Source organism: Novosphingobium sp. fls2-241-R2A-195, from assembly GCF_030209485.1.
GTDB lineage: Bacteria > Pseudomonadota > Alphaproteobacteria > Sphingomonadales > Sphingomonadaceae > Novosphingobium > Novosphingobium resinovorum.
The window spans coordinates 115,343-173,013 of record NZ_JARVRY010000010.1 but is presented as its reverse complement, the minus strand read 5'-3'; the positions used below and the strand labels follow the sequence as shown (position 1 = coordinate 173,013).

The window sequence follows — 57,671 nt, the reverse complement described above, 5'->3', positions numbered from 1 at the left end:
CGAGCGCCCCGAACGCATCTTTGTCGAGTTCTCGCAAGCACGTCTGGCGACATTGGGCGTCAATCCGCGCGACATACTCTCGGCCCTCGCCGCGCAGAATCTGGTGACACCCGCGGGTTCGATCGAGGCGAAGGGGCCGCAGGTCGTGGTGCGGCTCGACGGCGCGTTCGACGGGCCCGACGCGATCCGGGCTATCCCCATCGTCGCGCAGGGCCGCACGCTGCGCCTGTCCGATATCGCCGAAGTGAAGCGCGGTTACGAAGATCCTGCCAGCTTCATCGTCCGTCACGAGGGCGAGCCGACGCTGCTGCTCGGTATCGTCAAGCGCGATCGCTGGAACGGACTGGACCTCGGGAAGGCGCTCGACGCGGAAGTCTCCAAGATCGGCACCGAACTGCCGCTGGGCCTTTCGCTGACCAAAGTCACCGACCAGGCTGTCAATATTCAGGAGGCAGTCGGTGAGTTCATGCTCAAGTTTTTCGTCGCGCTCGCCGTGGTCATGGCGGTGTGCCTGATCTCCATGGGCTGGCGTGTAGGCATCGTCGTGGCCGCCGCCGTGCCTCTGACGCTGGCGACGGTGTTCGTCATCATGATGGCGACCGGGCGCGAGTTCGACCGGATCACGCTGGGTGCTTTGATCCTCGCGCTCGGCCTGCTCGTCGACGATGCGATCATCGCCATCGAGATGATGGTGGTGAAGATGGAGGAAGGCTTCGATCGCATAAAGGCCGCAACCTATGCCTGGAGCCATACCGCGGCGCCGATGCTGAGCGGTACGCTGGTGACCGTGATCGGGCTGATGCCGGTCGGCTTCGCCAAGTCCAGCGCAGGCGAGTATGCGGGCAACATCTTCTGGATCGTCGGCTTCGCGCTGATCACCTCGTGGATCGTCGCGGTCGCCTTCACGCCCTATCTCGGCGTCAAGCTGCTCCCCGAGATCGGGCAGATGAAGGGCGGTCACGACGCGATCTACGATACCCCGCGCTACAATCGCCTGCGCCGCATCCTGTCGGGTGTAATCCGGCGCAAGTGGACGGTTGCGGGCGCCGTCGTCGGCGCCTTCGTGATCGCCGTGTTCGGGATGGGCGCGGTGAAGCAGCAGTTCTTCCCGACCTCGGATCGGCCCGAGGTGCTGGTCGAGGTGCAGATGCCCGAGGGCACCAGCATCGAGCGTACCAGCGCCGCCAGCGCCAAGGTCGAGGCATGGCTGCGCAAGCAGCCCGAGGCGCAGATCGTCACGGCTTACGTGGGGCAGGGCGCTCCGCGCTTCTTCCTGGCTATGGCCCCGGAACTGCCGGATCCCTCGTTCGCCAAGATCGTGATCCGTACGCCGGATGAAGCCTCGCGCGAGGCATTGAAGCTCCGCATCCGGCGCGCAGCGGCGGACGGGCTGGCCCCGGAAGCGCGGATTCGTGCGACGCAGCTGGTGTTCGGGCCGTACTCTCCGTTCCCGGTCGCATTCCGCGTTAACGGGCCGGAACTCGCCAAAGTGCGGGAGATTGCCGCCGAAGTCGAGCAGGTGATGCAGGCGAGCGGCGACATGCGGCAGGTCAATACCGATTGGGGCGAGCGGGTGCCGACGATGCACTTCGTGCTCGATCAGGATCGCCTGCGAGCAATGGGGCTAACGTCGCAGGAGGCTGCAGAGCAACTGCAATTCTTCCTGACCGGCACCACCGTCAGTCAGGTGCGCGAGGATATTCGCAGTGTCGATGTCGTGGCGCGCAGCAACGGTGCGGAGCGGCTCGATCCCGCACGCATCGGCGGGTTTACGCTCGTCGGCGCGGAGGGACAGCATGTGCCCGTGTCGCAGATCGGCCGTTTGGAAGTCCGCATGGAAGACCCCATCCTGCGGCGCCGGGACCGGGTGCCGACGATCACCGTGCGCGGCGACATCGCGGAGGGGCTGCAGCCGCCGGAAGTGTCGATGGCAATGGAGAAGGCGCTGGCGCCTGTGAAGGCAAAGCTCCCGCCCGGCTATCGCATCGACACGGCGGGCGCGATCGAGGAAGCGGGCAAGGCGAATGCGGCGCTGGCGGCGGTGTTTCCGATCATGATCGCGTTGATGCTGACCGTCATCATCTTCCAGGTCCGCAGTTTCTCGGCGATGGCGATGGTGGTGGCGACCGCGCCGCTGGGACTGGTGGGCGTGGTGCCGACGCTGCTGCTGTTCGGGCAACCGTTCGGCTTCAATGCCATCCTCGGGCTGATCGGTCTGGCCGGTATCCTGATGCGCAACACGTTGATTTTGATCGGACAAATCCACAGCAACGAGGCTGACGGACTCGATCCCTACCATGCCGTGGTGGAGGCGACCGTGCAGCGCGCGCGGCCGGTGATCCTGACCGCGCTCGCTGCGATCCTGGCGTTCATTCCGTTGACGACTTCGGTGTTCTGGGGCTCGCTTGCCTACACGCTGATCGGCGGAACTCTGGGCGGAACCGTGCTTACGCTGATCTTCCTGCCGGCCCTCTACGCTATCTGGTTCCGCATCCGTACCGATGCGCCGAAGAGCGGCACTGAACGGCACCGAGAGGGCACGAAGGTACACCTGCCGGCATGAGAAAGGACCCGGCCGCTCATCGAGACGCGGCCGGGCAGGTCCACTAGGGCGACCATGTCGAAAGACAAGTTCCCACCCGTGACACCTTGTGCATGTGCAATTGCACATTACATCACGCTCATGCCCGATGGACCTTCCGCTTGCTACAATCTTGCCGCGCGTCGCCACGCGCGTGCGCTCACGCGGCTGTACGACCGGCACCTTGCGCCAGCGGGTCTGTCGAGTTCACAGTTCTCGATCCTCGCCGTGACCGCGCGGGGAGAGGCGATGACGATCGCGGAACTGGCGCACGCCATGGTGATGGAGCGCACGACCTTGATGCGCGCCGTCTCGCGGCTGGAGGCGGAGGGGCTGATCGACCGGCGCCAGCCCGAAGGTACGCGCAGCATAGTACTGACGCTGACGGCAGCCGGGCGCGACAGGCTGACCGCGGCGGCGCCGTTGTGGCGGGCGGCGCAGGAAGCTTACGAAACGCAGGTTGGCGCGCAGGAAGCCGCGCGTCTCCGCGACAATCTGCAACGACACGCTTTCGAGGAGTGACCATGCGGCGCGCCAGCAAAGCCGCGTGTTGAAATGTGCAATTACACTTATCCCTTCCCAAGTTCCGATTTTCAGGAGACCGCCATGCAGTACAGAACATTCGGACGCACCGGCATGCAGGTGGCGCAGATCGCGCTGGGCACCGGCAACTTCGGCACCCGCTGGGGCCACGGCGCCGAGCCGCGTGAAAGCGAGGCGATCTTCAACGCCTATGCCGATGCGGGCGGCAACTTCATCGACACCGCCGACGTCTACCAGTTCGGTGAGGCGGAGGAGCTTCTCGGCGGTATGCTCAAGGGCAGGCGTGAGGATTTCCTGCTAGCCTCCAAGTTCACGATGGGCGCGGCGCCCGACGCGGGTCGTCTCGTCCTTGGCAACAGCCGCAAGGCGATGGTCGCGTCGGTGGAAGCCAGCTTGCGGCGCCTCGGCACCGACCGCATCGATCTCTACTGGGTCCACCAGTCTGACGGGATAACGCCGATGGAGGAGATCCTGCGCGGGCTCGACGATCTCGCGCGGGCAGGCAAGATCCTCTACGCCGGGCTCTCCAACTTCCCCGCCTGGCGCGTCGCGCGGGCGGTGACGCTGGCGGAGGCCGCGCGCAGCCTGCCGCTGGCGGCCGTGCAGTTCGAGCACAGCCTCGTCCATCGCGCGCCGGAGGCGGACCTTTTCCCCGCCGTCGAGGCGCTCGGGCTGGGCGCGGTCACATGGTCGCCGCTCGGCGGAGGGATGCTGACCGGCAAGTACCGCAAGGGCGAGGCAGGCCGGGCCGAAGGGCTCGGCGGCCGGGTGTTCCAGCCGGAAAACAGCGCCAAGCGCTCTGCCGTGCTCGATGCCGTGCTGGCGGTGGCCGAGGAGGCGGGAATCACCGCAGACCGCGTCGCCATCGCGTGGGCAGGAACGCATGGCGCGGTGCCGCTGATCGGCCCGCGCACGCTGGAGCAGCTGCGCAGCAATCTTGCCGCCGTCGACCTTGTCCTTTCGCCTGAACAGATCGCGCGCCTTGATGCGGTCAGCGCGCTTGATCCCGCATCGCCCCGGCGCAGCGAAGCTGCTGTCGCCTGACTGCAAGCAAACGGAGTGAATATCATGTCCCGTACCGAAATCGTGCTCGCACAGCCGGTGCGCACCGCCATCGGCGCCTTCAACGGAACGCTGAAGGACACCCCCGCCACCGTGCTTGGCGCGGCCGTCATCGCCGAGGCCGTGCGGCGGTCGGGCCTCGCGCCCGACCACGTGGGCTCGGTCGTCATGGGGAACGTCATCCAGGCGGGCAACCGTATGAACCCGGCGCGGCAGGCTGCGATCGGCGGCGGGCTGCCGGTCTCGGTTCCGGCGCTGACCGTCAACCGCGTGTGCGGATCGGGCGCGCAGGCGATCCTGTCCGCCGCGCAGGAAATCGCAATGGGCGGCATCGAGGCGGCGGTTGCGGGCGGCATGGAGAACATGGACCGTGCGCCCTACCTGCTCGAAGGCGGTCGCTGGGGGCTGCGCATGGGGCCCGGCGCGGTGCTCGACAGCATGCTGACTGACGGGCTTCATGATGCCTTCTCGGGCGAACATTCGGGCTGGCACACCGAAACGCTGGTCGACATCACCGGGATCGGGCGCGAGGAGCAGGACCGCTTCGCGCTGCGTTCACAGCAGCGCTTCGCCGCCGCGCGCGATGCGGGACTGTTCGATGCGGAGATCCTTGCGCTCGAAGTCGCGGGCGGCAGGGCGGGCAAGATCGCATTCGGCACCGACGAAGCACCCCGGCCAGACACGACGGCGGAAAACCTCGCCCGGCTGAAGCCCGCGTTCCGGGCAGGCGGCACGATCACGGCAGGCAATGCGCCGGGCCTCAACAGCGGGGCCGCCGCAGTCGTCGTCACGCAGCGTGCCTTTGCCGAAGCTGCGGGAATCGAGCCTTACGCACGGCTGGCGGGTTACGGCGTTGCAGCGGTCGAGCCGGGGCTGTTCGGGCTGGGGCCTGTCCCCGCCGTGCGGCAGGCGCTGGACCGCGCAGGCTGGGCCCTAGGCGACGTCGAGCGGATCGAGATCAACGAGGCTTTCGCAGTGGTGCCGCTGGCGGTCATCAAGGAACTCGGCATTCCCGAGGACATCGTCAACGTCGAGGGCGGTGCCATCGCTCACGGTCATCCGATCGGCGCGACCGGCGCGGTGCTGACGACGCGGCTGCTGCATTCCATGCGCCGCGACGGCTTGCGCCGCGGCGTGGTGACGCTGTGCATCGGCGGCGGGCAGGGCATCGCCCTCGCATTGGAAGCGCTATGACAGTGCAGGCAGCCGTGCCGAAAACCACTCTTTCGTCGCCCGTGCGGCAGATGGATGCGCGCACCCGCGCGATGATCGAGGGTCCGGTCGTGCCGATGATCCTGCGGCTCGCCCTGCCCAACGTCCTCATCATGCTGACGCAGGCGTCGACCGGCCTGATCGAGACATGGTGGGTCGCGAAGCTGGGTTCCGACGCGCTGGCGGGCATGGCGCTGGTATTCCCCGCGCTGATGCTGATGACCACCTTCTCGGCCGGAGCCCTTGGCGGCAGCATATCGTCGGCCGTGGCACGCGCGCTTGGCGGTCGGCGGCAGGTGGAGGCGGACGCGCTCGTCCTCCATGCCGTGGTGGTCAACATCGTGCTTGGCCTTGCGTTCTCGGCGCTCTTCCTCGTGGGCGGGGAGCGCATCTACCGCCTGATGGGTGGGGAAGGCGCCAGCCTGCATGCCGCGCTCGTCTACTCGGACGTCGTCTTCGCGGGCAATGTGTTCCTGTGGCTGATGAGCGGCCTTTCCAGCGTGATCCGGGGGACGGGCAACATGCGTTTCCCGGCGCTCGTGACCTGCATCGGCGCGCTGTTCCTGATCCCCGTCTCGCCGCTGCTGATCTTCGGCTTCGGCCCGGTCCCTGCGCTCGGCATCGCCGGGGGCGGCGCCGCGCTGGTCGTCTATTACGCCGCTGGCACGCTGGCGATGGCCTGGCATATCCTGAGCGGTCGCAACCCCGTCCGCTTCGTGAGGGCGTCGCTGCGCCGCGACCTGATCGTCGGACTGCTGCGCGTGGGCGGTTTTTCGGCGCTCAATTCGGTGCAGACGAACCTCGTCATCGCCGGGACCACGGCGCTCGTCGCCTCGGGCGCGGGGCTGGCCGCCGTGGCCGGGTACGGGACCGGGGTGCGGCTGGAGTACCTGCTGATCCCGCTCGTGTTCGGGATCGGCGCGCCGCTGATCGCGCTCGTCGCCACCAATCTGGGGGCGGGACAGGTCGCCCGCGCACGGCGGATCGCGCTGACGGGAGCGGCCCTGGCGTTCGCGGCGTCGGAGACGGTCGGCCTCGTCGCGGCCGCCTTTCCGGCGGCGTGGATGGGCCTGTTCACGCATGACCCGCAGATCGTGCGCCTCGGCAGTGACTACTTGCGCCTGGTCGGGCCGTTCTACGGCTTCTTCGGTGTCGGCCTTGCCCTTTACTTCGCCTCGCAGGCTGTCGGGCGATTGCGCTGGCCGATTGCGGGCGCCACCGCCCGGCTCATCGTGGCGGTGGGGGGAGGGTTCCTCGTCCTGCGCTACACCGGATCGCTCACGGACCTGTTCGTGTGCATGAGCGTGGCGCTGGCGGCATACGGTCTTCTGGTTCTCATCCCCGTGGGACTGCGTCCCTGGGCAGGGGAGGAAGGCACCGGCGCAGATGGCGAAGCGGTCAGGGCATGAGCCCTGAGGGGACTCTCGAACACCGGGAACATCCCGCGGATGTCCTGTCTCTCGTCGAGAAGCGATGGCTGCTTCGCATTGTCGATGCGCTTTCGAATGGGCCTCTTCGTTTCAGCGACATCCGGCGGCGGCTGCCGGGCATCAGCGCGAAAATGCTGACGCTGCGACTGACCGAGATGCAGGCGCTCGCACTCATCGAAATGGTGGTGCCGTCACGCCCGGAAGTGCGGGCCTACGAGCTGACCATGCGCGGCCAGATGCTGCACAGGGTCGTCAAATCCGTGCGGGAACTGGAGCAGGGTGGCCTGATCGTCGATCGCAAGACCGAAGATCCGTCAGCGCCCGTCAGGCGACCAGCCGGTCGCCTTCGATCGTGATCCGATGCATTTCGCGGCGATGGCCATGGTAGTCGTTGCGCGCCAGGTGCCAGGTCGCACGGTTGTCCCAGAACGCGATGGACCCGGGCTTCCACTTGAATTCGTGTGCGAATTCGGGCGCGAGGCTGTGAGCGTAGAGTTCGCGCAACAACTGCTTCGAGGCGTCCTCGTCCCACCCCTCGATGCCGATGGTGAAGCCGGGATTGACATAGATCGCGCGCTTGCCGCTGAGCGGGTGGACCAGTGCGACCGGATGCGTCACTTCGGCGAGCGCGTCGGCCGCCGCCGGATTGCCGATGCGGTCACCCGATCGAAAGTCGCTGTCGGCAACTTGGGCGCGGGCGTAGCTGCCGAAGACATGCCGGGCCGAATGGACTGCCTTGAGGGTGGCTATCTCGCGTTTGAGGTTTTCGGGCAACCCGTCGTAGGCGAGGTACATCGAGGCGAACACGGTGTCTCCCCCCGCCGGCGGCAGTTCGCGCGCGACGAGGATCGAGCCCAGCGCGGGCACTGCATCATAGCTGTGATCCGTATGCCAGCCGCCGCCGATGTTGTCCTGCTGCCAGGGCTCCTTGACGACGAGCGCGATTTCTGGATGCGCCGGGTGCGCCTTGAAGAAGCGGTTGATGTTGATCGCGCCCCAGCGCCTGGCGAAGGCGATGTGCTGCGCCTCGTCCAGCTCCTGGTCGCGAAAGAAGATCGCGCCTTGGCGTACGAACGCCTCGCGCACGAGGGCGAAATCGTGCTCGTCGATGCGGGCCAGATCGACGTCCCGTACTTCCGCGCCGAATGTGTCGTTCTCGATGATCCGCATGGTCAGCTCCGTGGTGGTTGTTTCTGCATGTTGCCGGCGATTCGGCGCGACAGGGCGCGGGGGACCAGCCGCGTCCCGAAGGCGGCGAACCGGTTGGCGAGCCCGGGTACGACCACGGCGCGGTTGTGCTCGAGGCCATCGAGCCCGGCGCGCGCCACCGCCGCCGGATCGGCGACCAGCGAGGCCGAGCGGAACGCCGCCGTGGTGTCGAGATGCGCCACGTCGGCGAATTCGCTGCGCGTGGGGCCGGGGCACAGCGCGGTGACGTGGACGCCGGCCGCCTTCACTTCCTCATGCAGCGCCTCGCTGAACGAGAGGACATAGGCTTTGGTGGCGAAGTAGACCGCGACGTTGGGCCCCGCCTGGAACGCGGCGATCGAGGCCAAGTTTAACACGCCGCCCGCGCCGCGCGCGACGATGCCGGGCAGCAGCGCCACCGTCAGTTCGGTCAGGGCGCGCACGTTGAGGTCGATCTGGCCGGTCTGGAGTCCGGACGGAATGGTGGCGACGCTGCCCTGCTGCCCGAAGCCCGCGTTGTTGACGAGGATATCGACCTCGATCGCGCGGCGGGCAAGTTCCGCCACCAGCCCGGCGACGCCGCCCGGCGCGGCAAGGTCGGCGGGGATCGCGGCGAGCGCGCCGATTTCGGCGGCGAGTGCCTCGATCCGGTCTGTGCGACGCGCGGTCAGGATCACGCGATGGCCGCGCCGGGCGGCCTCGCGCGCGATCTCGGCGCCGATGCCGCTCGATGCGCCGGTGACTAGGGTGACCGGGTTCGTCAGGGTGGCAAAGCTGCTCATGATCGTGTCATCCTCATTCGGCGGGAGCCGGGGCGGCCTCGTCCCCGGCCTGGAGCGCGCGGCGGATTTGCGCATGGCGATCTTCGTCGAGCGGGAAGCCCCAGACAAGCGCGGCGGACAAGCCATGCGCCAACGCCGGTCCCAGCGCGAAGACCCATTTCAGACCCTCCAGCCCTTCGGACGCAGCGCCCGCGCGCGGATCGAAGCCGAGCCAGGCGATCAGGGGCAGGGCGACACCCACCGCGACCGCGATCGCCGCCTTGCCCGACAGGCTGAACACCGAGAAGAACAGCCCCGCGCGGTCGGCGCCGGTCTCCAGCCGGTGCTTGTCGGCGACGTCGGCGACGATCGAGCGCAGCATCAGGTTGCCGCTGTTCTGCGCCAGCCCCTGCGCCACCGTCAGCACGACTAAGGGCGCGAGGCTGCCGGGGGGCACCGCCAGCAGGCCCAGGTTGATGACCATCTGCGCCAGTTCGCCCAGCACGGCGGCGCGGTGCTTGCCCAGGCGATAGCCGATGCGCAGCCAGATCGGGCCGGCGAAGACGCCGAACACGAACTGGAACAGGAACAGCCCGCTCGCCCACTGCGGCAGGCCCATGTAGAAGCTGACGAAGAAGATGAACAAGGTGCTGCGGATGTACTGACCCAGCGTCACCGCGAAGTCGGAGCCGAGCACGCGCAGCAGCAGGCGGTCGCTCACCACCAGCGCCACGGCGCGGGCGAAGGGCAGGTTCACTGCCTGGCGTGCGGGCGGCGACGGTTCGGGCACCGCGAACAGCGTCAGCAACACCGCCGGGACCAGCGTGAGCAGCACCCAGCCGCCCATGATCGCCATCTTGAACTGGCCGTCGCCGGGGCGAACCTGGTCGGCGATCGTCGGCAGCGCCAGCGCCAGGCCAGTGGCCAGCACCGTGACGACCTGCTGGTAGGTCACGATGCGGGTGCGTTCATGATAGCGTGCCGACAGTTCGCCCGACCATGCCAGCAGCGGCACCTGCACCATCGTCCAGCCCAGGTAGACGACGAAAAGAACCGCCCCCAGGGTCAGGGCGTTGATCGTGCCGCCCGGCGGAAAGAACAGCAGCGCCGCGCCTAAGCCGAACAGCGGCGCGCCGGCGGCGATGAAGCTGCGACGGCGCCCGAAGGCGGGGCGGGCGCGGTCGCTGAGCAGGCCGATCAGCGGGTCCGAGAGCATGTCCCACAGGCGGCCGAACAGGAACACCGCCCCGATCGCGGCGAGCGGCAGGCCGAAGTCCTGCGCGTAGATCGAGGGCAAGTGGACCGCCAGCGGCAGCCCCACGCCCGCGAGCGGAAAGGCGACGCCCGCAAGCCCGGCGAGACGCCAACCCGCGAGGCGGTTCTCGTTCTGGGAATGAACAGTGCTCATGCTGCGCTCCTGCGTCCGGCGGGCCGTGGCAGGCCGAGGTTTTCGCGCAAGGTGGTTCCTTCGTATTCGGTGCGGAACAGGCCCCGGCGCTGCAGTTCGGGAACCACGAGGTCGGCGAAATCGTCGAGGCCGCCGGGGAAGGTGGGCGGCAGCACGTTGAAGCCGTCCGCAGCGCCCGCGCGGAACCAGTCCTCCATGCGATCGGCGACCTGCACCGGATCGCCGATCACCACCCAGTGCCCGCGCGCCGCCGTGATGCGGCCGACCAGCTCGCGCACCGACAGGTTCTCCTCGCGCGCGAGATCGACGAACAGTTGCTGGCGGCTCTGCCAGCCTTGCGTGGGCGGGGCATCGGGGAAGGGGCCGTCGAGATCGACGCCGCTCAGGTCCCAGCCCAGGATCGCCGAGAGCAGGCCCACCCCGGCGCGCGGATCGACCAGCGATTGCAGCGCCTCGAACTTTTCGCGCGCCTCGGCCTCGGTGCGGCCGACGTAGGCGGTGATGCCGGGCATCACGAGCACGTCGTCGCGCCGCCGCCCGTTGGCCTCGGCCTGGTCCTTCACCCCTTGCGCGAAGGCGACCGCGTGCGAGCGCAACTGCTGCGCGGTGAACACCACGTCGGCGGTCGCGGCGGCGAGGGCTTGCCCGTCCGCCGACGATCCGGCCTGGACCAGCACCGGGTGGCCCTGCACCGAACGGGCCCATTGCGCGGGCCCCGCGACGCTGAAGAATTTACCCTTGTGATCGGCCGGGTGGAGCTTGTTCACGTCGAAGAAGCGCTGGCCCGCCTGGTCGAGCAGGACGGCATCGTCCTCCCAGCTATCCCACAGCTTGCGCACGACCTCGACATATTCGGCGGCGCGTTCGTAGCGCTCGTCGTGGCCGACCTGGTTGTCGAGCCCGAAGTTGTGCGCCTCGAACTCGGTGCCCGAGGTGACGAGGTTCCAGGCCGCGCGGCCCTTGCTCAGGTTGTCGAGCGAGGCGAACTTGCGCGCGGTGTGGTAGGGCGCGAGGTAGCTGGTGGAGACGGTCGCCAACAGTCCGACGTGGCGCGTCGCCGGGATCAGCGCGCCCAGCAGGGTCAGCGGCTCGAAGTGGTAGACGGGCGCGGCCTTCTCCACCAGCGGGTTGGTGCCGCCCAGCAACGCCACGTTGTCGGCGAAGAAGATCGCGTCGAACCGCGCCCGCTCGGCGGTCTGGGCGATGCGCACGTAGTGGTCGAGGTCGAACAGCGCGCCGGGATCGACGCCGGGTGAGGCCCATGCGGCGACATGGTGTCCCACGCCCTGGATGAATGCGCCGAGGCGCAGTTTGCCGTCTGCCGCGGGCATCTCAGAACTTGCCCTTGATGGTGACGCCGTACGTGCGCGGATCGCCCAGGATGCCTAGGAACGGGTTGACCGCCGTGGCCGTGCCGATGCCGACGTTGTAGCGCTTGTCGAACAGGTTGCGGCCCCAGACCAGCACCGACCATCCATCGTCGGCGGCGCGGATGCCGAGCCCTGCGTTGGTCAGGCCATAAGCCTCCTGCTTGCCATAGGCGGAGTAGGGGTTGAGCAGGTTGGTGCGCGACTTGTAGGTCTGGTTGGCATAGCCGGTCAGGTTGAGGCGTTCGTTGACCGGGCGGTCGAAATCGACACTGACCTGCCCGCTCCACTTCGCCGCGCCGACCACCTGCCTGCCCGACCAGTCGAGCGTGGTGGGGCCGCCGGTGTACTGGTACTCCACCGGCACCGGGCCGTTGACGTAGGAGCGGTAGGTGGCGTCGTTGTAGGCGCCGGTGGCCGAGATGTTGATGCCGTCCGCCACCGCGAAGGCGCCTTCCACCTCGACCCCGCGCAGGCGCACCCGGCCCACATTGCCCAGGTACTGGCCGAGCGCGAAGCGGTTGGGGTCGATCTGCTGGGCCTGGAAGTCGGTGATGTCGTTCCAGTAGAGGTTGGCGTTGAAGGTGCCGCGATTGCCGGCGAAGGTGGTCTTGACGCCGACTTCGTAGGCGGTGGACTTTTCGGGCTCGATCAGCAGCGGCTTCCCCGGCGTTGCGGAAAGGTTGGCCGCGCCCGACTTCTCGCCATGGCTGACCGAGGCATAGAGCAGCACGTCGTCGGTCACCTTGTAGGCCGGGTTGACCAGCCAGGACCAGCCGGTGGTGGTTTCCGACCCCTCCAGCGCGAACAGCCCGCCAAAGGCACTGACGATCGCCGCGCGAGCCGGGGCCAGCGCCGCCAGCGCGCCGGTCAGCGGGGTGCCGCCGGACACTTCGCCGGTGTTCGAGGCCTTCTTCTTCTCGCGCGTGTAGCGCACTCCGGCGGTGAGCGAGAGGCGGTCGGTCGCGTGCCAGGTGCCTTGGCCGAATACCGCGCCGCTGGTGATCTGCGCCTTGCCGCGCTGGCTGTATTCCACCCCGTCGAGGATCAGCGGCAGCAGGTAGGCGCTGGGCAGCGCGCCGGTCAGGAAATAGCGCGTCGAATCCGACTGGAAGGTCGAGCGGTTGTTGCTGACGAGATCCTCGCGCAGGAAATAGCCGCCGACCTGATAGTCGAACGCGCCGCCGGTGGGCGATGCGATGCGCAATTCCTGCGAATACTGGTCGACATCGACGTCGAACCCGGCGCGCAGGATCGAGAACGGCGAGCCGTCGCTGTCGTTGCTGGGGCGGAAGCGCAGCTGCCGCCAGGCCGAAACCGAGGTCAGCGTATGAGTGCCCAGTTCCCAGTCGAACTGGTTCGACACGCCCTTGACCTTGCTGGTGATGCGGTTCTGCGTGTTGTAGTCGGCGTTGTGCGGGGAATCGTAGTTCGGGGTGTAGCCGAAGATGGTCCGCAGCTTGTTGTCCCAGCTTGCAGCGCGTGCGGTGCCGTTTACATACGTGTTTGCATCCGCGAAGGGCGGGTAGAAGTTGTTGTACTCGCTCGTCTCGTAATATTCGGCGATCAGGCGGTTCGTGAAGTCGGGCAGTGTGAGCAGGAGTTGCCCGCGCACTGCCTTGCGGTTGACGTCGAGGTACTTCTCGCCATCGACCTTGTTGCGGATCCAGCCGTCCGAACGATCGAGATAGCCGGTGACGCGGTAGGCCAGTACGTCGTCGACGATCGGGCCGGTGGCATTGGCGCGGACCTGGTAGCGCCCGAAGTTGGCGTATCCCGCCTCCAGGTTGAGTTCGGGGTCGAAGCTGGGCTTCTTGGTCGTCACGATCAGCGCGCCGATCGTGGTGTTCTTGCCCAGCAGCGTGCCCTGCGGACCACGGACCAGTTCGACATGGTCGAGATCGACGAAATCCAGCCACGAGAAACCGACATGGGTGAAGAACACGTTGTCGACGATCAGGCCCACGCCCGATTCCGCGCCGTCGTTGTTCGCGTTGCCGCCAAGCCCGCGCACATAGATACCCGAGACGCGGGTGTTCTGCTGCACTGCCGAGAAGTTCGGCAGCTTGGCCGCGAAATCGGCGACGCGGTCGAGGTGCTGGACGTTGAGCGTGTCGCCCGAGACGGCGGTGACGGAGACCGGCACGTCCTGCAGCCGCTCCTCGCGATGGCGGGTGGTGACGTAGATTTCGGCGCCGGTCGCCTCTGCCCCGTCCACAGGAGCCGTGGCCGCTGCCGAGTCGGCCGCCGCCGCACTCGTCGAATGGGCCGCCAGCATGATCGATGCGACGCTCGCCCAGAGCAGTCGTCCCGCCGCTCGCTCACTCCTCGATTTCCGGTGCATTCTCGTACCCCCACGCAAGATTAAGTGCCGACACTTAATCTACCGAAAAGGTAGAGAATCGAGAGGAAGTTTTCTTTTGCGCCGGAAAACCGCAGCTTTTGGCCCGAATGGCCGGTATCAGCCGCCCTGGTGGACCCTGGCGTAATCGGCTGCCGCGCGCAGCGCCGGCGCGGTCATGGCCACGGTCTGCTCGACGAGCCTTGCAAGCGATGGCACGGGCCTGTTGCGGAATGCGAGATTATCCCTGGCCGCCAATGCCACGATCATCGCGACGTTCTGCTGGTAGAAATTCAGTTCGAACTGCGCGAAGTCCATCTCCAGCAGTGTTGCCATGCGCTCCATCAGGCCGATCACGAAACTGCGCCGGGCGTTGAAGGGATCGTCGCGCCGCGCGGGATCGAAGCCGATGCGGCTGGTGTATTGCAGCAGCAGGCGGGCGTAACTGTGCCGTCCGGCCTCGTCGATCTGCTCGGACATGGGGATGAATACTGCGGCGACGAGGGCGCTGAGATCGCTGTCGAGACCCCCTTCGTCCGCGCGGTTGACCAGTTCCCGCCGCCGTGCCTCTATCGCGCGCATCCGGAGCGCGAAGATCGCGTCCAGCAGGCCTTCCCGCCCGCCGAAGTGATACTGCACGGCGAACTTGTTGCCTTGCCCGGCCTCTGCGGCGATGTCCTGCAAGGAAGGTTCCTCGATCCCGTGCGTGCCCATCAAGCGCTCGCCGGCGTCGATCAGGCGGCGCTTGGTGCCGGTTTCCTCACCTTCGATCGCAAAGATGGTGGTCGGTTTCAGGTCGGGAAAGGGCACCATCGGTAGAACTCGTGATTGGCCGGAGCAGGGAGCTATGTCCGCCTCGTTACGCTGGCGCCTCGCGAATGCAACCGGCAGTCGCGTCCGGGCCGGGAATGGCGGAGCCCATCTTTATCGCCCGCTCATGCCGGCATCTGTCTCGACTGACGGAGCCCCGTTCGATGAGCAGGCGGTTTACGCATTTCTTCCGCCTATCTGGCGCCTTCCCGTGATGCGACGGTGCGCGGGCCATTATTGATCGAGGTACGACTGGAGCATCCTTTCTCCGAGTTCCTCCACTTCCTCGCGCGGTGTCTCGACAGTCTCCTCGTGTCACGCTGGGAAGCACCTGCGCAGGCTTCGGCAATGGCTCTCTACCGGCAGGCGCAGCGACGTCCTATCGAGCGGGTTCCCGGCATCACCCTGCATGAAAGCCATCATCTGTTCGCGCACCATGCCCGTGTGCGCGGCATTGCGTTCGACAACACGCATAACGTGCCGATCTTCCCCGGCGCCTGGTTGGACCGCCCTGGGGCTCTTGGCCCCGTAACCGGACCAGTAACGCCATCGCCGAATCCCGGTTTCCGGGATCTGCACGGGTCTTTCATCCGCCCAGATCGTCAGCCTGATTACGCATGGGCGGTATCTTCGGCATATCGGCCCGGTCGGATGGAAGGAGCCCTGCGGATGAAGCTCCTGACGCAACCGAGCAAGACTTGCGGTCCGGCCAAGGCTGCGCCTTCCGAATCCGTCAGATCGCAGAGCGGGAGTGAACACCCCGCCGCACGATTGTCCTTGCGTCTCTCGTTCCGGACCGAAGGCTTAACTCCTGCGTGCATCTATCGCTTTTTGCCATACGCGAAGGACGTTGCCGCTCCACAGCTTGTCGATGTCGGCGGCGCTGTATCCGCGTCGGCGCAGTTCGGCCGTGACGCTGCCGAGTTCGGCGACATTGTTCCAGCCCTCGACGCCGCCTCCATGGTTGAAGTCCGACGAAAGGGCGACGTGATCGACGCCAATGCGTCTGACGGCATAATCGACGGCGTCGACCAGTTCGCCGACGGTGGCCTTCGGCTCCCGGCCCACGATGTCATGATAGCGGCGGTCATATTCGGCCTGCCTCGATGCGGAAAGCGGCGCACCGCCGTCCTTGCCAAGGCCGAACTCACGCTGGAGGGCGGCGACTCCGTCGAGCGTTTGTGCCGAGCGGGGCCGCAGGTAGGCGCTGAAGGCGTTGATCGCGATGACCCCGCCGTTGGCCTTCAGCGCGTCCAATTGCGCGTCGGTCAGGTTGCGGCTGTTGCCGACGATCGCCCGAACGTCGGAATGGGTGGCGATCACCGGCGCGCGGCTGAGTTGCAGCACCTGGTCGAAAGCGGCATCGGAAAGCTGCGATACGTCGATTAGGATGCCGAGGTCGTTGAGACGGGCCACTGCCCGCTTGCCCAGCGCAGACAGCCCGCCGTTGAGCGTCGGACCGTCGCCGAGCGCCAGCGCGGGGCGGGATGAATCGGCGAATTGGTTGTGTCCGGCATGCACGAAGCCGACGATCCGCACGCCCCGCGCATACCACTTGTCGAAAGCATCGAGATCATCGCCTAGCGGCCAGGTGTTGAGCAGGCTTTCGATGACCGCGAAACGCCCCGATGCGGCGATCGCGCGCACGTCCGCGGGGGAAAGTGCCAGCGCCGCCAGTCCGGGATTTCGGTCCGCAATGGCATGGATCGCCGCATCGTGCACGCGCAGTTCGGCCTCGGCCTTCGCCAGCGATGCCGCATCGCGCGTGCCCTGCGGCACGAACAGGGCGATGGCGGCTGCATTGAGGCCGCCGCTCCGGGCGCGCTCCAGGTCGAATTGCGACGTCGCGTCATGCAGGCCGTTCCAGTCCGGCGCGGCGGCGGACTTGGGCAGGTCCAGGTGCGGATCGAGGGTAAGCGTCTGCGCACCGGCGGATGAAGCGCTCAGCGCGATGCAGGCGAGGAGAAGAGATCTTCCAATCACGGCTGGTTCCTTTCGGGGATGTGCGGGTGCGCGCTTTCCAGAACGCGGATGACGGCGGTGTTCTCTGTCGGCAGGCCGATGGTGATGCGGATCCAGTCGTCGAGCGGGGGAAAGGGCCTCCCCACGGCGATGCCCGCCTGCCCGAAGCGGTCGCGCAGGGCAGCGGCCTGCGGGGATCGGAAATAGACGAAGCTGGCCCGGCTGTCCGTGCGCTGCAGGCCCAGCCTGTCCAGCACGGCGCTGACTCTTTCGCGTTCGGCCACGGTTCGCAGGCGGATGGACCTCACATGGTCCTGATCCGCAAGCGCCGCCGCGGCGGCGACCAACGACAGGCGGCTGAGCGAGTGCGGGCTGCCGATGCCGCTGTCACGCAGCGTCCGGACCAGCGGCGCGGGCGCAACGGCGTAACCGATCGAGAGCCCCGCAAGACCGTAGATTTTGGCCAGCGTGCGGAACACCAGCACGTTGGCCCCGTCCCGAAGGAGCCGCACGGCGCTGCGGCCTGCAAGATCGTCGTATTCCAGATAGGCTTCATCGACGACGACAAGGGTTCGCGCCGCCGCCCTGCGGATGAAGGCGTCGAGCGATGCCTGATCGTTCAGAGTGCCCGAGGGATTGTGCGGCGCGACGAGGTTGACCGCGATCGTCCGATCCGTGATCGCACGCTCCAGCGCCGGCAGGTCGTTTTCGAGGCATGCGTCGAGCGGGATCGCGACGGCGCGTGCCCCCAGCGCGGCGCCCGCATCGACCAGCGCGGTATAGCCCGGCGCAGAGTAGACGACATCGCCGCCGCCGTGGGTGCGCGCCAGGTGAAGGCCGAGCGGCTCGAGAACCTCGCCGATCACGACCTGCTCGGGCGGGACGCGTTCCAGCGCCGCGATCCGGCGGGTGAGGGCGTCCACTTCGCCCTGATCGACGTAGCGTTCCACCCCCCGTATATGCGCTGCCAGCGCCTCCGCCACGCGCGGTGAGGGGCCGAAGGCGTTCTCGTTCAGATCGAGGCGGATCTTTGTCGCCACGTCCGGATGGGACTTGGCCAGAGCGGCGCCTGCCAGTGGGGCCACTGCAGCCGCGCCCAGCCAGGCGCGGCGGGAAAGAGACCAGCGCGCGTCCATCAGAAGCTGAACCCGAGGCGGGCGTAATAGAACGCGCCGCTGAAGCCGAAGGGAGAGAACTCGCTGTACGGAAACGCGCCGAAGGTATCCGCGCCGGTGAGTTGCGGGGTGGAGGCGATGTTGCGCGTCGGGTAGACGTTGAACAGGTTGTTCGCGCCGAATGTCGCGGTGATGCTGGGCGTGACCTGGCCGGTGAAGCTGAAATCGGTGACCCATCTGGGTTCCAGCCGCTGGATCACATCGACGTTGCCCGCCGTCCCCGACTGTGTCGCGACCGTCCTGAACGGCGTGGATCCTTGCGCGATCAGCGCCACATTGGCGGCAGACTGGTTGGTCAGCGCCACCTGCTCCACCCGGCCGTACCGGGTGGCGCGTACGTCGAACGTCACGACGCCGACTTTCAGGTTCGCGCCCAGCGCCACTTTGTCGCGTGGCTGACCATGCTCGATCCGAACCCGCTCGTTCACGTCGAACAGCGGCGTGGTGATGCCGAGCGCAGTGATCTGGGCAGGCGTCGTACCCACCCGGCGCAGGCGCACCTGGTTGTGGTTGTAGGCGGCGGTCAGCCGCAGCGTGCCCCACTCGCCCAGAGCCCTGGTATAGGCCGCGGTCACGTCCACGCCTTGCGTGCGGGTGTCGATGGCATTGGTGAAGTAGCGCACGCTCGTCACGCCGGGAATGCCGATGGAGGCGAGGTAATCGCGCAAGCGGCTGCTGCCCGAGGCATCGACGTAGTTGGACGAAAGCGCGATCTGATCGTCGATGTCGATGTGGTAATAATCGACCGAGGCCGTAAGCCCGCCGCCGGCGAACGTGAGGCCGCCGCCGAAGCTTGTGGATTTTTCCGGCTTGAGCGGCTGCGCGCCCAGCGCCTGCGCCAGCGGCGAGCCAACGGGAGCGGTGCGCACCAGAACATATTCGGGGAAGCCGGTGGTGTTGTTGACGATGGTGCGGCTGCTGGTGGAGCTGAAGTACTGCTGAGCGAGCGAGGGGGCGTGGAAACCCGTGCTGGCCGATCCGCGCAGGGCGAAGCCGGCAGGCAGCTGGATGCGTGTCGACGCCTGCCCGTTCCAGGTGTCTCCGAAATCGCTATAGTCCTCGTATCGGCCCGCAAGGTTGGTCTGCCAGCCTTTTACCGGCTCTGCCTGCAGTTCTGCGAAGACGCCGACGGCGTGGCGGTCCGTGTCCACCGCATCGCCGGGCTGCACGCCCGCGAAGCCCTGCGAGCCGATCGTCGGCACACCGCCCGCGTTCGGGCCATCGAGGATACGGCTTGGCCCGAAGGCATAGCTGTCCGGCTCTCCGGGCGAGATCTTGTAGCCGTCGTACCGCAATTCGGCTCCCGCCGCGAAACCGACCGGGGCAGCCAGGCCGATGTCGAAATCGCGGGTGAAGGTCAGGTTGGTGGTCGACTGCCAGTTGGTGAACTTGCCCGCATAGAAACTCGTCGGGCTGGCGGCGCCCAATGTCGCGTTCAGTGTATTGTTCGGGCGGTATTCTATGCTGTTGCCGCCATAGACGCTCGACAAGTCCCATCCCCAACCGGCGAGGTCGCCGCGCAGGCCCAGACCGGCGGAGTAGTCTGTGCTTTTCGTGTCGATGAACGGCAGGAAGCCGTCAGGGTAGATCGCCCTGACATTCTCGTCCTGCCCGGCGCGGCGGAACGAGGCGTTGGAGTGAGCCTTGCTGACGCGATATCCGCCAGAGCCGTAAAGCTCGGCAGAGCCCAGCGGCTTTTCCAGATTGACGACCACGCTTGCATCTTCGACGTCGCCCTGGTCGGCAAAGCGCCAGACGTTCCTATTTACGGTGGCTTCGCGCGGGTCGAGCCGGGTGCCGCTGACGCCGCCCGGCGGGTTGAGGCCGATGCCGGCGCCATAACGCGCCGAAAGCGGTTGCGGCGTGCCCGTGGGGGATATGCCGAAGTAGAACTGCCGGGTGTCGGGCTGCGCGCGGTTGGCGGCCTTGTGGTCCCGGTAGTAGCCGGTAACATTGATGAAGCCGTCCTCGCCCAGCTTCACGCCGCCGCCCAGCGAAACTTCGTAAGTGTCGCCGCCGCCGTCATACGTGGTGCCGGCGCTGGCCGACCCGTGCAGCGCGGTGTCCTCGCGCAGCAATATATTGATTACGCCTGCGATCGCATCCGAACCATACTGCGCCGAGGCGCCGTCCCGCAGGATCTCGATCCGCCCGATGGCGGCGGCGGGTATCTGGTTGAGATCGGTCGGCGTAGAGCCCTTGCCGATGGTGCCGCCGGTATTGACCCAGGCCGCATTGTGCAGGCGCTTGCCGTTGACCAGCACTAGCGTCTCATCGGGTGAAAGGCCTCTCAGGGATGCGGAGTGGATGTGAGTGTTCCCATCCGGCGTCGTCGGCGTGGCGAAGGCGAAGGAGGGAGCCAGCTGACGCAGCACCTCGGTCGTCTCCTGATAGCCCGAAGCGCGCAGGTCATCGCCTCTGAGCGCGTCGATCGGAACGGGCGAGGTCGTGACCGTGCGATTGGAAAAGCGCGTGCCCGTGACGACGATATCATCGGACGGGGTTCCGGAAGCCGGAGTGGTTTGCGCAGAAGCGCCGACGGGCGCCAGCCAGGCGGCCGACAGCATGAGCACCGAGCATAGTCGCATTTATGTTCTCCCCTGCGAACAGCGATATTACTCTACTTAAAAGGTAGACAAATAAAGAAATTCTATGCGGGAATGAAGATGGCGGCTGCGGCTGGCTTCGGGAGTGATCCAGTAGCAGCGTTAGCGGCCATTCGGCGCTGCCAGGGACATTGTCGCGATCGTCGTCATCGTGGTCTGCCGTGAGAGGAGGCTAAACAGCGATGCCCGACTGCTGCGGCTCTGGCCTGAGGCAAACCCGCAACGGATGGCGGGCAAGTGGTCTGCCGTACCGGGTAACGGTTATGCGGGGCCGCGTATCGACGAGGCAGGGTCACTTGTCATTATGGTCAGCGTCACTTTTGGTCGTGGAGAGCACCATCATGCCATTTTCTCGACGGGATCATCACCGAAGCGTATAACCACCATCGCAAAACAGTGTGCTGCCTGTCATATTCGCGTTGTCGAGAAGGAAGAGCGCCGCTGCGGCCTGGTCCTCGACTGCGGCTGGCCGTCCAGTGAGGCAGACTCCGTTCCAGTAATCGTAGGCGGCCTCGCGTTGTTCTGCTGGCCGATTGCGCCACAATTCCGTGTCGGTCGTACCGGGTGAGAGGCAGTTGACGCGGATTGGGGACAACTCGACCGCGAGGCCGCGGGCCAGGCCCTCCAGGGCAGAGTTGCACGCTGCGTAGGCCGGTGCGCCTATGGGCCGTGCCGAGGCTGCGCCGGACATAAGCACGACCGAGGCTTTGTCGTCGAGGTACGGCAGCGCGGCGAACACAGCCCAGTACTGGCTCCAGAACTTGCCTGTGAACAGGGCTTCGCTTGTCTCTGCGGCGCCTTCCCGAAAAGGGCCGGTATGATAGCTGGCTGCAGGGGTGAACAGACCGGAGAGCTGCGGAGCATCGGCGAAAAACGCCTCGAGGCTGGCACGAGCGGTCACGTCGAGGGTCCGGCCACGGGCATGAGGTCCCAGCCTTTGCAGTGCGCCGGCAAGGCGCTCCGGGGAGCGTCCGCCCACCAGGACGCGGTCCCCTCGCTCGATGATTTTTAGGGCAACGGCAAAACCAATGCCGGATGTCCCGCCAAGGATGGCGTACGTTGCTTTACTGCTCATGCGACCAACGGTATTCGGGAATTTCAATTGCCTAAAGCGATTAAAATTCCCCTCATTAATGCTTTGAAATCCGGAGTAAGCAAGTCGCAATGCGGCAGACGGGCGATGACATCAGCGTGTTCCTGGCGGTGTGCGAGGCAGGAAGCTTCGCAGCCGCGTCGGCTCGGTTAGGGGTGACTGCCTCGGCGGTGGCAAAGGCGGTGGCCAGGCTGGAAGGTCGCCTGAAGACCAGATTGTTCCATCGCACGACCCGGCGGTTGGCTCCAACTGCGGAGGCAATCATTTATCGCGAAGCCTGTCAGGAAGCGCGTGATCGGATCGAGCGCGTGGAAGCGGAGCTTGCATCGTTCAGCGCAGAGCCTTCCGGCATCGTCCGACTAAGCCTGCCGCCGCTCCTTGGCACGCAGGTCATAGCGCCTGCCCTATATGCCTTATGCCATCAATGGCACCACCTGCGCTTTGATATTTCGACTTCGACGGGGCTGACTGACCTTCCAGGCGATGGGGTGGACGTTGCGGTCCGTATAGGCCAGCTACCTGATCTTTCCGGAGTGACGGCACGGCACCTTGGCGTGCAAAGCGTGGTTCTGTGCGGCGCACCGGCCTATTTCGTGGATCGGCGCTATCCAAAGGAAGTGCGCGAATTATCAGAGCATAGCCTGATTGCGTCCTCGCGAAATGGGCGCGCTGCGTCCTGGTATTTCGATATGCCAGATGGGGACCGGGTCACATACGAACCATCGGCCAGCCTGTTGCTCGATGGCAGTGCATTGACCTTGTCCGCGATCCGAGGCGGCCATGGACTGGGCCTTGTACCGGCGTGGCTCGTTGCTGACGAGATCGCCTCTGGCGCCCTGGTACCGATATTGGAAGATCGGATATCAGGGCATCTGCCCGTGAATGCGCTGTGGGTGACATCGCCGGTGATGTTGCCGCGCCTGCGTCTCACCATAGACGCCATCGTGCGCTCCACCTGCGCTCTTCTCGCCGCCCCCTGAAGAAGCGTGCTCGTGGCAATGTGGTTGCGAGCTACAGCGGGTCTGGATAGGCAGCACCCCATGAACTGGCTCTACCTTGTCGGCGCCATCGGCTTCGAGATCATCGCCACATCCGCCCTCAAGGCGACGGACGGCTTCACCCGCGCGGTGCCCACCGCCGTGACGGTGGCGTGCTACGTCGCGGCGTTCTTCTGTCTTTCGGTTGCCTTGCGCACGATCCCGATGGGGGTGGCTTATGCGATCTGGTCGGGCGTGGGGATCGTCGCGATCTCGGTGATCGGGCTGGTGGCCTATCGCCAGCAGCTGGACGCACCGGCACTGGCGGGGATCGCGCTGATCCTGGCCGGCACGCTCGTCATCAACCTGTTTTCAAAACCGGCGGGGCACTGAGGCGCATACGGTCGAGTCGCGCTGCCAGCGGCCAGGCGGCGGCAATCGCCAGTACACAGGCACCAAGGCCCAGCGGTCCGACCGGCTGATAGCCGCCGAAGCCTTGTGCGATGAACCCGGCGCCCAGCGAGCCGAGCGACTGGAACAGCAGCCAGGTGCCGGTGGTCATCACCGCCAGCCGCCCGGTCGGATCGGTCGAGTAGGCAAGGCCCAGCAGCAGCGGATACGTGATGAACCAGCTTACATTGTAGAGGATCAGCGCGGCGGCGAAGAGGCCGGGTGCGGTCACGGTCGTCAGCAGCGCGCAGGCGATGCCGCAGGCGCCCAGCGCGAGCGCCATCGGCGCGAGGCGCGGCAATCGCGCGACCACCGCCATCAGGGCCAGATTGCCCGCGGCACTGAGCAGCGTGGCCAGGCTCTGATAACGGCCGAAGGTGGTGGCAGGCAGGCCGATGGCATGCGCGGCGCGCTCCATGAACGGCCAGATGGCAAGGCTGCCGAACGCGAACAGAGCCATCGCCGCCAGCACGCGCCAGCCGTCCGGGCCGATGGGTGCGCGGTGGGAGCCTGCGGTGACCGGCCCCGAAACCGGCGCGCGGCCCGTCGGCAGTAGCAGGGTGCCGAGGCCGAACACCGCCGACAGCACCGCGAGCGCCGCGAACATGCCGGATACGCCGTGGCTGGCGCCCACCATCGGCAGGCCGATGTTGACGGCGGCGAACAGCACCGTCTGCACCGCGATCCCCGCCGAGATCGCGCGCGCCGGATGGTCGGTGCGCCCGGCGGCGAGGTTGACCGCGCTGTTCATCAACCCGAAGCCGAAGCCCGTCGCCACGCGCCCCGCCAGCAGCGGCAGGTAAAGCGACAGCCCGGCCGAAGCCGCCTGCGCGATAACCACCAGCAGCGTGGCGACGATCGCCAGCGCGCGGGCACTGGTGCCCTGCGCACGCGGGGCGACAAGGAACATCGCGGCGGCGTAGGCGAGCGTCTCGGCCATGCTCCATGCGCCCATCTGGACGGGCGTGAAGCCGTAGCGGTCGATCAGCCCGCCGACGAGGTAGGTGGTGAAGTTATTGCCGATATGCGCCGCGCCGGTCGCCGCGCCGATCCCGGCGACGGTTAGAGCGAACGACTTGCGCGGCGCGGTGCCCATCCGATCAGAACCTGTACGCGGCCGAGAGGCCGTACGTACGCCGCTCGCCCGGATACGTGCTCATCGAGCGGTTGAAGAACATGCCGAAGGTGTTGGTGCGGTAGTACTCGTTCGTCAGGTTCTTCACCCAGGCGGCCACTTCGATGCCGCCTTCGGTGCGGTAGGCAAGGCGGGCATCGCCCAGCCACAGTTCCTTCTGGCTGAAGGTGTCCCGTACCAGCTGGCGGGTCGCGGCGTTGGCGAGGAAGGCGGCCGGCGTGTTGTTCGTCGCGTCCGACCATGTGTGGAAGCGATAGCGGCTGGTGTAGCGCCAGTCGGTGCTGAAGGTCAGCGTGCCGGAACCCAGCGCGATCTCGTAGCTGCCGGACAGGTTCAGCGTATGCCGGGGTGCGCGTTCCAGCGACTGCCCGGTGAGGTCGAGCGGATTGCCCTGGTTGATCGGCGTCGGCACCGAGGCATTGGCGAAGTCGGTGTACTTCGAATCCTGGAAGCCATAGCCCGCATTCAGCGAAAGCCCCGCGAAAGGCCGTGCCGCCGCCTCGATCTCGAAGCCGTTGACGCGCGCTGTGGCGGCGTTCTGGGTCTGGGCGCCTACCGTCTGCAGCACCGTGACCTGCATGTCGTCGATGTCGTAGTGGAAGGCGGTGGCGTTGAACGTCACCTTGCGGTCCAGCCAGCTGGTCTTGATGCCCGCCTCATAGGAGGTCAGCGTTTCCGGGTTGTAGACGCTGAGGTCGCCGGGGCTGGCGATGTACGTGTTGTACGCGCCCGAGCGGAAGCCGCGCGCCACGCGGGCGAACAGCAGGATATCGTCGGTCGCCTTGTAGTCGGCCGAGGCGTCCCAGGTGAACTTCTTCCACGAACGGCTCCCCGGCGTCGGGGTGAGCGCGTCGCTGCCGACGCCGCCGGTGCGGTAGATGCCGTTGGCCGTGTCGATGTAGACGTTCTTGACCACGCTGGCGTCGAAGACGTTGCGGCCTTGCGTCTCGTAGTCGTAGGCGATGCCCGCGATCGACTTCTTTTCCCAGGTATAGCGGCCGCCTGCGGTCAGCTTGAACCGGGGCGTCACTTCAAAGCTGATGCTGGCGAAACCGGCGAAGTTGTCGGTCCTGGTGTCGAAGTCGTAGGCGGCGCCATCCACGCCGAAGTTGATCGGGCTGTAGAGGCCCAGCTGGCCGAAGCTGTTGGTCTTGTCGTGCAGGTAGTAGGTGCCGACGATCCAGCCGAAGCGGTTCCCGTCCGGCGATTCCAGGCGCAGTTCGTTGGTGAAGGTCTCCGACGCGCCGCCGTAGCGCTCGTGGTATTCGGAGACCGGGTTGGCGTCGTCGTCCGAGTAGATCAGCGAGCTGGACTTCTCGTAGGCGGCGATGTCGATCAGGCGCGCTCCGCCGAGGTTCACGTCGAGCCTTGCGTCGGTGCCGAAGCGGCGGGCGCGGGTGAAGTCGGAGCCGTTGTTGCTCAGCGCCGTCTCGCTGTCACGCTCTACGTAACCGTCCGAATCCGCACCGCCCGGCAGCAGACCGACGTGCTGCAGCGGCTGGTGCTGCTTGCTGACGCCGCCGTGGACTTTGACCAGCAGCGTGGCATCGGGCGTGAATTCGTAGCCCAGTTGGCCGCGCAGATCCCAGATGTCGTAGCCGCCTGCCTTCGCGTCGGTGAAGTCGTTGTGGTACTGCCCGTCGCGGCTCTTGTAGACGCCGGCGACGCGGAAGTTCAGCTTGTCGGCCAGCGGGCCGCCGAGGCCCGCTTCCAGTTCCACCGTGTTGTCGCCGCCGTAGACTGCGCGGCCCTGGCCGGTCAGCGTGTCGCTGGGCTTGGTGGTGACGTAGTGGATCGCGCCCGCCGTGGTGTTCTTGCCCCACAGTGATCCCTGCGGCCCGCGCAGCACTTCCACCCGGTCGAGGTCGTAGAGCGGTTCGCTCTGCGCGGAACCGGCGCTGATGAAGACTTCGTCCTCGTAGATGCCCACGGCCGAAGTGGCGGTGGGGGTGAAGTCGTTGGTGCCGATGCCGCGCAGGCGGTAGCGCGGCATGGCTGCGCCCATCGCCGATTCCGCCGCGAGGTTGGGCGTCTGGCGGGCAAGGCCGATGCCGTCGCGGATCTGCTTGTCGGCAATGTCGGCGCCGCCGATCGCGGTGATCGAAAGCGGCACGTCCTGCAGGTTGGCCGAGCGCTTGGTCGCGGTGACGACGATCTCGCCGCCGCTGCTATCGGCGTCGTCGGCCAGCGCAGGTGCCGAAAGCATCGCCGCCAGTACGGCGATGCTGCCGCCGCGGATGGCGGCGGAACGGATGGATGAAGTCATGATCTTGCCCCTGCTTTCTTCTTATACGGTGCGGACCTGCGGGAAGCGGGCGACCGCCTCCAGCGCTTCGAGGTCCATGTGGCTGCGGATGTATTCGCGCGATGCGTCGCGCGGCGGGTTCCAGTCCCACGACTGGAGTCGCCCGGTGGCGTTTGCTGCGGCGACGATGCGGCGGCGGCGCTGGCTGTCGATGACGTCGCGCTCGATGGCGGCGAGATCCCAGCGGCGTGCCACTTCGGCGCGGAATTCGGCAATAAGGTCGGCGTACTGGAGTTCCTGCGCCAGATTGCGCAGCTCGTCCGGGTCGCTCGACAGGTCGTAGAGCTGGTCGGGATCGGTGGGCGAGTGGATGAACTTCCATTGCCCGCGCCGGATCATCACGATCGGAGCGATGGCGCCTTCAGCCAGATATTCGCCGATGACCTCGTCATGACCGCCGGTGCCCTGCAGGTGCGGCACCAGGCTGTGCCCGTCGATCGGAGCGGCAAGTTCCGGCTCCAGCCCGGCCAGGTCGAGTAGGGTGGGGAACAGATCGAGCAGCGAGACGCTCTCGTCCACCGCGCGCGGGGCGATACGACCGGGCGCGCTGACGATGAGGGGGACGCGCGAGCCGCCTTCGAGGAAGTTCATCTTGTACCAGAGGCCGCGCTCGCCCAGCATCTCGCCGTGGTCGCTGCACACGATGACGGTGGTGTTCTCGGCAAGGCCGGTTTCCGTCAGCGTGTCGAGGATCAGGCCGATCTGTTCGTCCACGAAGCTGATGGCGCCGTAATAGGCGCGGCGCGCGGCACGGACCTGCTTGTCGGTGACGGGATCGAGGTCGTTGCCGCAGACGTGGCGCAGGCGGCGTGAGTGCGGGTCCAGATCGTCCAGCGGCGGGGTGACGCGCGGCAGGTCGATCTCCACGTCCTCGTAAAGATCCCAATACTTGCGGTGGATCGCGAAGGGATCGTGCGGGTGGGTGAGGGAGGCGACGAGGAAGAACGGGCGCCTGTCACCGTTACCGTCGCCTTCCCCGTTCCGCACGATGTCGAACAGCTTGCGGCGGGTGGTGAAGACCACTTCCTCGTCGAAGTCGATCTGGTTAGTGCGCACCGTCGGCCCGGCGGTCCGCACCGAATCCATCGAGTGATACCAGGTCGGGCGCTCCTCGAAGTTCGTCCAGTCCGGGGTCCAGCCGAAATCGGCGGGGTAGATGTCGGTGGTCAGCCGCTCCTCGAAGCCGTGAAGCTGGTCGGGGCCGACGAAGTGCATCTTGCCGGACAGGATCGTGCGGTAGCCGCCGAGGCGCAGATGATGCGCGATGGTCGGCGTGGTGGCGGTGAATTCGCAGGCGTTGTCGTAAGCGCCGATGCGCGAGGGCAGGCGGCCCGACAGCATCGAGAAGCGCGAGGGCGCGCAGAGCGGGCTGTTGCAATAGGCCGAGCGGAACAGCACGCCTTCGCCTGCCAGCCGCGCCAGGTTCGGCGCCTTGACCGGCGAGGCGCCGAGGAAGGGCAATGCCCCCGCCGCCAGCTGGTCCGCCATTATCAGGAGAAAGTTTTGCTTCTGCGTCATCGACTCTAATTGTCTAGTGATTTGGTTGGGATTAGATAGGAAGAATGCAAAGGCGGCGTGAACCCGCTGTTTGCTTAAGGGTGCTATAAGTGGGACTGAACTCAGCGGGCTTCGGCCGACTGCCTCTCAAAAGCCTCGCGGTGTTCGAGGCGGCGGCGCGGCACGGCAAGTTCGCGGCCGCGGCCGAGGAGCTGCTGATGACGCAGGCGGGCGTCAGCCAGCATATCTCGCAGCTTGAGGCGGACCTTGGCGTCACCCTGTTCGACCGCCAGCATCGCGGCGTCGCGCTGACGCATGCGGGCGCGCAGTTCCGGCAATCGGTGGAACAGGGGCTGCGCACGCTGTCGGACGGGGTCGCCTCGGTGCGGCGGCTGGGCAGCGAGCGCACCGTCGATATCCTCACCGACTTCGGCTTTGCGGCATGGTGGCTGATGCCGCGCATCGCCGCCTTGTCCGAACTGATGCCCGAGGTGGAGATCCGGCTGGTCACCACGCAGTCCGAGATCGACGGCTCCTCCGCCGATTTCGACCTCGGCATCCTGTTCGGGCGCGGAGACTGGGCGGGCTGCACATCGCGGCTGCTGTTCCGCGAGGAAGTCTATCCGGTCTGCTCGCCCGGCTATCTTGGTGATCGCCGCCTGCCTCTGAGCCCTGAAGAGATTGCCCGGCTGCGTCTGCTCCACTTGCGCGGGCAAGCACCGCAGAACCGCTGGTTCGACTGGGAGGAATGGTTTGCCGGTATGGGCGCGCCACTGCCTGCGCGGCATCAGGAACTGGTGTTCAACAATTACCAGATCGTGCTTCAGGCAGTGCTGCTGGGGCAGGGCGTGGGCCTCGGCTGGGCGCCCCTGATCGACGAACTGGTCGGCAGCGGCAGCCTTGTGCGCCTCACCGACACGCCGCTGTCCAGCGACCGTGGCTACCACATCGTCCGGCCGACGCGGACGAACCACACCAACCCGCTTGCCGAGACCATCGCTTCATGGCTGCTCGGCCAGCATAGCGAAGGAACGCAGTTGCAATGACCCTTTCGGCAACGCTCGCCCGGCTGGACGTAATCCGCGTGGCGGGCCGCATCGGCGCGGAAGTGTCGGGCCTGCGGCTTGGCGGCGATCTCGATGAGGCAGCCATCGCGGAGTTGCGCGCGGCTCTGCTTCGGCACAAGGTCGTGTTCCTGCGCGGGCAGCAGCATCTGGACGATGCCGCGCATCAGGCTTTCGCGGCAAGGCTGGGCACGCCCGTAGGCCATCCGACGCTGCCGGGCGACGGGGGCGACTTCCTGCTGGAACTGGATTCGCATCGCGGCGGCAAGGCCAACAGCTGGCACACCGACGTGACCTTCGTGCCCGATTATCCCGCCATCTCGATCCTGCGCGCCGTGATCGTGCCGCCAGTGGGGGGCGACACGACATGGGCCAACTGCGTGGCCGCCTACGATCGCCTGCCTCCGGCACTGCGGACGCTGGCGGAAGGCCTGCGCGGGGTCCACAGCAACGATTACGACTATACCGCCAATCAGGATACCGCAGACGACGCGCTCGATGCCTACCAGGCCACCTTCACCTCGACGATCATCGAGACTGAGCATCCGCTGGTGCGCGTCCACCCCGAAACCGGTGAGCGGGCGCTGGTGCTCGGCAGCTTCTTCAAGCGCTTCGCCGGGCATGGACAGGAAGAGAGCCGCCGTCTCTACGACCTGTTCCAGACCCATATAACCCGGCTGGAGAACACCGTGCGCTGGCGCTGGCAGGCGGGTGACGTCGCCATCTGGGACAACCGCGCGACCCAGCACTACGCCATCGACGATTACGAGGGCGCCCACCGCGTGATGCGCCGGGTGACGTTGGCCGGAGACGTCGCGCGCGGGATCGACGGGCAGGAGAGCCGCAGGGTGGTTTGAACCACCCCGCTGCGCAGAATGGGCCACTTCCGGCAGGTTACTCGGCCCGAACCAACGCGAGAGCAGGGTAGGCACGCTTGTTGCTTTCAGGATCGGGCAACCGTCCTTGAAAGGTGCTTACATGTCGCAGTCCGATACCCCGGTTTCCCGCTTCCTTGCCGTGCTGGGCGCTCTGGCATTGGCCGTGCCGCAGCCGACACTCGCCCAGCACGCGCCGGTGTACGGTCCTGTGCCCAATCCCGAGCAGGGCGATGGCCGCGTCTCACCGTTCTACGAATGGAAGCAGGCGATCCCCGCCACGCCGGGCAAATTGCTGCGCAGTGAGCCGCTGCCCGAAACCATCGGCCTGTCGAGTGCGGCAAAGCAACTGCGCTTCCTCTATACGTCCACGAGCGGGTATGACAGCAAGACCCCGATCGTCGTCTCGGGCGCGCTGTTCGTGCCGAAAGGCACCGCGCCCAAGGGGGGCTGGCCGGTGATCGCCTGGGCCCATGGCACCGTGGGCCTTGCCGATATCTGCGCGCCGTCGTGGGCGGGTCGCTCCTATCGCGACAGCATCTACCTCAACCGCTGGCTGGACCAGGGCTATGCCGTGGTCGCCACCGATTACGAGGGGCTGGGCGTGGCGGGGCCGCATCCGCTCATCAACATCCCCGCGATCTCCTACGGCGTGCTCGACAGCATCCGCGCGGTGGCGAACGGCGGGCTGGGGATCGCCAACAACGCGGTGATCGTCGGCCAGTCGCAAGGCGGTGCGGCGGCGTTCGGCGCGGCGTCTTATGCGCCCACTTACGCGCCTGACGTGAAGCTGAAAGGCGCGGTCGGCACCGGCGTGATCTACAGCCGCTCGCCCGATCTGCCCGCCCTCCCGCCGCCGCCGGTAAAGCCCAACCCCCAGGTCTTCGACGAGGCGATCGTCTACAGCCTGTTCGGCTTCGTCGTGGCGCAGCAGCAGGACCCGGCGCTGCAGTTCGCCGACGTCTTCACGCCCAAGGGCATCACGCTGGCCGAAAAGGCCCGCACCAGCTGCCTCGCCGCGGTCGAGGCGGATGCCGAGTTCGGCCAGTTCACCCGCGCCGAGACGTTCCGGGAAGTGCCGGGCGAACGCTACCGGGCCTTCCTTGCCACCGCCGACGATCGCGCCGCGCGCTATAGTCGCTATCCCACGCTCAGGCTGCAGGTGCCCATCTTCATCGGCACCGGCGCTTCCGACCTGACCCCTTCCGCGCTCAACCAGCTGACACTGATGAAGGATGCTTGCGATGCCGGATCGGTGGTGGAAGGCCATGTCTACGCGGGCCTCGGCCACAGTGCGACGGTGAACGCCTCGCTGCGCGATTCCGTGCCTTTCGTGAAGAAGGCTTTCGCCGGAGAGCCGATCACCCCGGTGTGCGAACCGAAGCTGCAGTGAACTTTCCGCGGGTGCGGCGCAGCAGGGCCCACGATTACTGGCGAGGCGCCGAACCTGTTCACGACCATACTTGCGACCTGTCCCCGATGGACTCGAAGACGTATTCGGGGGCGCAATGCGGACGAGAGGGCGATCGACCCGGTGCGAATGTTCGGACTGTCGTACACCAATCTGACCCGACCATCCGTCTCTCCCGAGGCGCTGTCTCCTCTCTTTCTACTGGCGTTTGCAGGAGGGGAGCTCAGTAATATTCAACGATAAATAGTTTTGCCATTTTGTGCCGGGACCTCGATTAGGATTGAAAAGACCATCTGTGATAATATGCAGTTCAGGCGGCGCGGCCCCACCGCCGGCATTGCTGCTGGTCCGTACCCTGAGTGTCGCAAACTTTCGCCATTCTGGCCTTGATGCGGGCAAACACGCCCGCGCCGCCATGCGAAAGGCTCCATTGACGCATCAGCTCTCCCCATGAAGCGACCTTCGTGCGGGTGCGGTGATAATAGCTGTCGGGGTTGCGGGCGAGTTCGTCGAGCACGGCATTGGCGCTCGATTCGACGGCCGTCTTATCCGCCGGGGCCTGACGTAGCACGACCTTTGAGTATTCCAGCGCCCATTGCACGCGCGTCGCCGGACCCTGCGCCCCTTCGTAGGCTTTTCGTGCCCATTCGATTGCCCCCTTTGCGTCGCCATTTTCCTCCGCCAGACCGGCCAGCGAAAGCATGTAGTAATAGGGCGAGGCGGAGCGCTTCAACTCGGCAGTCAGAAGTGTTTTGGCGCCGTTGTCGTCACCGGCTTCGTGCAGCAGGTCGGCAGCATTGGAAATGACGGACTGGCGAACCATCGCATCCTTTGCCGCGCCGTCGGCCCAGGCCGCGCGGGCCTGTACTTTGGCGCGCGCGGCGGGCAGGACTTTGCCTTGCGCATCCTTGCCGAGCACAAGATCCGCGGCCACCGTTCCGAGCCGATCGGGGATCGGCAACGCCGGGTCAGCGTAGACTTTGTCCAGCGCCGTCACCAGCGCGCTGCCGAGTGCCGAACGCTGCGCCGGGTTCGGCAGAGCGGCGATCAGGGCGGGGATCGAGTAGCTCAGTTCCTGGCGGTTCGCGATCACCTCCTTAGTGCTAGCCAGCACTGCGGGGAGCACCTGCATGATGCGGTCCTGCTGCGCCGGGTTCAGCGCAATCTGGCCCTCGGCCGAGGGCGTCGCGCTTGTCGAGAGCGCCAGCAGCGCGAAGCGGCGCTTCAGCGCAGGTTCGGGGGTAGCACCGGCGAGCCTGGTCAGCAGGGCGCTGGCATGGCCGTGATCGCCGAAGTGGCGGGGATCGTTTTGCCAGTCGAACCCGGCCAGTAGTTGCCGGTCGTCGGCGGACAAGGCCGCCGGATCCTTGGTGGCCGTATCGAGCAGTGTCTCGATCGATCCGGTGCGCGATGCGGCGAGGTGCAGCACGTCGGACACCTTGGCGACCGTCGCGCTGCTTGAAACTCGGGTAATTTCGGAACCATCGGCGTGCAGCACGATCACTGTGGGATAGCCGCTGATGCCGAAACGCTCGCCCCAGCGCTGCGCCCCTTCGGAATCGCCGTCGAGGTAAACCGGCACGAAATTGCGGGTCTGCGCCACGAAGGCAGGATCCTTGAACAAGGTGGACTTGAGCTGGTTGCAGGGAGGGCACCACTTCGCGCCCCAATAGAGCAGAACCGGTTTACCGCTTTCCTTCGCTTCCGCCAGCGCATCGTCCACGTCGCCTTCGCGCCAGGCGACTTCCTGCGTCGAGGCGGGCTCTGCCGTCTGGGGCTCCTGCCGGCATGCGGCAAGCCCGCCTGCGGTCGCGATCGCCAGCATGGCCGCCATCGCCAGCCGGGCGCCGATCGCGGTGGAAGAGGAATGCGGAAAGTTCATCATGGCGTCCATCCGGTAGCGTGACGATAGTACAATTTCTTCGGTCAGGAAGCCGCCCATCGGACGGCACGGTCGGCTTGGTTCCGGTCTGCCTGCAGGGCGATCCTCAATCGCTTTGCGTCGTTGTCGCAAAGGAGCGGGATCGTGCCGGCTGGACGCGCACTGTCGAGCCCAGCACCGGCGCCTCGCGGGACGCATCGACATCGAACTCGACGATACCGGCTGTCCCCTCGATCGACCCCTCCACCCGCCATGCCCCACCGCGACGGAACACATTGCCGACGCGTAAGGGGATGCCGCCTTCCTCGACCAGTGCGAGGTCATGCGGGCGGACGTGAATGCCGCCCGGCAGTACGCTGGTTTCGCCCACGAAGTCGGAAACGAAGGCATTGGCGGGTTCCATGTAGACCTGCTCCGGCGTCCCCACCTGCGCGATCCGTCCCTGATCCATCACCACGACCCGGTCGGCCAGTTCCAGAGCCTCCTCCTGGTCATGAGTGACAAACACCGACGTCAGACCCATGCTTTCGTGCAGCCCGCGCAGCCAGCGACGCAAGTCCTTGCGCACCTTGGCGTCCAGCGCGCCGAAGGGCTCGTCCAACAGCAGCAGCCTCGGCTCGATCGCGAGTGCACGGGCAAGGGCCACACGTTGACGCTGGCCGCCTGAAAGCTGCCCGGGGTATCGGGCACCCAGGCCATCGAGTTGCACCAGTCGCAGCAGTTCTGCTGCTCGGGCCTGAGCGTCGCGTTTCGAGTAACGCTCCTTGCGGCGCACGGTGAGGCCGAAGGCGACGTTTTCGGCGACGGTCATGTGCCGGAACAGCGCATATTGCTGGAATACGAACCCAACTTGCCGGTCGCCGACGGAACGGTTCGAGACGTCTTCGCCATCGAACAGGACGCTGCCCCCATCCTGAAATTCCAGCCCGGCGATGATGCGCAGCAGCGTGGTCTTGCCCGATCCCGATGGCCCCAGCAATGCCACGAATTCGCCGGGCTCGACCTGCAGGTCGATACCGTGAAGCGCAGGAAAATCGCCGAAACGCTTGGTGATGTTCTGAACCCGGATCAATGCCGCGCACTTCCATGAATGTTGAAGCGCCACTCCAGCGCAGTCTTGGCGACAAGCGTCACCAGTGCGAGGCAGGCGAGCAGCGAGGCGACTGCGAAAGCGCCTACGAAATCGTATTCGTTGTACAGGATCTCTACGTGGAGCGGCATCGTGTTGGTTTCGCCCCGGACGTGACCCGAGACCACTGAAACCGCGCCGAATTCGCCCATGGCCCTCGCATTGCACAGGAGCACCCCGTAAAGAAGCCCCCACCGCACGTTGGGCAGGGTCACGTGGCGAAACGTCTGCCAGCCACTCGCACCCAGCGATAGCGCGGCCTCTTCCTCGTCCTTGCCTTGTTCCATCATAAGCGGGATCAGCTCACGCGCGACGAAGGGGAAGGTGATGAACACGGTGGCCAGGACAATGCCAGGCACGGCGAAGATGATCTTGAGGTCGTGAGCGGCGAGCCAGGGGCCCAGTAGCCCCTGTGCCCCGAACAGCAGTACGAAAATCAGGCCGGAAACCACCGGAGATACGGAAAACGGCAAGTCGATCAACGAGATCAGCAGGCTCTTTCCGGGGAACTGGAACTTGGTGATGGCCCAGCTCGCGGCCAGTCCGAACACCACGTTGAGAGGCACGCTGATCGCCGCTACCAGCAATGTCAGCCAGATCGCGGACAGCGCGTCAGGGGTACTCACCGCGTCCATAAATGCACCTAGGCCCAGCTTGAGCGCCTCTGCGAACACCGCAACGAGCGGCAGCACGAGGAAAAATGCCAGGAAGGCGAAGGCCAGCCCGATCAGGGCAATGCGGAGCGCCGGCCGCTCGGTCGTCGCAAGTCTCATACGCCGTATTTCCTTCGGCCCAGCGCCTGCGCGAGATTGAGCGAGAGCAGGATGGCAAAGGAGATCAGCATCATCACCGTCGCAATCGCGGTCGCGCCATCGTAATCGTACTGCTCCAGCCGGGTCACGATGAGCAGCGGGGCGATCTCGGTCCGGCCCGGCATGTTGCCGGATATGAAGATGACCGACCCATACTCGCCGACGCCGCGCGCAAATGCTAGGGCGAACCCGGTCAGCAGAGCCGGGGCGATGGCCGGTAGAATCACGCGGCGGAAAGTCTGCCAGCGGCTTGCGCCGAGCGTCGCGGCCGCTTCCTCGATGTCGCGCCCCAGATCGGCCAGCACCGGCTCGACCGAGCGGACCACGAAAGGCAGCCCGATGAATACGAGCGCAACGGTGATGCCGATGGACGTGAAGGCGACCTTGACGCCGAGCGGTTCAAGATATTGTCCGATCCAGCCGTTCGCGGAATAAAGGCTTGTCAAGGCGATGCCAGCCACTGCAGTCGGCAGGGCGAACGGCAGATCGACGATCGCACCGATCACGCCGCGTCCGAAAAACTCGTAGCGCACCAGAATCCAGGCGACGAGCAGCCCGAACCCGGCATTGACCAGCCCGGCCGCTGCCGCAGTGCCGAAGCTCAGCCGATAGGCGGCGAGCGCGCGGGGCGAGAGGCCTGTGGCCACGAACTGCTCCCATCCCATTCCGGCCGAACGCAGGAACAGGGTCGATAGCGGGATCAGCACGATCAGCGTGAGCCAGCCCAGGCTCATGCCCAGCGTCAGACCGAAGCCGGGCAGGACCGAATGCGCGCGCCAACGGCGTTTGAATGCTTTTGTGCTCATCGGTACTCGTCTGCTCGGTTCGACTCCGCTCCGCCTGGCGTCATCATTTCTTGGTATAGATCCGGTCGAAAGCGCCGCCATCATCGAAGAACCGTTTCTGGGCGTTGCGCCAGCCTCCGAAGTCCTTGTCGATTGTCGTCATCGAGATATCGGGAAAGCTGGACTTGAATTCGGCCGCGATCTTTGGGTTGCTGGGACGGTAGAAATTGCGCGCGATCGCAACCTGCGCCTCGGGCGTGTACAGATATTCGAGGTAAGCCTTCGCTACTTGCTCGGTGCCGTGTTTCTTTGCGTTGGCGGCGATGACTGCGACCGGCGGCTCGGCAAGGATGGAGATCGAGGGAGCGACGATTTCGAACTTGCCGTTGCCCAGCTTCTTCTCCGCCAGCAGGGCCTCGTTTTCCCAGGCGATGAGAACGTCGCCGATGCCTCGCTCGACGAACGTGGTTGTCGCTCCGCGCGCGCCGCTGTCCAGGACGGGAACGTGACCGAATAGGTTGCGGACGTAGGTTTCGGCAGCCTGATCGGAACCGCCGGCTTTTCGCCCATAGGCCCAAGCCGCCAGGAAGTTCCAGCGCGCGCCGCCGCTGGTCTTGGGATTGGGGGTGATGACCTCCACGCCGGGCTTCAACAGATCGGACCAGTCGTGAATGCCCTTGGGATTGCCCTTGCGCACGAGGAACACGATTGTCGAGGTATAGGGGGCTGAATTGTCCGGAAGCGCCTTTTGCCAATCGTCCGGCAGCAGCTTGGCCTTGTCCGCGATCGCATCGATGTCATAGGCAAGCGCGAGCGTCGCCACGTCAGCATCGAGGCCGTCGATAATGGCGCGGCTTTGCTTGCCGGAACCGCCGTGGCTCATTCGGAACGTCACGGTCTTGCCGGTCTTCTGCTTCCAGTACGCGGCAAAGGCGGGGTTGATTGCCTCATAGAGTTCGCGCGTCGGATCGTAGCTGACGTTGGTGATCTGCGTCCCGTCGGATCCGCCCTTGCCGCCTGAACATCCGGACAGGGCGACGGCTGCGCCAAGCGCTGCGGCGAGCAGGAAACGGGATCTGGGCATCGTCGAGGGCTCCGTGGAAGACGTTCGGGCAAGTCGAAGTCCCTAAGGGGTAGCGCATGCCGGAACGAGGGCAAGCAAGAATCTCTATTCAATATGTAGAGAAACCCCCGTCAGAATAGCGCGATCCGCACCCCACGGCGGCGCCGCGCGGACGGATGCGGAGAGTAAACCATGACAGTCGAATTTACGAATGCGTCCGACCGCTTGGTTTCACAAGATCAGTTCAAGTTCGATCAGGGTCGTGTCCGCGAAGCGAAGGGATGGCAGCGCACCTTCCAGAGTAGAGGATTGTAGCCAGCGCTTCCCGCCAAGAATGTCTCCTAACCACCCTTGCTCGCCGTTCCGGATCGCCGATGGCATCACGTGGCCGCTTGAAGCGGCTCGACTACTCCCAGGCATATAGATTTGCAGCGCCAGCGGCTGTGATGGGTGGTTAGTTGCCGGGCATGGGCGGCCCCACCGGACCCGCCAACTCGTTATCTTCCTTTATCGATACCACTTTGAAACCAGTGCCCCGCCCGGCCCGACGTGCCGCATTAACGCACCTCTTCGGAACGTCAGAGGAGTAATAGATCACCAAGTGCTCACGCGGGGCAAAGCGTTCTAAATCAGTTCGGAATTGCTTCGCATCCATTCCGTTGTCACCGGTCCAGAATACGCAGCTACCTTCCTCGAAAGCAATGGACGCACCGATGGTTTCTAGCTTCCGAGCTTGGAATTGCTTCCAGACCGTTTGCCGTAGAGAGCAGCAGCGCCAATGCACCGAGAGTATTCATATCGAGATGATGCACCAACGTAGATATGGCGGCAATGGGGCGACTGCAGCAACGGCTTCTACGCGCTCCATCCCGGTCATTGCACCTGCCGAATAAATTCTCTGAACCTTTTCATTCGCAAATGCCTGATCTCAATTCCCGGCAACAACACGCTTTATGGCATAAACGCCGCTGAACAAATCCCGGTGAGGCAGCCGATCAGCCAGCCATCGGAGGCGTGCGTCGGAGTCGCCGGCAAAAATGATGTCCGCAGCCAGTTTTCTGGAGAACTCCGCGCGTAGCTCCGCATCTGACGCCAGCAAGGCATCGAGGATCGGCGCTATCACGAAATCCTCGGTCCCTGCGAGCGGGGAAAGCACTTCGGGAAACAAGCCCCATGCGAGAAAGCTATCCTGGCTTTCCGGCTCCAGCAGCGCCGCCGCGAGCAGTCCGAGCGGTTGGTCGGATGCAACCCGCACCGTGCCTGCCGGGATAGTCGCGTCGCTCTGTTCGTGCGTGAAACGCGCCGTCACCGGGATGCGTCCGTCGTGGGCCGGAGCCAGCTTGACGTCATGCAGGCGTACCGTGTCCACGCGAAGGGTGCGATCGGTTGCCAGCGTTTCCAGGCCGATGCCGTGCAGGCGCAGCTTTTCGAGTACTTCGGTCTGCGCGGCGGGGATCAGCCAGGCTTTGGGGAGCGCGACAGTCTCCGTCGGATCCTGACCGATGATCGGCATGCGGAAGGTGATCCTCCTGCCAGTCCAGCGCTGCTCCATCCGGCCGGTGGCCGCCGATTTGTACGTCTCGAAGGCAACGCCCTTGAATCTGTCCACCCAGCCGATCGGCTCCTTCGCCGGAGTCCAGCGGGTGAGCAACTGCGTGGGGCGTTCGGCGCGGTCGATGGCCTTGGCTTCGGCGATGCGTCCCGCGTCCTGTGCCGCGAGCTTCAGCGCCGCCTCCAGCAGCACATAAGTGCCGAGCACGCGCTGGCGGTAAGGCTTGAGCATGTGGTTCTCGACCAGCACCGTGGGCACGCCGATGAAATCGCCGTAGCCGGTTGAGTAGCGCGGGCCTTCGGGGCTGTAGCGGATGCCCTTCTGCGGATCACGGGTGTCGATCGGGCTGGGGTAAATCATCGGCTCGTGCCCAGCGCGAGTCAGCGCCGCCTTCACCGTCGGGCCGAAGCGCTGTTCCAGCCAGAGCGCAGTGGCCCGATGGCGCGCGTACTTGCCCCAGCCTGCATATGTGTAGGTCACGTCATATTGCATGTCGAAGCCGCCGCTGACGTGGCAGTCGATGTAGAGCGCCGGGTCAAGCCGCCGCAGCAGCGCGACCATCGCGCGCACTTCGGGCGTGTCCAGCTTGGCGTAATCGCGGTTGAGGTTGATGTTGCGCGCGTTCCCCTCGGTGCCCTTGGCCTCGGGGCCGCGCACGTGGAGGAAATTCCAGGGGCTCGCACGTTCATGCCCGTCGATGTTGAGGATCGGCACGAAGACGAGATCGACCTTGTCGAGCAGGCCGCTTTTGCCGCGCACCGCGATGTCGCGCAGCAGCATGAGGCCGGCGTCCTTGCCGTCGATCTCGCCCGAGTGGATACCCGCCTGCACGAGCACGACGGGCTTGCCCGGTCCGCCAGTGCTGGCGCGCACCATCAGCAGTTCGCGGCCTTCGCCGGTCCTTCCGAAGCTCTCGATCCGGATCAGCGGCGAAGCCTTGGCCAGCTTGTCGAGCCAGTCGCGCACTTCGTCATAGCGCGGCGAGGTCTGGAACCCTGATGCCTCGGCCGGGGTGATCCACGGATCGCCGGACTGGACGATCAGCTTCTCGCTCGCGCCCGACCATGCCAGCGCAGGCGGGAGCACGGCGGGCGGTGCCGATTCCGCCGCTGCAGCGGCAGTCGTGATGGCGAGAGTGGCGGCAAGGACGGCGAATTTCAGCATCGATCGATCCCCTGCCATCAGAACCGCGCGCGCAGACCGATGGTCCCGGTACGCGGCGCGCCGGGCTGCACCCATAGCGGTGAGTAGCTGTTGGCATACCAGTGCTCGTCGAAAAGGTTGGTCACCGAACCGAACAGTTCGAGATGCTCCATCACGTCAACTTTGCCGAACAGGCGGAACAGCGCGTGCGAAGGCAGCATGAAATCGGTGCCCGTTTCGCCGCGGCGCTTGCCCACGTATTGCATGCCCGCGCCGATCTGTACCTCGCGCTTGCCTAGAGTGAAGGACTTGGCAATCTGCATATTGAGGTTGTGCTTAGGGATGTTCACCAGAGCATCGCCGACCTGCACCTGGAACGAGGTGTTGGGGTCCACCATCGCAGAGCGCGCTTCGGCATCGACATAGGCGTAGCTCACCAGAACATCGACGCGGCCCGGCAACTTCCCCGCAAGATCGAACTCGGCGCCGCGACTGCGCGCCTTGCCCAGCGCCAGCGAGAACCCCGGCGCATTGGGATCGGTCGCCAGCACATTGGCCTTGGTGAGATGGAACACCGACAGCGTTCCGGTCAGCGCTCCACCCAGCAGGCTCACCTTGGCACCTGCCTCGAAGGATTCGCTGTTTTCGGGATCGAAGATCTGCCCATTGACGTCGGTGCCGACATTGGCCCGGAAGCCCTGCCCATAAGCGGCGTAGATCGTCACCGGATCGCTCAGTTCGTAGACCACGCCGGCTTGCGGGCTGAAGCGGCTGCGTTTGCGGCGGCTGTTCTGGCTGGTCAGGCGATTGTCGGTTTCCAGCGTCAGGTGGTCGAAGCGCCCGCCGATGCGGATCTGCAGCCGGTCAGTCACCTCGATCTGGTCCTGCACGTAAGCGCCGATCGAACGCTGGCGGTCCGTACGGTCCATCATGGTTGCGCCGACAGGCAGCGGGAAGCGGCCGTAGACCGGATCGAGGATGTCGATGACATTGCCCTGTTGCGCCGTCGGGTTCGTGCTGAGGGCTGGCGGGCGGAAGCGCAGGAACAGCTGCTTGTAATCGAAATTGTCGTAATCCGCACCGATCAGCACGCGATGCGTCAGTGCGCCGGTCCCGAACTCACCCGCCAGTTCCGCGCGGAGCACATTGTGCCGTGCATCGTAACGGCGCGAGCGGCGCTGGCGCGAGAGCGAGCGGCCGTCGGTGTAGAGCGCCTGACGCGAGGCCGCCGTCTCCGCATCGGAGGAAAATCCGGTGAGCAGCGTATCGCGAATGCTTCCGCCCACCAGCAGGCTCCAGCGGTCGCTGAACTGATGGTCGAGCCGCAACTGGTGCCCTTCGGCGCGGGCGACCGTATCGCCATCACCCGGCTCGCCAAGGAAGCGGGAGCGCGGGACGGTGTCGAAATTGCCGTCCAGCACCACGATGCCGCGATCGAACGGAACCGACACACGGGTCTTCTCCAGATCGTAGGTCAGGCGCGTATCCGGTCCGAGCGCGAGGCCGACCGAGGGCAGGAAGCCCCAGCGCGACTGATGGACGTGATCGCGGAAGGTATCGCCCTCCTCGCCATAGCCTATCAGGCGCACGGTAAGACCTCCGGTCAGGGAGATGTTGACGTCGGCCTCGCCGCGCACCCGGTCCCAGCTGCCGTACTGGATCGCGGCGGCGGCGAAGCTGCGGCCCAATTCGGCCTGCTTGGTCACGAGGTTGATCGTGCCCCCCGGCTCGCCGCGCCCGATCAGCGCTGCAGCGGGCCCTTTGAGCACTTCGACCCGCTCGATCCCCGCCGTATCACGCTGCCCGCCGAAACCGCGCCCGCCGTTGAAACCATTGACGAGATAGCCGCTCGGCATGTTCTCGTCGCCAGCGAAGCCCCGGATCGCAAACGCATCCCACAAGCCGCCCAGCGTGTTCTGCCGCGCCACCGAGGCGTTGAGATCGAGCGCGTCGGTTAGCCGCTGGATGCCGTTCTGCTCCAGCGTCTTCGCATCGATCTCGGCAATCGACTGTGGGATTTCCGACACCGCGAAGTCGCCGCGATAGGCCTGGCGCACGCCGTTTACGGTGATCGCCTCGCTGCGCTCCTCACCTTCGGCTCCGGCCTCTTCGGCCAAGGCACCGCCAGACGGCGCCAGCGCGATGGCGAACGGCAGAGTTCCGGCGAGCAGCCGGCGATTCCTGGTAAAGCGAAGCATGCGATCCCCACGGTGACTATGTCCCGAGGCAGCGCGGTGCCTCGTTCGGGCGGGCTTCTGTCAGCACAAACGGCGGCCGTCAATGATATGTTGCATCATATCAATTAATAAGGCAGGAGGCCGCAAAATCCGCAGAAATCCTGACTTCTTTAGCAATATTCGGGAAACATTATGATTGAAACGGCGCTGCCGATCCTGATCGAGAACCTCGCTGTCACTTACGGCGACCACCGGGTTCTGGACGGTCTTTCGCTCTCGGCGCCCGCAGGCAGCGTGACCGCTTTGCTGGGTGGTAATGGTGCGGGCAAATCGACCACGCTGTCGATCCTGCTGGGCTTCGTGAAGGCGCAGGCCGGCTCCATTTGGGTCTGCGGCATCGATCCCGGCGCCGCGCCTGACGACGCTCGCCGCCAGATCGCCTACTTGCCCGAGAACGTCGCGCTTTACGAACATCTGACCGCCGTGGAGAACGCGCAATACCTGCTGGCCCTCTCCGGCGGGAAGCAGGCCCGCGTGCCGATCGTCGAGGCCTTCGCTGCCGCCGGCTTGCAGGAGCGCGCCTGGGACCAGCGGCTTGGCGCCTTCTCAAAGGGGATGCGTCAGAAGGTGGCCATCGCGGTCGCACTGCTGCGCGAAGTGCCGGTGCTGCTGCTCGACGAGCCGACTTCCGGCCTCGATCCGCGGGCGACGGCGGACTTCAACGCTCTGGCGCTCGCGGTGCGCGCACGTGGCACCGCCGTGCTCATGGTGACGCATGACCTGCTGAGCGCCGCCGACATCGCCGATCGCATCTGCTTCCTCGAAGCCGGGCGCATCGTCGAAGACGTGACGGCGCGGGGCGAGGACCGCTTCGACGTGCGCGCGCTGCACGCCCGCTTCGCGGTCGCCGCGCAGAGGGTGGCGGCATGAACGCCGCACCCCTGATAGCGCGCGACGAGCTGCGGCTGATGCGCCGCAACCGCGTCGCCGTGATCGCCTGCGTGCTGCTGGTGCTGCTTACCCTGGTGGCGGTTGCAAGTTCCTGGTCGCACCAGCGCGGGATCGAGGACTTGCGCGCGCGCCACCAGCACGAAGCCGAGCAGGCCTTCGATATGCAGCCGGACCGGCATCCGCATCGCATGGTCCACTACGGCACATTCATCTTCCGCCCGCTGAGCGCGCTCGCCGCCTTCGATCCGGGCGTCGATGCCTTCACCGGCAATTCGATGTTCCTCGAAGGCCACCGCCAGAACACCGCCAACTTCGGCGATGTCAACCAGAGCTCGTTGCTGGTCCGCTTCGGCCAGTTGACGCCCGCCTTCGTGCTGCAGACGGTGGCGCCGCTGCTGCTGATCTTCCTCGGCTATGGCGCCGTCGCTCGCGAGACGGAGCGCGGCACCTTGCGCGTGCTAATGATGCAGGGCGCGACGCGCGGGGCGATCGTGCGCGGCAAGCTGCGCGCGCTGGGCACCGTCGCCCTGCTGGTGATGCTGCCTGCGATCCTGGGGCTCGTCGCGCTGGCGGGGACGTCAGGCGCGGCGAGCCTGCCGATGGCCGTGATCGTGCTGGGCTATGCGGCATGGCTGCTCTTGTGGGTCACGGCCATCGTACTGGTTTCCACGCTGGTCGGCCGCAGCCGCGACGCGCTGCTGGCGCTAGTGGCGATCTGGGCGGTGAGCGTCGTCCTGCTCCCGCGCGTGGCGCCGGATATCGCCAGCGCGGCGGTGCCCCTGCAGAACCGCCTGCAGACCGAAGTGGCGATCGCGCGCGACTTGCGCCGCCTCGGCGATGCCCACAACCCCGACGATCCGCACTTCGCCGCCTTCAAGCGATCGGTGCTCCGGCTCTACGGCGTGACGCGGGTGGAAGACCTGCCGGTCAACTACAAGGGGCTTCTCGCGGTGGAGGGGGAGAAAGTCACCTCCGCGCTGTTCGAGCGCTACAGCGGCGAAAGCTACGCGGCACAGGGCTCGCAGAACGCCATTGTCGGCATGGTCGGCGCAATCAGTCCGGCGATCGCCTTGCGCTCGCTGTCGATGGCAGCCGCGGGGACCGACTTTGCGGCCCATCGCAGCTTTCTCGAACAAGCGGAAGCCTATCGCTACGACCTCGTCCAGCGGCTGAACCGGCTGCAGGCCGATGGCGTCACCTATGCCAACGACACCGCGAGCGACGCGGACGCCGACCGCCGCAAGCGCATTGCCGCCGGTAACTGGGAAAAGATGCCCGACTTCACGTATCGCGCGCCAGACGGTGCGACACTCGCCGCCCGCGCTCTGCCGGGGCTGGTCGTGATCGCCGGATGGCTCATGCTTGCCGGGGCCTTGCTCGCCTTCGCCACCTGCCGTCTGGGAGAGCGCCGATGACCTTGTGGATGCATGAAGCCCGCCTGCTGCTGCGCCAGCGCCTCGCCATGATCGCAGTTGGCCTGCTGGCGGTGCTGACGGCGGCGGCGCTGATCGCGGGGATAGCCGAAGTCGCTCGCCAGCGCACCGCCATCGCCGCCATTGCTGCCGCGCAGGCCGAGGACATCGCCGCCATCGCCGCCTGGGTCGACAAGGAGAAGGATGCGGGCAGCGCCGCCTACTACAGCTTCCACCCGACCTGGGACGCGCCTTCACCGCTCGCCTTCGCGGCGCTGGGGATGCGGGATGTCTCCCCCTACATCCTGCGCGTGCGGGCGCTGGGCCTCGAACCGCAGATCTACGATGGCGATACCTTCAACCCGGAACTGGCGCTTCCCGGCCGCTTCGACTTCGCCTTCGTGCTGGTGTTCCTTGCCCCGCTGTTCGTCATCGCCTTGTGCCACGACCTGACATCGGGCGAGCGTGAGGCCGGGCGCTGGCACACGCTTGCCGCTCTCCCGCACGGCGGCGCGGCCTTGTGGCGACGCCGCACCCTGCTTCGTCTCGCCCTACTCTGGGCGGTGATCGGCATGCCCTTCGCCGTTGCGGCGGCCATCTCGGGCGTCATCGTCGGCGCAATCCTCGTCATTCTGCTGGTGGTCGCTGCTTACCTGCTATTCTGGATCGGCCTCAGCGCCCTCATCGGTCGGCTGCGCTGGAGCAGCGTCGCCAATGCGGCGAGCCTTGCGGCGCTATGGCTGGTGCTCGTGCTGGTACTGCCGGCGCTCGGCCATATCGTTATCAACCGCGCGATCCCGGTGAACCAGGGCGCCGAGATCGCCCTGGCCCAGCGCGAGGCCGTAAATCACGCATGGGACATCCCCCGCGAGGACACGATGCAGGCATTCTATGCCCGCCACCCGCAATGGGCGGATTCCGCGCCTCTGGGCACCGCGTTCCATTACAAGTGGTACTTCGCCTTCCATCAAATCGGCGACGAGAGCGTCGCAGGCAAGGTGCGCACCTATCGGCAGGGCCTGGAATCTCGCGACCATGCCGCGCGCAGTCTGGGTTGGGTGCTCCCCTCGGTCGGCTTGCAGGCGCTGCTGACCCGGATGGCGCGAACTGACCTCACCGCGCAACTCGCCTATCGCGATCAGATCCGCGACTATCACCGCCGCCTCCGCGGTTTCTACTACGGTTACATGTTCCGCGATCGCCCCTTCGGCAAAGCAGACTTCGACCGCGCGCCGCGCTTCGACTCTGCAACCTGATGAATGGAGCAGTGACACGTCATGTTGCCGCACCACCCCCGCCCGGATAGTGGTTGCCCCTCAGCCCACTGCCGGAAAGTCAATTTCTTCGTGCCCTATACCCTCGCTGACGAGCTGGACGAATGGCGAGGTTCCAGGGTCACCCATTGAAATTTGCCGGCCTCCTCGCGGCTAGGCGGGGGCGCTCCGAAAGGAGAACCGGAACGTCCGCAATGAGGGAAGTGGAAATCGGCAGCTGAACGACAAGAAAGGATCGACGTAGGGAGGTGGCCGCTAACGTCATATGCAACGCGCTAAACCCAGCTTTCCCGCGCGCGCACGGGGAAGCTGGCATTTCGTTGATTGAACTGATCGTCCAGAGCGTTTCGGCCGCGTCAGAACTTGCCGCGAAGCGAGACGAGGAAATTGCGTGGATCGCCGTAGAAATTGCCGTAGCCCGTGCTGCCGATCGTCACGTAATAGGATTTGTCGAACAGGTTGTTGAGATTGGCGCTGATCGAAAACTGATCGCTTACGTCGTACTCCGCGCGCAGTGACCAGATGGCGTATCCGGGCAACCTGAACTGGTATTGGTAGTAGGGGCCGTCGTATAGCCCTGTGGCGGGATTGAGTTCCTGCACGTAGCCCGAACGGAAGTTGCTGCTTTGCGCCGTCACGCCGTCGCCAACGCTCAAACCCTTGAGCGCGCCTTCGCGGAAGGCATAGTCCGTGAAAACCTTGAGCAGGTGCCGGGGGGTGATCTCGGCGAAGGAGGCGTCGTTTTCGCGCCGGCTCTCATTATCGTTGTAGGTATAGCCAACCGATACCTGCCAGCCGGGCAGCAGTTCCCCGTTCACTTCCGCTTCGAAGCCCTCGCTGCGCAGCGACCCGTCGCGGATGTAGCAGCAGTTGTCGGTGGATCCGGCGGGCGGATTGCTAGGATCGGTCGCTGAAGCCCCTTGCTTGCGTACACGATAGACCGCCAGCGATCCGGTCAGCTTGCCGCCCGCGAACTCGCCCTTTACGCCCGCCTCGTAATTGGTGCCGCTTACAGGGCCAAGCGGTGTTCCGGGGCGCGGCGCCGACATCAGGTTGGCCTGCGACTGGTAGATTTCGGAGTAGCTGGCGTAGAGGCTGAGCGATTTCGTGACATCGAGGACCGTTGCAACATAAGGCACGAACTTGGTCTTCTGGTCGAGTAGCGACGTGACCGCGCCGGTCGTGATGTTGCGGTTCTCGGTGCGGTCCTTGACCACCAGCCGTCCGCCGCCGATCAGCGACAGCGGCGCGATCGGGCGAATGCGCAGCGATCCGTAGAAGCCGAGACGTTCTATCGTCGTGCGGCCCTCATAACCGCCGTCCGTCCAAACCGGCGGATAGGCCAGTTCGGGCGGATAGTCCGGATCGAAAACATTGGCCGGCCCGTAATAGGTCCATAAGCTGCGATTGTCCGTCCTGTTGTTCGTGTAATCCAGGCCAAGGACAACGTCATGCTTCTGGCCAAAGGCCTCGAAGCTGCCCGTCGTGTTGAAGTCGAGCGTCAATTCCCGCACTCTCGACGCGGCCTGGTAGTACCACCAGTCGGCACCGGACTGATCGATCGGATCGACGGCGTTTTCCATTTCCGCCGCATTGGTGCGATCGTTGGAGCGGGTGAAGTTGGCGTTCAGCCGCATGGTCCACGCTTTGCCGATCGCCTGCTCGATCCGGCCGTAGGCGACGTCGATCGTGCGGTCGATCGTGCTCCACGGCGCGCCCATGTTGGTGCTGCGAGCAAAGCCGATGTCCTCACCGCTGCGATAGCGCGGAAGGCTGACGTTGAAGCCCTCGTGTTTGTCGACCTGATGGGTGTAGCCGGCGACCAGCAGCGTACCGGGGGCCGGGTTGTATTCCAACGATCCGTGGGCGAGCCAGCGGTCATCCTTCTTGAAGTCCTGGAAGCTGTTGCTGATGTCGTAGACGCCGATGGCACGGGCCCGCAGGTTACCGTCGGCGGTCAGAGCTCCAGTGAGATCGCCGTCGATCCGGGCATGGTCCCAACTGCCGAAGGTCATCGTGGCGCAGCGTGACGAGCCAGAACCGGCCTTGCTTGTCCTTCAGGAACAGGTTCTTGGTATGGGCGGCGGGGAGCGCCTCATGGATGGCCGCGCTTTCCTCGACGGTGTGGACAGCCGGATGTTCCAGCTTTTCGAACGCGATACCGCGCCTTTCAAAGTCCTCGTATATGGCCTGTTCGTTCATGAATGAGGCTGCCTCTCTGTTCAGAAGTAGTAACCGCAGATGGTCAGGAACGATGCCTTGGTGCGGCCATCGCCGCCCTCAGCGGCACCCAGTGTGTACTGACCGGCACCTACGAAGGGGTCGCTGCGACCCAGCAGGAACTCGGACCAGATACGGATGCGGCCGGTCGCCTTGTCGGTCCAGAAGGCGCCGAGGTTCAGGCGCTGCGTGTCCCTGAACCCGGAATCGGCCTTCGCGAAATACGCGTAGTTGGCGAAGAGCTGGACCGAGAACGGAAGCGAACCGGTATCGATCTTGCGTCCGACTTCGCCGAACAGCAGGGTGCCGTCCGCCGCGATGTTGAAGGGCGCGTCGTAATTGCCGACGGTGACGGTCCGGTCGTTGCCGGGGTTGCGCAGCGACATGTCCTGCCGCGCCGCCAGCAGCTTGGCATGCCAGGGCCCCTGGGTGCCCTTGAGGCTTACCGCGAAGGCGCGGCGCCAGCCGTCCTCGTTCGTATCGAAGTTGTGGATCGTCGAGTACCAGCCCGACCCCATCACCGAGAGCGAGCCGGTGTCCGACGAGGCCAGTTTGTATTCGGCGCGCCCGACGATCATGTTGCGCTCCGCGTTGCGCGAGGCGAGCGGGTTGGAGCGGTCGCCCTTGACGATGTTCACCGAATAGCGGGCCGCATCGTCGCTGATGCCGAAGGCATTGGGCGCGGTCGTCGGGAAAAACCCGGCGGTCACGTTGAACGCATCTTCCTCGTGTGCGTAAGTGATGCCCGCGTTGTAGACTTCCTCCAGCCCGATCACGAAGCCCATCGAATTGAGGAAGGCCGAGCCCCAGAACTGGTCGTCGAACGGCACCGGCTGCACGCCCACCGCGACCTTGTCGTGCTTTCCCAGCTTGGCCCCTGCATAAGCGTAGACCGGGAAGCTGATCTCGCCGGGATAATTGTGGTAGCCGTAATCCTTGCCGTAGAGGAAGCTGCCGCCGTAGAAACGGTACTGCGCGGCGCCGAAGAAGGTTTCGGAATCGTAGTCCGCCTTCAGGATCAGCGTGTCGAACGACAGGTTGCTCGAGGTACGGCGCCCGCCATCGGCGCCCGCGCTGTTGAAGCGCAAGTCGTAGCGGCCACGGATCGCGCCGCCCAGCTTCAGGCCCGAGGGCTTGCTCTCGTCCTGCGTCTCGGTTTCAGGCAGGGGTGCGGCCGGAACCTCGTCGATAGCGGGCGGCGGTGCCTGCCCGGTGGTCTGGGCGTGGGCCGTTGGCGCGCAGGCCAGTCCCGCGCACAGCAGGGCGACCGGCACTTGGGACAGTGTGGGAATGGACAGGCAAGCCTTCCCCGATCCCCGCAGACGGGGTGCGAATACCTTCATGACATCCTCCGATGCCGACCGTTCGTGCGGGCGGCGCTATCGATTATGGTTGGACAGGCTCCTCACCGCCCGGTCGAGAGCCGGAACGGGCGGTGAGGGGGAAACATCAGGACACGTCGATCCAGATCGTCTTGATCTCGGTGTACTGGTCGTGCGCCCACTGCGACTTGTCGCGCCCACCGAAACCGGACTGCTTGTAGCCGCCGAACGGCGTCGTCACGTCACCTTCGCCGAAGCAGTTGACGGTGACGACACCGGCGCGGATCTCGCGGGCAAGGCGAACCGCGTTCTTCAGGCTGCCGGTGTAGGCCGATGCGGCCAGGCCGTAGATGGAATCGTTGGCCAGCGCGATCGCCTCCTCGATCGTCTCGAAGGTGGTGATCGCCAGTACCGGGCCGAAGATCTCCTCGCGGAACAGGCGGTCGTCGGGGGTGACGCCGTCGACCACCGTGGGCTCGACGAAGATGTCGCCGTGGGTGCCGCCGCCGGTGACGATCGCCAGCTTCGCCGCCGCCGCATGGTCGAGGTATTCGCGCACCTTGTCGAAATGGGCACGGCTGACCATCGCGCCGAGGCGATTGTCGGGATCGAGCGGATCGCCCAGCTTCCAGTCCTTGAGGTGATGGGCGATGCGTTCCAGCAGCGCATCCTTCACGCTGGCCTCGACGATCAGGCGGGAGGACGCCGAGCAGTTCTCGCCCATGTTCCAGAACGCGCCGTTGACGACGTGGCCCGCGACCACATCCAGATCCTCGGCATCGGCCATGACCACGGCGGGGTTCTTGCCGCCGCATTCCAGCACGATGCGCTTGAGGTTGGATTCGCCCGCATAGGCGAGGAAGCGGCGGCCGGTGGCGGTGGAACCGGTGAAGCTCACCATGTCCACGTCCATGTGGCGGCCGATCGGCTCGCCCACGTCGCGCCCGCCGCCGGGCACGACGTTGAAGACACCCGCCGGAATACCGGCCTCCTGGGCCAGCTGCGCGACCCGAAGGGCGGTGAGCGTGGTTTCGGCGGCAGGCTTGACGACGATCGAGCAGCCAGCGGCCAGCGAGGGACCGATCTTCCACGCCAGCATCAGCAGCGGGAAGTTCCAGGGCAGCACGAGGCCGACAACGCCGATCGGCTCACGCACCACCAGGCTGAGCGCGCCCGAGCCGACCGGGGCGGTGCTGTCGTAGATCTTGTCGATCAGTTCGGCATGCCAGCGGATCGTGTGGATGCTCTCGGGAATATCGACGCCCTCGCATTCGGCAATCGGCTTGCCGCTGTCGAGGCTTTCCAGCACCGAGAGTTCGCGGGCGTTGTCTTCCAGCAGCTGGGCGAAGCGCAGCAGGGTGTGCTTGCGTTCGTTCGGCGACAGGCGGTGCCAGCGGCCGTCCTCGAACGCGGCCTTCGCGGCGGCCACTGCCAGATCGACGTCGGCGCTGTCGCAGGCGGCGATATCGGCGATGTGCTCGCCGGTGGCGGGGTTGGTCGTCGCGAAGGTCCGGCCCGAAAGGGCTGGACGGAACGCACCGTCGATGAATGCCTCGGTCGGCGGGGTGAGGCCCTTCGCGATGTTCGCGTAGTAGGCGCGGGTCAGCAGATCAGGCATCGACCGAAGCCTTGGTCACGGCCGCAACATTGCTGCGCAGGTCGGCGATCACCTGAGCCAGCGCCTCCTTGCCGGCCGCATCCAGCGGGGACAGCGGAGCGCGCACGCCGCCTGCCTTCAGACCGATAATCTCGGTGCCGGCCTTGATCGACTGGACGAACTTGCCGCCTTCGAGGAAGTCCATCAGCGGCAGCATCGCGGCCATGATCGCGCGGCCCTTGGCGAAGTCCTTCTCCAGCACGCAGGCTTCGTAGAGCGCGACGTGCTCTGCGGGCACGAAGTTGGAACCGGCGCAGACCCAGCTGCGGGCGCCCCATGCGAAGAATTCCAGCGCCTGATCGTCCCAGCCGCAGGACAGCTGGATCTCGGGGTAATGCGAGGCCAGCGCGTGCAGGCGCAGCATGTCGCCCGAGCTTTCCTTGATCGCCTGGATGTTGGCGTTGCCCTTGATGGCGGCGAAGAATTCGTCCTCCATGCCCACGCCCATGCGCGCCGGGTAGTTGTAGAGCATGATCGGCAGGCCGGCGGCCTTGTCGACGGTCAGGACGTGCTGCGCGATCTCGTCCTGCGTCGGCAGCGCGTAAGGCGGCGTGGTGACGAGGATGGCGTCGGCGCCGATCGACTTGGCATGGACCGCATAGTCCACCGCGTCCTCGGTGCGGATCGCGCCGGTGCCGACGACGAGCGGCAGCCGGCCGCCGATGACGGCCTGCGCGCGCTCGGCAAGGGCGCGGCGTTCCTCGGCGGTGTGGGCGTAGTATTCGCCGGTCGAGCCGCCGATGATGATGCCGTGCACGCCGCTGGCGATCAGGTGTTCGAGCACGGCGTCGAAGGCGGGGTAGTCGATGGAGCCGTCCGCCGCGAGCGGGGTGATGGCGGGGGTGAAGATGCCGTCGAAGTTCATGGATTTTGTCCTTTGCGTGGAAGGGGATGGTGCGGGCCGAAGGAGATGGCCCGCACCGTGGCTGGCGGGCTGACCAGCCGCCGGCCATTTTTGGGGATCAGGCGGCTCGCGGCTTCAGGGAAGCGGCATCGGCCAGGTTGAGGGAGCGGGTTTCGGGGGCGAGGAACCAGGAGACGGCAAGGCCCACGAAAGTCACGGCGGCGGCGATGTACATGGTGTCGGCGATGCCCAGCCGGTCGAGCGAGATCGGGACGAGATACGTGCCGGCCGCTGCGCCGATGCGGGAGAACGAAGTGCCGAAGCCGACGGCCTTGGCGCGGATCTCGGTGGGGAACAGCTCGTTGGGATAGACCAGCTGGAGCACCTGCGCGCCGCCGATCAGCAAGGCGTAGGAGCCGAACAGGACGAGGATCAGCGCCGGGCTGGCATTGGCGAACACGCCCAGCAGCAGCAGCGCGAGGCCCGACCACAGGAAGCTGTGGATCACCATCGGGCGGCGGCCCATCGCATTGATGAGCATGGTGGCGATGATGCAACCCACGACGAACAGCAGGGTGATGGCGATCGAGCCGAACGCCGCCCACTTGTCATGCAGGTTGAGCGCCATCAGCACCTTGGGCGCGAAAGCGTAGACCGCGAAGACCGGGATGACCGAGCAGGTCCAGAACAGGCTGACGAAGGCAAGGCGGCTGCCGTAGCCCGCCTTGAGCAGGCCCCAGAGCGACACCTTCTCATGGCGCGGTTCTTCGGTGAGATTGGCGGTGGAATAGCCCTTGCCGTAGACGTCGCGGATCACCGCATCGGCTTCGGCGCGGCGGCCCTTGCCGAGCAGCCAGCGCGGCGATTCCGGAGTGCCGATCCGCACGAGGAACAGCGCCAGGCCGAACAGCGCGGTGCTCGCGAGCGCCAGGCGCCAGCCCCCGGCGCCGCCCACCGACAGGATCGCGTTGCCCATGATGTAGGCGGTGGCGGCGCCCGCGAACCACATGATCGTCAGTGTCGCAAGGCGCGGGCCGCGATTGGCCTTGGGCAGGAACTCGACCAGCAGCGCCGTCGCCACCGGGTAATCGATGCCCACGGCGACGCCCAGGAAGAAGCGGCAGGCAAACAGCGCGAAGGGCGTGTCGATCCAGAGCTGCGCAACGGAGAACAGCACGAACAGCGTCGGACCGGCGAAGAACACGCGCTTGCGGCCGAGCATGTCGGTCAGCCAGCCGCCAACCATGCCGCCCGCGAAGATGCCGATCAGCGCCGATGCCGCGATCAGTCCCTGCCACAGGCTCGACATGCCAAGGGCCGCCGAAGCCTGCACCATGGCGACGCCGATGACGCTGAGCACATAGCCGTCGACGAACGATCCGCCGCTCGATCGAACGGTCAGAAGCTGGTGGAATCTGTTGAGAGGAACGTCCTCCAGTGTCTGCGCATTCGTGGTCATGCTTCTCTCCAATTCTTGTTTTTCTGACGGCGAGGCGGCTCAGCTTTCCGGACCGGCCTTGGCTTGCGCCCAGGCGAGGTTCGCCTTCACGCCGATGTCGAGGAACGGGCGCGGCGGGTTGGCGCTGGGTCCGGGCGAGGCGAGCAGGAAGTCGATCACTTCGCCCCGGCGACCGGCCAGCCAGTCGGCCAGCAGCACGCCGGTCGCGGTGCCGCGGGTGATGCCAAGGCCGTTGCAGCACAGCGCGCCGTAGACATTGGGCGCCAGCTCTCCGAACTGGCTCTCGTGGTTGCGCGACATGACGATCGCCCCGCCCCAGGTGTAGTCGAAGGGCACGCCGGACAGCATCGGGAAGCGGCGCTCGAACGACCGGCGATGACGCTTCGCGGCTACCTCGCGCTGGTGATCGTTGCTGATGCCGCCGGGGTGATAGCTGAAGCTGTTGCGCACCAGGATGCGGTTGTCGTGGGTGCGGCGCAGGGTGGTCCCGGCCGGGTCGGCGGGGATCAGGCCCCAGAAGTCCTTGCCGCCAAGGCGCGCCTGCTCCTCTTCGGTCAACTGCCGGGTCAGGCTGCCGTACGTGAAGACCGGAAGCATCCGGTTCTTCAGGAACCCGAAGGCCATGCCGAAGCCGTTGTTCGCCAGGATCAGCTTGTCCGCGACGATGCGCCCGTTCGCATGGGTCAGGATGATCTGCGGGCTGTAGCTGACCTCGGTGATCGGCGTGCGCTCGAACAGCGTGACGTTGGCGGGCAGCGTGTCGGCCAGCCCCTTCACCAGCGCCGAGGGCTGGACCAGCATCGTGCCCGGCGTGAACAGCGCCTTCTTGTAGAAGCGGGTGCCGATATGGTCGGGCAGATCGCTGCCCTCGATCACCTCGTAAGGCTGGCCGAGCCGGTCGAGGCCGCCGCGATAAGCTTCCAGCACGGCCAGACCGCGTTCCTCGACCGCGCCCTGGTACTTGCCCGAGGCGCGCATGTGGCACTCGATGCCATGCAGGTCGACGAGATCCTTCAGATAATTCTGCCCGGTCTTGTTGAGCTTGAGCACGAGGTTCGCGGTGGCCAGATCGCCGATGTAGTCCGCCGCGCCGATGTCGTGCGGCAAGTCGATGGCGAAGCCGGCGTTGCGTCCGGCGGTGCCGAAGCCGACCTCCTGTGCCTCGACGAGCACGACCTGATCCTGCGGGAAGTTCATCGCCAGCTGGCGGGCGGCGGCAAGGCCGACGTAGCCGGCGCCGACCACCACCCAGGGCGCCCGCGTCTCTCCGGTATGCGCGGGGCGGGGCTGGCGGACGGAACTGGTGTGAAACCAGCCGCATGTCCGGTCGTCGGCGGGAAGCGAGGTTACCTTGGTCATGGTGGGTGTGTCGTTTCTTCAGGCAGCGGCCAGCCGTCCCCGATCGCGCGGTCGCTGCCGACCGGCGGGGTCCATGGTCTGACCGGCGGCCCCCAAAGGGGCCGGGATCACATCAGTTCAGCGGTATGTTCAGCCCGGTCGGCGCGGCGTAGTCCGCCATCCGCACGCGGGAGAGGTTCATGTGCTCGCGCACAAGATCCCCGGCCTCTTCCGCAGCGTGGCGTTCGAGCGCCTCGATGATCTCGTCATGTTGGATCACCGCCTTGTGCAGGCTGGCCAGCATGTCGGGCGACGGCGGATGCTTGTAGAATGTCATCCCCAGCCGCGCATGATCAATCAGCAGGCGGCGCAAGCTGGGCATCAGGTAGTCGTTGTGCGCCATCAGGCCGATCTGGAGATGGAACAGGTCGTTGAAATGGACGCGGCTCGACACGTCGCCATTGGCAATGGCCTGACGGAAGCTGCGCTGGATGTCCCTGAGTTCGTCCAGTTCGCGCGGCGTGGCATTATCTGCCGCCAGTTGCGTGGTGGCGACATAGACCATCGGCGCGGCAAGGAAGAACCCGCGCAGCGTATTGTAGCTCATCGCCGTGACCCGCGCCGGGCGGTTGGGCTCAAGCTCCAGATACCCTTCCGCCGCCATCTGGCGCATCAGTTCGCGGACCGGCGGGCGCGAAAGGCCGAACTCCTCGGCCAGCGAAAGCTCATCGACGATCGAGCCCGGCGCCAACTCCATATTTAGGATTCGCCGGCGCAGGCTGTCGTTGAGCAGCGCTTTTCGATCCACAGGCGGCTGAGCCAAGCTCTCAAGTCCAATCAAAACAGGTGCGTACACCGCTACCTCTCCTCACCGCGCTCTCTGAAGTATATGAAACTGCGGTCTCTCGCTTTGGGAGCGAACTATGGTCAGTGCTCTTGTACGATCGAGCAGGCAGTGAGTGGTCGGATCGTTTAGCGGCAAAGGTGCGTCACGTTCAGCGCCTAAAGTCTACTATTGCAGTTGCGGAACACGGCTGCGATCTTGGAATTATCGTTGCCCTGAGAGCCCCCGAACTGGATGCAGTACTTGAACTTCCATGGAATTGGAAGGTTCATGAATATGAGGGGGACGCCACAGTATACCATCGAGGGGAGTTTGAGCGTAGCGATGGAACTAAAGGTTCAGCAATCGTCGCGCGCGCCGGTCAGATGGGAATGCCTGCTGCGACAGCCCTCGCGACGAAGCTTGGATTATTATTCCGACCGAAATGCCTTGCCATGGTAGGTATTTGCGCTGGCAATAAAAGCGAGGTAGAAATCGGCGATTTGGTCGTTGCAAACCCAACATGGGATTACGGAAGCGGTAAATACTCGACAAAGGATGGAGGCCAAGTTTTTGAACCTGCCCCTTATCCTTTGGCAATCTCGACAAGAGTCCGGAGTATAGCTGAACGCCATGAGGGTGAGTCCGATTTACTTGCTCAAATCAGAAAAAAATTTCCCGGTAAACCTGCTCCAAGCGTTCCTAAGCTGCATATTGGTCCTTTCGCCAGTGGGGCTGCTGTGGTGGCACGAAGTGCTATGGTCGAAGAGGTAAAGTTACAACAACATCGAAAATTAGTTGCCATCGACATGGAAGCATATGGTGTGGCGATGGCAGCGCACGAACTTTTGCAGCCTTCCCCAGAATTTCTCGTTGTGAAAGGCGTTTCCGATTTCGCTGATGAAGACAAGGGTGATTCAGCCCGCGATTATGCAGCATTCATGAGCGCTCAGTTTCTCGCTTCTTTGTGCGTTGAGTATCGCCTTTGTTGAATGGAACACTTAACCGATGCGAACTGTTCAATTGACTGTGGCGGTGCCGATTATCTAATAATGCTGTGATTTCAAATATCTAGGTCGGTTGACTGGATGTCGTCAACTAGATAGCTGAGCAGCCTTAACAGCCTAATGGAGAACAATTATGCCGCAGCCTTTGACCGAACCGGCACCGCCGCCGCCTGGGCGACCGCTTACTGAACCTTCGCCTCCGCCACCAGGACGTCCGTTGACCGAGCCTGCACCGGTATCTCCTGGAAAGCCGCTGACTGAGCCCGCACCAACGCCTCCTGGAAAACCGCTCTTCGAATAATAAAAGATGCAGACGTGGGGCGTTGCATCAACGCTCGTTAAGCAATTCCCCACTATTGCTATCTTATTTTAATTTCGCGTAGAGTGAAGGTACTTCACCAACCGAAACAATTCATGAAAACTCTACTCTACTTGTGAAATTAAGTGTACTCTGCGTTACAATATTGACAGTTTCATTTAGCCCGGCGTCTACTCTTGAAATTGCCCATCAAGCGCGTTCGTGACAGGCGGCTTACTGAGATACGTGCCCCGGAGCCGACTTTCGGGAAAGTCCCACGAGCTTTCGGCAGCGCCCGAAATTGAGATTTTGGCGATGACGAAGGTTTCGGAGAGGCTCCCATGGGCTTGGCTCATGATATGATCGTAAGCGCGTAGCCAATATCGCTCGATCCAGATTCTTGGTATCGCGCTTATTGCTCCGAGTGCAGCGCGTGGGGGTGCTGAAGCAGCCCGTCTCCGTAAACGGTCATGGCAAGTCCGCTCCTAGCATCGAGTGAAAAGCGCGCATCTGTGAACTTGTTTGCTGCAAAGACTGCCTCCATCAGGGTCGCGCCTCCGATCCAGCTGTCGAGGAACGCCGGAAGCCAGTGCGGCGGTATCTGGGAATCTAGCGGCCAAGGCGATGCGACGACAGCCGCGCAACCTCGGTCGAGGATTTCTTTGGCGAGCCCGATCGTCGTATTTGCGCTGGGATGCTGATCAGACCGGCCACCGCTGCACACGAACAGGATAACCACACCGATGTTTCGAAGGGCGCTGGCAAGATCCTCGCCTGAAATTTTGAGGGACCCCTCGTCCGAGACACGCTGAAAAAAACTGTTCTCTGGATGTATGTCGCCATGGGCGCAGATGACCGCAATCGTTGACCCAGCGAAATCCGTCGGCACCTGCGAATTGAAGTTTGCCGCAAAATCATAGTCTGCCAGCGGCGCCTCGAGACGCTGGGCGAGTAAAGGCATTGTTATCCGACCATCGCCGCTGTCTGCGGTCGAGATCCAGGCCACATGCCGGCCATCACCAGTCCAGTTGCGATCGCGCGCGTAACTTAGCCAGACAAGAGATGGGACCGCTGCCAATGAAATTTCGCGACTGAGCAATTTCCGGTACTCTCCCTCGCTCTCGATCGAAAGGATGTTCGGCGGGAACGCTTGGAGCTGGCTTGATGCGACGACGATGGTTGGTATGCGCGGCGCATCCGTCAAGCAGAGTTGCTCGGTCGTCGTGTAAAAGAGGTTAGGGCTGTCATCATATGCGTAGAGCCAAGGGAA

44 protein-coding genes (2 of these 44 running past the window's edge) are annotated in these 57,671 nt (G+C 65.3%); 15 read left to right on the top strand and 29 right to left on the bottom strand.

The features are described from left to right. The 6 genes from QRN25_RS09715 to QRN25_RS09690 all read left to right on the top strand — a co-directional run. A protein-coding gene (locus tag QRN25_RS09715; RefSeq protein ID WP_285019184.1) for an efflux RND transporter permease subunit crosses the window boundary here: on the top strand, nucleotides 1-2,563 show its 3' portion. Its footprint begins 545 nt before the window's first position; the window shows 2,563 of its 3,108 coding nt (coding positions 546-3,108); its start codon lies beyond the left edge, outside the window; it ends in the stop codon at nucleotides 2,561-2,563. A 120-nt stretch (nucleotides 2,564-2,683) separates the two neighbouring features. After that, nucleotides 2,684-3,103 (top strand): MarR family winged helix-turn-helix transcriptional regulator, encoded by a 420-nt coding sequence (locus QRN25_RS09710; RefSeq protein ID WP_285019181.1) that lies wholly within the window; start codon nucleotides 2,684-2,686, stop codon nucleotides 3,101-3,103. Nucleotides 3,104-3,187: 84 nt separating this feature from the next. Continuing rightward, nucleotides 3,188-4,168 (top strand): aldo/keto reductase, encoded by a 981-nt coding sequence (locus tag QRN25_RS09705; protein ID WP_285019179.1) that lies wholly within the window; start codon nucleotides 3,188-3,190, stop codon nucleotides 4,166-4,168. 24 nt (nucleotides 4,169-4,192) lie between these two features. Next, complete coding sequence (locus QRN25_RS09700) at nucleotides 4,193-5,380, top strand: thiolase family protein (protein WP_285019177.1); 1,188 nt, start codon at nucleotides 4,193-4,195, stop codon at nucleotides 5,378-5,380. Next, nucleotides 5,377-6,807, top strand: coding sequence for an MATE family efflux transporter (locus tag QRN25_RS09695; RefSeq protein WP_285019175.1), 1,431 nt, complete (start codon nucleotides 5,377-5,379; stop codon nucleotides 6,805-6,807). Before QRN25_RS09700 ends, QRN25_RS09695 begins: the two co-directional genes overlap by 4 nt. Next, nucleotides 6,804-7,184, top strand: coding sequence for a winged helix-turn-helix transcriptional regulator (locus QRN25_RS09690; protein ID WP_285019173.1), 381 nt, complete (start codon nucleotides 6,804-6,806; stop codon nucleotides 7,182-7,184). Before QRN25_RS09695 ends, QRN25_RS09690 begins: the two co-directional genes overlap by 4 nt. Here the strand turns inward: QRN25_RS09690 and QRN25_RS09685 are convergent. The 10 genes from QRN25_RS09685 to QRN25_RS09640 form a co-directional block, all read right to left on the bottom strand. After that, nucleotides 7,153-7,998 (bottom strand): TauD/TfdA dioxygenase family protein, encoded by an 846-nt coding sequence (locus QRN25_RS09685; RefSeq protein ID WP_285019170.1) that lies wholly within the window; start codon nucleotides 7,996-7,998, stop codon nucleotides 7,153-7,155. The genes QRN25_RS09690 and QRN25_RS09685 overlap by 32 nt on opposite strands. Before the next feature lie 2 nt (nucleotides 7,999-8,000). Beyond that, on the bottom strand, nucleotides 8,001-8,798 hold the full coding sequence (locus tag QRN25_RS09680) for an SDR family NAD(P)-dependent oxidoreductase (protein WP_285019168.1): 798 nt from the start codon (nucleotides 8,796-8,798) through the stop codon (nucleotides 8,001-8,003). Nucleotides 8,799-8,811: 13 nt separating this feature from the next. Beyond that, entirely contained in the window at nucleotides 8,812-10,185 is a 1,374-nt protein-coding gene (locus QRN25_RS09675) for an MFS transporter (RefSeq protein WP_285019167.1), read from the bottom strand. Then, a complete protein-coding gene (locus QRN25_RS09670; RefSeq protein WP_285019165.1) occupies nucleotides 10,182-11,516 on the bottom strand; it encodes an LLM class flavin-dependent oxidoreductase in 1,335 nt (444 codons plus the stop codon). Before QRN25_RS09670 ends, QRN25_RS09675 begins: the two co-directional genes overlap by 4 nt. Before the next feature lies 1 nt (nucleotide 11,517). Next, nucleotides 11,518-13,896 (bottom strand): TonB-dependent receptor, encoded by a 2,379-nt coding sequence (locus tag QRN25_RS09665; RefSeq protein ID WP_285019163.1) that lies wholly within the window; start codon nucleotides 13,894-13,896, stop codon nucleotides 11,518-11,520. Nucleotides 13,897-14,013: 117 nt separating this feature from the next. After that, nucleotides 14,014-14,706 carry a TetR/AcrR family transcriptional regulator gene (locus tag QRN25_RS09660; RefSeq protein WP_285019160.1) on the bottom strand — a complete coding sequence of 231 codons (693 nt, stop codon included), beginning with the start codon at nucleotides 14,704-14,706 and terminating at the stop codon, nucleotides 14,014-14,016. A gap of 801 nt (nucleotides 14,707-15,507) precedes the next feature. After that, on the bottom strand, nucleotides 15,508-16,686 hold the full coding sequence (locus QRN25_RS09655) for a dipeptidase (RefSeq protein ID WP_285019158.1): 1,179 nt from the start codon (nucleotides 16,684-16,686) through the stop codon (nucleotides 15,508-15,510). Next, nucleotides 16,683-17,801, bottom strand: a complete 1,119-nt coding sequence (locus tag QRN25_RS09650) for a pyridoxal phosphate-dependent aminotransferase (RefSeq protein ID WP_285019156.1) — start codon at nucleotides 17,799-17,801, stop codon at nucleotides 16,683-16,685. The genes QRN25_RS09655 and QRN25_RS09650 overlap by 4 nt, the downstream gene beginning before the upstream one ends. Beyond that, the gene (locus QRN25_RS09645; RefSeq protein WP_285019154.1) at nucleotides 17,801-20,428 is read right to left on the bottom strand and encodes a TonB-dependent receptor plug domain-containing protein; all 2,628 of its coding nucleotides are present in this window, start codon (nucleotides 20,426-20,428) and stop codon (nucleotides 17,801-17,803) included. Before QRN25_RS09645 ends, QRN25_RS09650 begins: the two co-directional genes overlap by 1 nt. A 382-nt stretch (nucleotides 20,429-20,810) precedes the next feature. Then, nucleotides 20,811-21,521 carry an SDR family oxidoreductase gene (locus QRN25_RS09640; protein ID WP_285019152.1) on the bottom strand — a complete coding sequence of 237 codons (711 nt, stop codon included), beginning with the start codon at nucleotides 21,519-21,521 and terminating at the stop codon, nucleotides 20,811-20,813. Nucleotides 21,522-21,610: 89 nt separating this feature from the next. Here QRN25_RS09640 and QRN25_RS09635 point away from each other — a divergent pair, with 89 nt between their 5' ends. After that, nucleotides 21,611-22,519, top strand: a complete 909-nt coding sequence (locus QRN25_RS09635; protein ID WP_285019150.1) for a LysR family transcriptional regulator — start codon at nucleotides 21,611-21,613, stop codon at nucleotides 22,517-22,519. Nucleotides 22,520-22,579: 60 nt separating this feature from the next. Beyond that, nucleotides 22,580-22,909, top strand: coding sequence for a DMT family transporter (locus QRN25_RS09630; RefSeq protein WP_285019148.1), 330 nt, complete (start codon nucleotides 22,580-22,582; stop codon nucleotides 22,907-22,909). On the opposite strand, the gene QRN25_RS09625 is transcribed toward QRN25_RS09630, so the two are convergent. The 3 genes from QRN25_RS09625 to betC are packed head-to-tail and all read right to left on the bottom strand — an operon-like array spanning nucleotide 22,878 to nucleotide 27,924. Then, complete coding sequence (locus tag QRN25_RS09625) at nucleotides 22,878-24,062, bottom strand: MFS transporter (RefSeq protein ID WP_285019146.1); 1,185 nt, start codon at nucleotides 24,060-24,062, stop codon at nucleotides 22,878-22,880. The genes QRN25_RS09630 and QRN25_RS09625 overlap by 32 nt on opposite strands. 4 nt (nucleotides 24,063-24,066) lie before the next feature. Further along, complete coding sequence (locus QRN25_RS09620) at nucleotides 24,067-26,367, bottom strand: TonB-dependent receptor (protein ID WP_285019145.1); 2,301 nt, start codon at nucleotides 26,365-26,367, stop codon at nucleotides 24,067-24,069. A gap of 21 nt (nucleotides 26,368-26,388) precedes the next feature. Next, complete coding sequence (gene betC, locus QRN25_RS09615) at nucleotides 26,389-27,924, bottom strand: choline-sulfatase (protein ID WP_285019142.1); 1,536 nt, start codon at nucleotides 27,922-27,924, stop codon at nucleotides 26,389-26,391. Between the two features lie 89 nt (nucleotides 27,925-28,013). On the opposite strand from betC, the gene QRN25_RS09610 reads away from it, so the two are divergent. From QRN25_RS09610 to QRN25_RS09600, 3 genes are all read left to right on the top strand, one after another. Then, a complete protein-coding gene (locus QRN25_RS09610; RefSeq protein ID WP_285019139.1) occupies nucleotides 28,014-28,949 on the top strand; it encodes a choline sulfate utilization transcriptional regulator in 936 nt (311 codons plus the stop codon). Beyond that, on the top strand, nucleotides 28,946-29,824 hold the full coding sequence (locus QRN25_RS09605) for a TauD/TfdA dioxygenase family protein (protein ID WP_285019137.1): 879 nt from the start codon (nucleotides 28,946-28,948) through the stop codon (nucleotides 29,822-29,824). Before QRN25_RS09610 ends, QRN25_RS09605 begins: the two co-directional genes overlap by 4 nt. Nucleotides 29,825-29,945: 121 nt before the next feature. Then, nucleotides 29,946-31,235, top strand: a complete 1,290-nt coding sequence (locus tag QRN25_RS09600) for a lipase family protein (RefSeq protein ID WP_285019134.1) — start codon at nucleotides 29,946-29,948, stop codon at nucleotides 31,233-31,235. Between the two features lie 328 nt (nucleotides 31,236-31,563). Here the strand turns inward: QRN25_RS09600 and QRN25_RS09595 are convergent, their stop codons facing one another. The 7 genes from QRN25_RS09595 to QRN25_RS09565 form a co-directional block, all read right to left on the bottom strand. Next, nucleotides 31,564-33,135 carry a thioredoxin family protein gene (locus tag QRN25_RS09595; protein ID WP_285019132.1) on the bottom strand — a complete coding sequence of 524 codons (1,572 nt, stop codon included), beginning with the start codon at nucleotides 33,133-33,135 and terminating at the stop codon, nucleotides 31,564-31,566. A 106-nt stretch (nucleotides 33,136-33,241) separates the two neighbouring features. Further along, on the bottom strand, nucleotides 33,242-34,207 hold the full coding sequence (locus QRN25_RS09590) for a sulfate/molybdate ABC transporter ATP-binding protein (RefSeq protein ID WP_285019130.1): 966 nt from the start codon (nucleotides 34,205-34,207) through the stop codon (nucleotides 33,242-33,244). Then, a complete protein-coding gene (cysW, locus tag QRN25_RS09585; RefSeq protein WP_285019127.1) occupies nucleotides 34,204-35,037 on the bottom strand; it encodes a sulfate ABC transporter permease subunit CysW in 834 nt (277 codons plus the stop codon). The genes QRN25_RS09590 and cysW overlap by 4 nt, the downstream gene beginning before the upstream one ends. Next, on the bottom strand, nucleotides 35,034-35,882 hold the full coding sequence (gene cysT / locus QRN25_RS09580; RefSeq protein WP_285019124.1) for a sulfate ABC transporter permease subunit CysT: 849 nt from the start codon (nucleotides 35,880-35,882) through the stop codon (nucleotides 35,034-35,036). The genes cysW and cysT overlap by 4 nt, the downstream gene beginning before the upstream one ends. Before the next feature lie 43 nt (nucleotides 35,883-35,925). Next, on the bottom strand, nucleotides 35,926-36,945 hold the full coding sequence (locus tag QRN25_RS09575; RefSeq protein ID WP_285019122.1) for a sulfate ABC transporter substrate-binding protein: 1,020 nt from the start codon (nucleotides 36,943-36,945) through the stop codon (nucleotides 35,926-35,928). Nucleotides 36,946-37,852: 907 nt separating this feature from the next. Continuing rightward, nucleotides 37,853-39,640, bottom strand: coding sequence for a M14 family metallopeptidase (locus QRN25_RS09570; protein WP_285019120.1), 1,788 nt, complete (start codon nucleotides 39,638-39,640; stop codon nucleotides 37,853-37,855). 17 nt (nucleotides 39,641-39,657) lie between these two features. Further along, nucleotides 39,658-41,817 (bottom strand): TonB-dependent siderophore receptor, encoded by a 2,160-nt coding sequence (locus QRN25_RS09565; RefSeq protein ID WP_285019118.1) that lies wholly within the window; start codon nucleotides 41,815-41,817, stop codon nucleotides 39,658-39,660. A 171-nt stretch (nucleotides 41,818-41,988) separates the two neighbouring features. Between QRN25_RS09565 and QRN25_RS09560 the strand changes: the two genes are divergently transcribed. Genes QRN25_RS09560 through QRN25_RS09550 form a run of 3 tightly spaced genes read left to right on the top strand, consistent with a single transcriptional unit; the run spans nucleotide 41,989 to nucleotide 45,415 of the window. After that, nucleotides 41,989-42,726: an ABC transporter ATP-binding protein gene (locus QRN25_RS09560; RefSeq protein WP_285019115.1), complete on the top strand. Its 738-nt coding sequence runs from the start codon at nucleotides 41,989-41,991 to the stop codon at nucleotides 42,724-42,726. Next, on the top strand, nucleotides 42,723-44,162 hold the full coding sequence (locus QRN25_RS09555) for an ABC transporter permease (RefSeq protein ID WP_285019113.1): 1,440 nt from the start codon (nucleotides 42,723-42,725) through the stop codon (nucleotides 44,160-44,162). Before QRN25_RS09560 ends, QRN25_RS09555 begins: the two co-directional genes overlap by 4 nt. Then, nucleotides 44,159-45,415: a DUF3526 domain-containing protein gene (locus QRN25_RS09550; RefSeq protein ID WP_285019111.1), complete on the top strand. Its 1,257-nt coding sequence runs from the start codon at nucleotides 44,159-44,161 to the stop codon at nucleotides 45,413-45,415. The genes QRN25_RS09555 and QRN25_RS09550 overlap by 4 nt, the downstream gene beginning before the upstream one ends. Before the next feature lie 374 nt (nucleotides 45,416-45,789). Here the strand turns inward: QRN25_RS09550 and QRN25_RS09545 are convergent, their stop codons facing one another. The 8 genes from QRN25_RS09545 to QRN25_RS09510 all read right to left on the bottom strand — a co-directional run bounded on the left by QRN25_RS09545 (nucleotide 45,790) and on the right by QRN25_RS09510 (nucleotide 55,081). After that, nucleotides 45,790-47,448, bottom strand: coding sequence for a TonB-dependent siderophore receptor (locus QRN25_RS09545; RefSeq protein WP_285019108.1), 1,659 nt, complete (start codon nucleotides 47,446-47,448; stop codon nucleotides 45,790-45,792). Next, nucleotides 47,378-47,635 (bottom strand): YbaK/EbsC family protein, encoded by a 258-nt coding sequence (locus QRN25_RS09540; protein ID WP_350224247.1) that lies wholly within the window; start codon nucleotides 47,633-47,635, stop codon nucleotides 47,378-47,380. The genes QRN25_RS09545 and QRN25_RS09540 overlap by 71 nt, the downstream gene beginning before the upstream one ends. 20 nt (nucleotides 47,636-47,655) lie before the next feature. Continuing rightward, nucleotides 47,656-48,996: a hypothetical protein gene (locus QRN25_RS09535; protein ID WP_285019106.1), complete on the bottom strand. Its 1,341-nt coding sequence runs from the start codon at nucleotides 48,994-48,996 to the stop codon at nucleotides 47,656-47,658. Between the two features lie 106 nt (nucleotides 48,997-49,102). Further along, nucleotides 49,103-50,593, bottom strand: a complete 1,491-nt coding sequence (locus QRN25_RS09530; RefSeq protein WP_285019104.1) for an aldehyde dehydrogenase — start codon at nucleotides 50,591-50,593, stop codon at nucleotides 49,103-49,105. Beyond that, nucleotides 50,586-51,497 carry a dihydrodipicolinate synthase family protein gene (locus QRN25_RS09525; protein ID WP_285019100.1) on the bottom strand — a complete coding sequence of 304 codons (912 nt, stop codon included), beginning with the start codon at nucleotides 51,495-51,497 and terminating at the stop codon, nucleotides 50,586-50,588. Before QRN25_RS09525 ends, QRN25_RS09530 begins: the two co-directional genes overlap by 8 nt. Before the next feature lie 97 nt (nucleotides 51,498-51,594). After that, nucleotides 51,595-52,935 carry an MFS transporter gene (locus tag QRN25_RS09520; protein WP_285019097.1) on the bottom strand — a complete coding sequence of 447 codons (1,341 nt, stop codon included), beginning with the start codon at nucleotides 52,933-52,935 and terminating at the stop codon, nucleotides 51,595-51,597. A gap of 39 nt (nucleotides 52,936-52,974) precedes the next feature. Next, on the bottom strand, nucleotides 52,975-54,294 hold the full coding sequence (locus tag QRN25_RS09515) for an NAD(P)/FAD-dependent oxidoreductase (protein ID WP_285019095.1): 1,320 nt from the start codon (nucleotides 54,292-54,294) through the stop codon (nucleotides 52,975-52,977). A 112-nt stretch (nucleotides 54,295-54,406) separates the two neighbouring features. Continuing rightward, entirely contained in the window at nucleotides 54,407-55,081 is a 675-nt protein-coding gene (locus tag QRN25_RS09510) for a GntR family transcriptional regulator (protein WP_285019213.1), read from the bottom strand. Between the two features lie 128 nt (nucleotides 55,082-55,209). Between QRN25_RS09510 and QRN25_RS09505 the strand changes: the two genes are divergently transcribed. Further along, a complete protein-coding gene (locus QRN25_RS09505) occupies nucleotides 55,210-56,088 on the top strand; it encodes a 5'-methylthioadenosine/S-adenosylhomocysteine nucleosidase family protein (RefSeq protein ID WP_285019094.1) in 879 nt (292 codons plus the stop codon). A gap of 725 nt (nucleotides 56,089-56,813) precedes the next feature. On the opposite strand, the gene QRN25_RS09500 is transcribed toward QRN25_RS09505, so the two are convergent. Next, nucleotides 56,814-57,671 carry the 3' end of a CHAT domain-containing protein gene (locus tag QRN25_RS09500; protein WP_285019092.1) on the bottom strand. The gene runs 3,036 nt beyond the window's last position, so 858 of the gene's 3,894 nt are visible here — the last part of the coding sequence; its start codon lies off the right edge, out of view; its stop codon occupies nucleotides 56,814-56,816.

Excerpts from the sequence above, each read along its gene's own strand:
- QRN25_RS09575 (WP_285019122.1), bottom strand. The coding sequence starts at position 36,945 with ATGCCCAGATCCCGTTTCCTGCTCGCCGCAGCGCTTGGCGCAGCCGTC.
- QRN25_RS09555 (WP_285019113.1), top strand. The coding sequence starts at position 42,723 with ATGAACGCCGCACCCCTGATAGCGCGCGACGAGCTGCGGCTGATGCGC.
- QRN25_RS09625 (WP_285019146.1), bottom strand. The coding sequence starts at position 24,062 with ATGGGCACCGCGCCGCGCAAGTCGTTCGCTCTAACCGTCGCCGGGATC.
- QRN25_RS09645 (WP_285019154.1), bottom strand. The coding sequence starts at position 20,428 with ATGCGACTATGCTCGGTGCTCATGCTGTCGGCCGCCTGGCTGGCGCCC.
- QRN25_RS09595 (WP_285019132.1), bottom strand. The coding sequence starts at position 33,135 with ATGAACTTTCCGCATTCCTCTTCCACCGCGATCGGCGCCCGGCTGGCG.
- QRN25_RS09605 (WP_285019137.1), top strand. The coding sequence starts at position 28,946 with ATGACCCTTTCGGCAACGCTCGCCCGGCTGGACGTAATCCGCGTGGCG.
- QRN25_RS09690 (WP_285019173.1), top strand. The coding sequence starts at position 6,804 with ATGAGCCCTGAGGGGACTCTCGAACACCGGGAACATCCCGCGGATGTC.
- QRN25_RS09515 (WP_285019095.1), bottom strand. The coding sequence starts at position 54,294 with ATGACCAAGGTAACCTCGCTTCCCGCCGACGACCGGACATGCGGCTGG.
- cysW (WP_285019127.1), bottom strand. The coding sequence starts at position 35,037 with ATGAGACTTGCGACGACCGAGCGGCCGGCGCTCCGCATTGCCCTGATC.
- QRN25_RS09695 (WP_285019175.1), top strand. The coding sequence starts at position 5,377 with ATGACAGTGCAGGCAGCCGTGCCGAAAACCACTCTTTCGTCGCCCGTG.
- QRN25_RS09535 (WP_285019106.1), bottom strand. The coding sequence starts at position 48,996 with ATGAAGGTATTCGCACCCCGTCTGCGGGGATCGGGGAAGGCTTGCCTG.
- QRN25_RS09550 (WP_285019111.1), top strand. The coding sequence starts at position 44,159 with ATGACCTTGTGGATGCATGAAGCCCGCCTGCTGCTGCGCCAGCGCCTC.
- QRN25_RS09565 (WP_285019118.1), bottom strand. The coding sequence starts at position 41,817 with ATGCTTCGCTTTACCAGGAATCGCCGGCTGCTCGCCGGAACTCTGCCG.
- QRN25_RS09570 (WP_285019120.1), bottom strand. The coding sequence starts at position 39,640 with ATGCTGAAATTCGCCGTCCTTGCCGCCACTCTCGCCATCACGACTGCC.
- cysT (WP_285019124.1), bottom strand. The coding sequence starts at position 35,882 with ATGAGCACAAAAGCATTCAAACGCCGTTGGCGCGCGCATTCGGTCCTG.
- QRN25_RS09650 (WP_285019156.1), bottom strand. The coding sequence starts at position 17,801 with ATGGACGCGCGCTGGTCTCTTTCCCGCCGCGCCTGGCTGGGCGCGGCT.
- QRN25_RS09620 (WP_285019145.1), bottom strand. The coding sequence starts at position 26,367 with ATGACTTCATCCATCCGTTCCGCCGCCATCCGCGGCGGCAGCATCGCC.
- QRN25_RS09520 (WP_285019097.1), bottom strand. The coding sequence starts at position 52,935 with ATGACCACGAATGCGCAGACACTGGAGGACGTTCCTCTCAACAGATTC.
- QRN25_RS09675 (WP_285019167.1), bottom strand. The coding sequence starts at position 10,185 with ATGAGCACTGTTCATTCCCAGAACGAGAACCGCCTCGCGGGTTGGCGT.
- QRN25_RS09635 (WP_285019150.1), top strand. The coding sequence starts at position 21,611 with ATGCGGCAGACGGGCGATGACATCAGCGTGTTCCTGGCGGTGTGCGAG.
- QRN25_RS09630 (WP_285019148.1), top strand. The coding sequence starts at position 22,580 with ATGAACTGGCTCTACCTTGTCGGCGCCATCGGCTTCGAGATCATCGCC.
- betC (WP_285019142.1), bottom strand. The coding sequence starts at position 27,924 with ATGACGCAGAAGCAAAACTTTCTCCTGATAATGGCGGACCAGCTGGCG.
- QRN25_RS09665 (WP_285019163.1), bottom strand. The coding sequence starts at position 13,896 with ATGCACCGGAAATCGAGGAGTGAGCGAGCGGCGGGACGACTGCTCTGG.
- QRN25_RS09710 (WP_285019181.1), top strand. The coding sequence starts at position 2,684 with ATGCCCGATGGACCTTCCGCTTGCTACAATCTTGCCGCGCGTCGCCAC.
- QRN25_RS09545 (WP_285019108.1), bottom strand. The coding sequence starts at position 47,448 with ATGACCTTCGGCAGTTGGGACCATGCCCGGATCGACGGCGATCTCACT.
- QRN25_RS09670 (WP_285019165.1), bottom strand. The coding sequence starts at position 11,516 with ATGCCCGCGGCAGACGGCAAACTGCGCCTCGGCGCATTCATCCAGGGC.
- QRN25_RS09540 (WP_350224247.1), bottom strand. The coding sequence starts at position 47,635 with ATGAACGAACAGGCCATATACGAGGACTTTGAAAGGCGCGGTATCGCG.
- QRN25_RS09560 (WP_285019115.1), top strand. The coding sequence starts at position 41,989 with ATGATTGAAACGGCGCTGCCGATCCTGATCGAGAACCTCGCTGTCACT.
- QRN25_RS09700 (WP_285019177.1), top strand. The coding sequence starts at position 4,193 with ATGTCCCGTACCGAAATCGTGCTCGCACAGCCGGTGCGCACCGCCATC.
- QRN25_RS09530 (WP_285019104.1), bottom strand. The coding sequence starts at position 50,593 with ATGCCTGATCTGCTGACCCGCGCCTACTACGCGAACATCGCGAAGGGC.
- QRN25_RS09685 (WP_285019170.1), bottom strand. The coding sequence starts at position 7,998 with ATGCGGATCATCGAGAACGACACATTCGGCGCGGAAGTACGGGACGTC.
- QRN25_RS09600 (WP_285019134.1), top strand. The coding sequence starts at position 29,946 with ATGTCGCAGTCCGATACCCCGGTTTCCCGCTTCCTTGCCGTGCTGGGC.
- QRN25_RS09705 (WP_285019179.1), top strand. The coding sequence starts at position 3,188 with ATGCAGTACAGAACATTCGGACGCACCGGCATGCAGGTGGCGCAGATC.
- QRN25_RS09680 (WP_285019168.1), bottom strand. The coding sequence starts at position 8,798 with ATGAGCAGCTTTGCCACCCTGACGAACCCGGTCACCCTAGTCACCGGC.
- QRN25_RS09660 (WP_285019160.1), bottom strand. The coding sequence starts at position 14,706 with ATGGTGCCCTTTCCCGACCTGAAACCGACCACCATCTTTGCGATCGAA.
- QRN25_RS09525 (WP_285019100.1), bottom strand. The coding sequence starts at position 51,497 with ATGAACTTCGACGGCATCTTCACCCCCGCCATCACCCCGCTCGCGGCG.
- QRN25_RS09640 (WP_285019152.1), bottom strand. The coding sequence starts at position 21,521 with ATGAGCAGTAAAGCAACGTACGCCATCCTTGGCGGGACATCCGGCATT.